We start from the raw sequence: 56,687 nt of genomic DNA on the forward strand, positions 1-56,687 counted from the left end.
GGAGGGCCGGGAGGGCCGGGACCTCGGGTCTAGGACCCATGACCGGCTCCTGATGGGTCCGCGGTCCGTTACTCCGCACGGGCCCCGCGCCTAGCGTCGTCCCGTATGGACGACACGACGAGCACGGACGCAAGCACGGCCCCGAACGACACCATCCCGAACGACACGACCTCGAACGGCACGGGCGCGGGCGCGGGCACGGACGGCACTCGTACGGGTGCGGACGGTACTCGTACGGACGCGGGCGCGATCGGCGCCGCTGCCGACGACACCACCGGCACGCTCGACGAGGCCCTGGAGCGTCTCCACGCCTCGGGCCCCGAGCGGAACGGCTGGCTGAGCAACCACGCCCCCATGGCCGTCGAGGCGCTGGTGCGGCACGGGCAGGCCCCGGCCGTCCATCGATGGCTGGACCACTACCGCCACAAGCTGGAGGACATGCCGACGACCGCGACCCGGGTGACCTCGGAGAACTGGCGCGAGGCCCTGGGCGACCCGCGCCGGATCGCGGACTGGACCGAGTACTTCGAGCGCGAGACCGTCGAGCACCCCTGGCGGGACGTCCTCGCCGAGTGGTGGCCGCGGCTGCTTCCCGGCATCGCGGCGGGCGCCACGCACCCCGTGATCCGGGTCGGCCACTCCGTACGCACCCTGCTCGCCGGCGAGGCGACCGCGCCCCGGATCGCCGAGCTCGCCCACGGCCTCGGCTACTGGGCCGCCCGGCACCAGTCGCTGCCCGCCCTGGTACCGCTGGCGCCCGCGCCGAGCGCCGCCGCCGCGCTGGACGCGGTTCCTCCGGTGCCCGAGCAGAGCGGTGGCATCCGGGACCGGCTGGCACAGCTCACCGCGTTCCCGGTGTGGCCGCAGTGGTCCACCGGCGACCCGGACGAGGCGCGGGCCCGACTGGAGGAGCTGGTGCGGGCCTCAACCCATCGGTACGCCACGCACGGGCACGGTGAACCGATCATGCTGGTGCACGCCGCGACCGCGCCCAACGCCGTACTGCGCACCCTGCCCGCACTCCCCCGCGCGCTGTGGGCACCGAGTCTGGAGGCCGCGTGGGCGGCGAGCGCCGCGGTCACCGCCGCGTACGGACCGGCCGAGGCCACCCCGTACGAACCGGCGCACGCCTGCGCCGACGAGCTGTTCGCGCGGGCGGCGGCACACGGCGACGACCACACCATCAAGTTCACCGACACCGCGCTGGACGTCGGTGACGCGACGGCCCTCGCCGCCGCACTCCGCTCGATCGAGCTCAATCCACCGGTCCTGTGACGGGCCCGTGAGAAGCCTGCCCGCCCGTACACCGAAGGCCCCGCCCACGCCCCGAAGGCCGCCCGTACACCGAAGGCCGTCCGCACGTCGAAGGGCCGCCCCGACCCGGTCGGGGCTCAGCGGGCTCAGCCGAACTGCACCGACCGCTTCGCGAGCCCCATCCAGAACCCGTCGATGACGCTGCGGCCCCGGTCCAGCTCGCCTTCCGAGGCCCCGAGCGTCACGAAGAGCGGCGCGAAGTGCTCGGTGCGCGGGTGGGCCAGCCGGCCCGCCGGGGACTTGTTCTCGAAGTCCAGCAGGGCGTCGACGTCCTGCGCCTGGAGCGCCCGGTTCCCCCAGTCGTCGAACTCCACCGACCAGCCGGGGACACCGCCCGCGTGCCGCAGGGCGGCCAGGTTGTGGGTGAAGAACCCGCTGCCCACGATCAGAACGCCCTCGTCGCGCAGCGGCGCGAGCCTGCGTCCGATGTCCATCAGCTTCTGCGGGTCGAGCGTCGGCATGGAGATCTGGAGCACGGGAATGTCGGCGTCCGGGAACATCTCCACCAGCGGTACGTACGCCCCGTGGTCGAGCCCCCGGTCCGGGATGTCCTGGACCGGCGTACCGGCGCCGCGCAGCAGCTTGCGCACGTTCTCCGCGAGTTCCGGGGCGCCCGGGGCGGCGTACTGCACCTGGTAGTAGTGCTCGGGGAAGCCCCAGAAGTCGTAGACGAGCGGGGCGGTCTCCGTCGCTCCGAGGGCGAGCGGGGCCTCCTCCCAATGGGCGGAGACCATCAGGATCGCCCTGGGCCGGGGCAGCCCGGCGGACCATGCGGCCAGTTCACCGGGCCAGACCGGGTCGTCGGCCAGCGGTGGGGCACCGTGGGAGAGGTAGAGGGCGGGCATGCGCTCCGCGGTGACAGTCATGGCACTCCCCATCCACTGCTGATCAAGGTAAGTCTTCTGGTGGTCCATTCGAGAGGAAGCATTCTTTAAAGTTCAAGCTTCCCACTCCAGAGACCTTAGCTCTATCTAGTTCAATCTTCAAGAAAAGGTCGTACAGTGGAGTACATGACCACGGCATCCCCCGACGAGCCCCGCTGGCTCTCCGACGAAGAGCAGTGCGTCTGGCGTGCGTACCTCCACGCCACCACGCTCATGGAGGACCATCTCGACCGCCAGTTGCAACGCGATGCCGGCATGCCGCACATCTACTACGGACTGCTCGTCCAGCTCTCCCAGGCCCCCCGCCACCGCATGCGGATGACCGAGCTGGCCCGGGACGCCAAGATCACCCGCTCCCGGCTCTCGCACGCCGTCGCCCGGCTGGAGAGGAACGGCTGGGTGCGCCGCGAGGACTGCCCGTCGGACAAGCGCGGCCAGAACGCGGTCCTCACGGAGGAGGGGTACGAGATGCTGCGCCGGTCCGCGCCGGGCCATGTCAGCGCCGTGCGCCAGGCGATGTTCGACCGGCTCACACCCGAGCAGGTGCACTCACTGGGCGAGATCATGCAGGTCGTCGCCTCCGGGCTCCAGCCGGAGGGCACGGACGCGGACCTGCCGTGGCTGCGCTGAGCCCGCTGCCCGGTTGCCCCTGAGGAACCTCCCGGACACACCTCGGCCCACCGGAACAGAACACCCGGCCGGAACAGCCGTGCCCCGGTTTCCGCCCGATCGGAGACCGGAAACCGGGGCACAGTCGCGTTCACCTCACCGCTTCGCCCGCACGGACCGTCCTCGGTCAGTGGGCGACGACCGGCACCCTGAACTCGTCCTCGACGCCGTCGGCGTCACCCGAACCGGAGGCTCCGGTCGCCGGGCCCGCCGCGGGGCGCCCGGCGTTGATGAAGGTCACCGCGATCGTGGCGGCCACCAGCAGGATGCCTACGGCCCACCAGATGGCGCCGGTGAAGCCGTGCACCATCGACTGGAGCTTCAGCAGCTTCGGGTCGGTGGCACCGAGCGCGGCGTGGGAACCGGCGTACGCCGTCGCGGCCGACGCGGCGATGGTGTTCAGCAGCGCCGTACCGATCGCACCGCCCACCTGCTGCGAGGTGTTGACCATCGCGGAGGCCACACCCGCGTCCCTCGGCTCGACGCCGTGCGTGGCCAGCGACATGGCCGGCATGAACGCCGTACCCATGCCCAGCCCCAGCAGGAGCTGCGCGGGCAGGATGAGGCCGACGTAGGAGGAGCCGATCTCCAGCTGCGTCAGCAGCAGCATGCCGACGGCGGCGGTGAGGAAGCCGGGGCCCATGAGCTTGCGGGCCGGCACCCGGGTCATCAGCCGGGCGCCGATCTGGGTGGACCCCGTGATCATGCCCGCGATCATCGGGAGGAAGGCGAAGCCCGTCCTGATCGGCGAGTAGCCCTTCACGACCTGGAGGTAGTACGTCAGGAAGAGGAACAGCCCGAACATCGCGATGATGGCGAGGCCCAGCGAGAGGTAGACGCCGCCGCGGTTGCGGTCGAGCACGACGCGCAGCGGCAGCAGCGGCGACTCGACCCGGGCCTCGGTCACGGCGAACGCCAGCAGCAGTACGCCGGACGCGACGAACATGCCGACGGTCAGCCCGTCCGCCCAGCCGGCGGACTCGGCGCGGGTGAACCCGTACACCAGCGAGACCAGACCCAGCGCGGACAGGACGACGCCCGGCACGTCGAGCGGCGAACGGTTGCGGCTGCCGGCCGGCTCACGGATCACGAAGTACGCACCGGCGGCCGCGACCGCGGCGAACGGAATGTTGACGAAGAACGTCCAGCGCCAGTTCAGCACCTGGGTCAGGAAGCCGCCGAGGATCAGGCCGACGGCACCACCGCCACCGGCGATCGCACCGTAGATGCCGAACGCCTTGGCACGCTCCCTGGCGTCGGTGAACATCACGGCGAGCAGCGACAGGGCCGCCGGGGCGAGCAGCGCCCCGAAGACACCCTGGAGCGCGCGGGAGCCGAAGAGCATGGCCTGGTTCTGCGCCGCGCCGCCGAGCGCGGAGGCCAGCGCGAAGCCGATCAGACCGACGACGAAGGTCCGCTTGCGGCCCCAGAGGTCGGCGATCCTGCCGCCGAACAGCAGCAGCCCGCCGAAGGCGAGGGCGTAGGCCGTGATGACCCACTGCTTGTTGGCGTCGGAGATGTGGAGGGCCGACTGGGCGTGCGGGAGCGCGATGTTCACGATCGTGGCGTCGAGCACGACCATCAGCTGCGCAAGGGCTATGAACGCCAGCGCCTTCCAGCGGCTGGGGTCGGGGAGTCGAACATCGGCCGTTTTGGGCATGGTTATATCCACCTAAGGGCGTATAAGGACGCGAGAAGTCGTGAACCGAGAGGTCGCCGAACGGACCGATCGAGTCGAACGGAACGGGCAGGACGAGTCGAACGGGCGGACGGCGAAGGACTGGTACCGAAAGACGGATGTCGAAGAACAGGTGTCGAAGAACGAATGTCGAAGAACGGACGGACGGCCACCGGGCAACCGGGCAACCACTCGGTCGGCCAAGCAGTCGGCCGGTCAAGCCGTCGGCCGGTCAGCTACCGCTCACTGTCGGGCGGATGGAGAAAAGGGATGGTGGTCGGTGTGGCGTGGCGGACGCTCCGCCGGGCTCCCGGTCGGGACCCCGGCGCGGACGTCACGGCCGGCGCCGCAGATCCTCCAGGGTTGCGGCCGTTCCCGGCAGTTCGGACCGGGCCGGGGCCTCCAGTCCGTCCAGGAACAGCTGTAGATGGCGGTGGGCGAACCGGTCGATGTTCAGGCAGCCGGTGCCGGGCAGCGGCCGGGTGAGCTGGGAGAGGGCGACCATGACGTCACCGACGGCGATGTCGGTGCGCAGGCGCCCCGCGGACATGGCGCGCGTCACGAGCCCCTCGACGGCCTCTTCGAGGCGTCGGCGCTCGGCGAGCAGGTCGGGGTGGTTCTTGTCGAAACTGCCGGACAGCATCGGGCACAGCGCCCCGATCCGTTCGTCGGCCGCGGCGTGCGCGAAACGGCTGAGCGCGACGAAGGTGTCGGCCTCCTCGGCCGCCGCCTCCTCCGCACGATCGGTGGTCCGGGAGGTGACGGCGAGCACGACCTCGTGCGTCAGCGCGGCGCGATCGGGGAAGTTCCGGTAGAGCGTGGCGTTGCCGACGCCGGCGCGCCTGGCGATCTCGTCGAGCGGCACATCCGGCCCGAACTCGACGAACATCTCGCGCGCGGCCGTCACGATCCGTTCCCGGTTGCGCAACGCGTCGGCCCGCGGACGGGGTGTCCGGGACTGCGCCGTTCCGGCGGTGGTGCGAGTGACGGTGTCCACGGCGACTGCCCCCTTTCTTCCGGTCTTCGTCTTCTCTGCGTCTCCCTGGACGGCCCCCGCCCCAACCGGAGACCTTCTCCCCGTTTCGCGGGGACACCGATGCAAACGGGGAAGGACTCCCCGGTTATTTCCACACCTGAATGTGAGACGGATCACCCCATGGAATCGGGAAATCAGCCGAACGGCGCACCCAGCGAGCGGCCCCGCACCGCCCGTCACAGGCTGATCCGCAGAGCGCAGTCAGGGCCGGCCGGCTGCCGCGGACCCCGAGGCGCCTGTATGCAAAAACCCCGCCACCGGATACGCAGGCATCGCCGCCCGATCGTGCTCGGCTCGGCAACGGCCCTGGTCATAGCGGCAATGGCCACGGCCAGCAACACTCTGCCGATAACCGGCCGGGCCTCCGCGGGCCCGGCGGCCAGCGCCCGTTCGGCGGGCATAGCCCCCTGTCGAATATCCGCGACCGCGGGCGTGCAGATGTCGGAGGGCATACCGACCCCGGCGGGCTACGCCCGCTCCACCGGCAAGATCCGCGCCCTCAACCTGATGATCGACTTCCCGGACGCACCGGGCACCGAACCGGCGATGGACCGGTACGCAGAATTCTTCCCGCAGACCACCAAATGGTTCCGGACCAGCTCGTACGGCCGGCTGACCTACACCCCCGAAGCCCCCGTGAAGTCCTGGCTGCGGATGCCACTGCCGTTCTCGGAGTACGGGGTGGACCGCGGCTCACCGTACGAACCGGGCTACCGCCACCTCGTCCAGGACATCGTCGCCGCCGCCGATCAGAAGGTGGACTTCGCCGCGTACGACCTGGTCAACATCCTGGTCACGCCGAACGCCGGACCCTCCGCCCTGGACACCGTCCTGTCCGTGACCTTCTCCGGCAACGACGACGCCCCGCGGGCGGACGGGGTTCCGCTCTCCAACACGTCCTTCATCTACAGCCGTCAGGACGACGGCTCGGGCTCGTTCGAACAGACCGGATACCGCGTCCTGCCCCACGAGAACGGCCATGTCTTCGGCCTTCCCGACCTGTACACCCTGGAGGGCGGCGGTGCCGTCGGGCACTGGGACATCATGTCCGAGGACTGGGGGGCCGACAACGATCTGCTGGGCTGGCACAAGTGGAAGCTCGGCTGGCTGGACAACAAGCAGATCAGCTGCGCCGCGAGGTCCGGCACCAGCGAACACGTGCTCCGCCCGCTGGCCACCCGGGGCGGCACGAAGCTGGCGTTCGTACCGCTGAGCAGCAAGTCCGGGTACGCGGTGGAGGTACGGACCCGGGCGGGCAACGACCACGCGATCTGCCGGCCGGGCGTGCTGATCTACAAGGTGAGCTCGGACGTGGACACCGGGCAGGGCCCGGTGTCCGTCGCGGACAGCACCAAGGACAGCAGCGGCTGCACCCGTCTGCCCAACGTGCACACCGAACTGTCCGACGCCGCCTTCCGGCCCGGCGATAGCTTCACCGACCGGACCAACGGAATCCGCATATCCGTGATCGACAAGAACAGCGACGGGAACTACCGGGTCCGGATCACCCGCCCCTGACCGGATCAGCTCGCGGACGGAGACGCGGACGAAGAGGCGGACGAAGACGGAGATGCGGGCGAAGACGAAGACGGCGACAGCGACGGCACCGGCGAGGAAGACGGTGCCGACACGCGCGCGGCAGCAGCGACGAGATCCGCCAGACGCTCCTCACCGATGGCCTTGGAGGCCGTCGAGGCGATCCGGCCGTTCGGGTCGATGACGAGGGTGACGGGGAGCCCCTGCGTGCTCAGCAATCCCTTGGGCAACGTGAGGAGGTGCTTCCCGACGGGGTCGAGGAGGCTGGGGTACGAGATGTCGTGCCTGTCGATGAAGGCACGGGCCGCGCCGGCGGAGCTGTCCCGGTTCAGTCCCAGGACGACGACGTCCCGGCCCTTCGTCTTCCGGTGGTACCGCTCCAGCATCGGGATCTCCTTGCGGCAGGGCTCGCACCAGGAGGCCCACGAGTTGACCACGACCGTCTTCCCCGCGTAGTCGGAGAGGCTGATCGGCCTGCCGTCGACATCGGCACCGATGAGGGACGGCGCGGCGGGACGCTGCGGAAGGTCGATCATGAGGGTCCCGTCCTTGTGACGGTGATGACCCCGGGGAGTTCCCGGGTCGCCTCCGGACACGATCATGCCTATGACGGCCGCAGCACAAACGATGGCGGCCAGGAGGGGAATGAAGGGGTGTTTCATGGGGGGTCCTTGGGGTTCCTTGAGGGATCCTTCTAGGCAGCGGAGCAACCGGCCCAGCAACTGGGGGCATCGAACGGCCGCCCCGAAGGAACCGCCCGCCTCCCACCGACGTACCGCCCCGCGCCCGCACCCGGCGACCGCGGACAGCAGCACCCACGCGGACGTTCACGGCCGTTCGCCGACGGTCACGCGCGAACCGGCGGCCACATGCGAACCGGCAGCCACATCGGGGGCACCCCGGAAACTCCGGCGCGGCAAGTCATGCTGAATTACCCCCGTTTGTACTGAACAACGGCGCTTGCTGGTCATTCAGAACGGTACGCCCACCCTCAACTGCCCTCGCAGGCCCCTCCCTTGTAAACATGCACCCCACCCGCCCCAGGTTGCCTCGCCCCCGAAACATCCCCGCCCAAACCACATCAGCCCCAACCGCACCAGCGCATCAAGCCCCCTTCCCTTGCCTCTCCCTCCTCCCCCTTCTCTTTCCCCTCTCCTCGCTGAAGCGGCGCCCTCCTCGCTGAAGCAGCGTCCCGACGCTTCAGCGGCTGACCGGGGGTTTCGGCCACGGCGTGCCCTCGGCCGCCGCATCCAGGAGATCGCCCAGGCGCAGCCATGCGGCCGGTCCGGAGTAAGTGGCCGGACAGCTCGCGAACCGGTCCCACGCGCCCTGGTCGGATCCGAGCGATTCGCGCACCAGCGAGACCACCGACGGATGGGCGTTCCCGTAGCCACCGCCCCGGGCACGCAGCGCCGACCAGGCCGGCAGGGCACGTACGAGTTCCGGCCCGGTGTCCGGTCCGGCCAGGATCAAGCGGGTCCAGGACTCGCGCCAGGACGGCGCGCCGCCCAGATACCGGCGAAGGCCGGCGGTGAGGCGGAGGAGCGCCTCGTCAGGGGCGCTGTGCCGGCGCAGTACGCCTTCGAAGTCCTCGTCGGACCGGCAGGAACCCGCAGCAAAGGCAAGGAGTGCCTTTTCCACCAGGGAATCGTCACCGGCGTGCCGGCCCAGGTACTCCTCCAGGGCCTGTGCCGGGATGTCGGCCAGTGCGCGTACGGTCACCTCGTCCGGCGCGCCGAGCGCGGTGCGGCGGCGATCCGCGCCGGTGGCCGGTGGCGGGTCGGCGAGGACGCGCTGGATGGTGTCGAGAATTTCCTCAAGCCGGCGTCGTTGGTCGTAACGCGACTGGAAGGCGTGGTGACGGTCGCCCAGCCAGGTGCGCACCTGCTGGACGACGGGGCGGACCGCGGCCTTGACGTCCTCGGTGACCGCCGGAAGGTGGAGGAGCATGTCCCGCACCCAGGCCACCTTGTCCGGATCGGCGGCCGAGTAGCGGTCGGCGGACTCCCAGTAGGGGAGGGCTCGGGCGGCCGTCTCCGCGAAGTCGGTGGCGAGGCCGGCGAGGGTCCCGGCCGAGGCCGACCACTCGGCCTGCCGATAACCGTCCTTGGCCTGGGCGGGGTTGAGGATGTGGCGCCAGGTGCCGGACGCGGCATGCTGCACCCAGGTGACAGGAGCACGGCTCCACAGGTCGAGCAACGTGGTGCTCTTGCGGTCCAGGCAGTGGTGGAAGTGGGCGCGTTCCTCGTCCGTCAGAGAGGCCAGTTCGGCGGCGAAGCGGTCCAGGATCTGCTGCTCGTCCGCTCCGTCGCGGCGCATGCGAGAGCCCTGGGCCAGCAGGATCTGGAAGTCGAAGCGCTTGAGGTCGGCCGCAGCCAGTTCGGTCAGCAGTTCCGGCTCGACCGCCCAGGGCAGGTTGCCGAGCAACTGGTCGTGAATCGGCCGCTCGGCATCGGTGCCGTCGGCCCATTCCACGAAGTTCCGGTGCCGGTCGGGTTGCCGTTCGAGTATCTGGCGCCACATGGTCCGCCACGCCTCGTGGGCCCGCCTGTGCCTGTCCAGCCAGTTTGCTACGTCCCCGCCTTCCGAGTCGCCGGGATCAGGGGCCGTGGGAAGCATGTCGCGAGCCGCCTCGAACACCGCATCGTGCAGCGGGCCCTGCCTGAGCATCACCTGCGCCGGAGTCGGTTTCTCCAGGAGTTGAGAGCTCATGGGCGGCGGCGTACCGCCGAGCGCGCGCACCGCCCCGGCCACCGCCGTGGCCAGCCGTTCCTCGGCGCATGGGCTGCCGAGCCGGGCCAACTGCTGTGGGGTGCACCGCTTCAGAGCCCTGTCGCGCAGGTCGGTCGTACAGGAGGGGTGTCCCAGCGCACGTGCGGCCAGAGTCGGCCGACGGCCGAAGAAGTACGGTTCCCCCTCGGCCTCCAGACCCGCCGCCACGGCCGCATCCAGGAGCCACACAGGTGCCTCCTCGGCCAGCGGGCCCGTCAGCAGGGCTTCAGCGAGGGCGGAGCGATCGGCTCGGGACGTGGCCGATCGGACCTGCTGCACGGCCAGTCGCACGACGGGGTCGTCCGCGCCGCGGCCGGTCATCGCCGTGAGGAGGAATTCGGGCGGTAGCACGGCGGCGGAGCTCGGGCCGGTCACGAGAGGTCCCTCCATCGAGGCTTGCTGGTGTGCTTACGAACAGCATGTTCGCGCACGGCACTGACAGAGGAGGTCTTCGCGGTCGACGCTGCCGGGGCCGCCGGACTTCGGACTTCGGGCGAAGGTCTTCCCGCGCCCGGCAAGCCGCCTTTTCCAAAAAGCCGAGCACTTGTCATGTCCATCATCTTCCCAAGGGGCCTACCAATCAGTAATTACCGGGGGTGACACCGACTTCTGGAGGTTCCGTGCCCCACACCAGACCATGGCTGAGGACTTGTGCCGTCGCAGCCGTCGCGGCCCTGTCCCTCGGCGCGCTCACCGCCCCTCCGCGAGCGCCGCCCGCACCACCGGTACCACTGGCGTCACCGCCACCACCGGCACCGCCGTGGCTGCATCCACGCCGCTTCCCGCGGGCCTGGAGGAGATCCGGAAGACCGAGGCCACCGCGCTGTACGGCAGCCCGGAGGAACGGCCGATGGCCGAGCGGAAGACTTCGCTCGTGTCGATCGGCGACTCGGAGATCTCCGGCGAGGGCGCGGGCGCGTACTGGCCGGGCACCGACGGCCCGACGAACTGGTGCCACCGTTCGCAGAACGCCGCCATCTACCGCACCGGCGTCCCGGCTGGCCTCCCCGCGAACATCTCCTGCTCGGGCAGCGGCCACGTACCACGTCAAGATCGGCGGTACGAAGCAGTACGCCGATCAGCTCGTCCAGAGCGACCACCTCGCGGTCAAGGCCCGCAACACCCGGGTCAAGATGGTGGTCGTGGCCGTCGGCGCCAACGACGACATCCAGTTCGGGCCGGTGATGACGGACTGCGTGGAGCGCTGGGTGTTCTCCAAGGGCACGTGCGAGCCGGCCTACGCGCCGGGCCGGCAGGCCCGCGTGGACGGCATGGTGCCGAAGGTGGCGGCCACCGTCACCGACCTCAAGAAGGTCATGCGCGACCCCGGGTACGCGGACGACGCCTACAAGCTCGTCCTGATGAGCGACTCGTCACCGATCACCCCCGACATGCAGGACAGCCCGAACTTCCCCGGGAAGCTCCCCGGCGGCTGCCTCGGCTACGACTCCGACGCGGCATGGGGCCACAACACGGCCGTCCCCGCCTTCGAGCGCGGCATCCGCAAGGCGGCCCAGCTCTCCGGCGCCTCCTACCTGGAGGCCTCCCGCCTGTTCCACGGGCACGAGGTGTGCACGGATTCCACCTGGGCGCGCGGCTTCTTCTACAGCGGCGCGTTCCCGCCGGACGAGAACTCCGTCCGGCAGTCGTACCACCCCAACGCCGCCGATCAGGCGCGTTCGCGGCGTGCTTCACCCAGTTCTACGCCTCCGGTCTGCGGGAGGCCTCGTGCGCCGACCCCGCCTCCACCAACACCCCGAAGCTCTACGCCGGCGCGTGGGACGACATGTTCAAGCCGATCAGGAACGAGGCCACCGGCCAGTGCCTGGACACCGCCGGGGCTCCTCGCGCAACTGCACGGCCGTCGTGGGCTGGGACTGCCACGGGGGCCGCAACCAGATCTGGTGGTACGACCCGGAGCGGGGATCGATCCACGTCGGCCTGTCCCACGACTGGTGCCTCGACTCCCGTGACATCGCCGCCCCTACCGCCGCCGTCCTGTGGGACTGCCACGGCGGCACGAACCAGAAGTGGACCAGGCCCGCGGACGGCACGATACGACCGGCGACCGCGAACGGCCTGTGCCTGACGCAACCGGTCGCGAACAAGGCCGTGGCCCTCCAGCCCTGCAACGGCTCGGCCGCCCAGCGCTTCGCGTGACCGCGTAACCGCGTAACCGCGTAACCGCGTAACCCCACCCGCGCAAAGAGGCCCCGGCATCGGAAGGACCACTCCGGGGGCCTTCCCGGGCCCTCGTGCCGCCTTTCCGTACCGCCTTTCCGTACCGCCGTGACGCCTTCCGTACCGCGCCACAACGTCGCAACGCCCTGCCGCCTCCCGTACCGCCGTACCGCCGTGACGCCGCCCCGGGCCCCGCCGTCACCCGGTTGCACCAGCAGCAGCGGTGGCGCGGCGGTCGCGTCCATAGCGTTCGGAGGTCAGCAGGATTGGCCTTCGAAGGAGCCGGGACATGAGCGACGATCCGATCCACGCCGAGCTCGACAAGCGGGCCGCGGCCGCCTACCACTGCACCGCCACGGTGGAGTACCTGCAGAACGTGCCGGCCGTGCACAACCGCAAGGACACGATCACTCCCGAGAAGTGACACAGGGGCCGCAGCACGGACCGCCCCCGCACGGGTCTGGGCGGTGCTCTGCGGCCCCGGCGGCGCTCCACGACCTCGACGGTCTTCACGGCTTCGCGTCGGCGCCCGCCGGCAGGCAGGGGCGCCAGCCCTGAAGGACGAGCGGCCGGACACCCCCGATCGGACACCCTGACCGGACGTCCTGATCGGACACCTCCACCGGACACCCCGGCCGGACACGCCGGCCGGGCACCACCGCCGTCACGCGCCGCGCGGCCCCGGCTGACCGGCGGGCGCGTTCCGGGCGGCCGGTGCTTGGTTGATCTCCAACAGCATGGGGAAAGTGCCGACCGCGTCGAGAGCCATGGAAAGTTCAGCGATGATCTTCGGGTCGTCCAGGGGCCCTCGCAGGAACTCCTCCAGCCGGTGCATGCGGTAGCGGACCGTGTTCTGGTGACAGAACAGACGGCGGCCCGCTTCGGCCGCCGACCCATGGGCCTCCAGCCATCCACGGGCGGTGGCCAGGAGTGTGGTGCGGTCCTCCTCCGGCAGGGAAAGGACACCGCCGAGGATGCGCTGCACGGCGCGCTGGGTCGTCTCCAGGTTGTTCATCACCAGCTCGGTCAGCGGTGTGTCGTCGAGCTGGCGCACCGCCGCGCTGTCGGCGGTGAGCGACTGCACGGCGACCTGGGCGTAGCGAAGGGCGCGGCTCGTCTGGTCGAGCCGCTCGTAGAGCGGGCTGACGCCCACGCGGTTGGTCGCGACGGCACGTACGGCGTCGAGGATCTCCTCCGCCGACTGCCGGGGCGGGCAGGAGAGCACCCCGATCTCTGAACCGGGCTGTGCCCGCCATGCGTGGCCCACGTCGAGCGCGCGCAGTCGCCGGTCCAGCCCCGGAAGGGGCGATTCGCCGCTGGCCGGGACATCCGCCGCCACGACGAGGAACCGTCCCTGGAAAGGGAAGTCGAGCATGCGTGCGACCTCCCACACGGTGTCGCTGCTCAGGGAGGGCCCGTCGATGAGTTCGGAGACCAGGGCGGAGCGCCTGCGGTCCGTCTCCACCATCCGTTCCGCGCAGGTCTCGCGGTAGGCGTCGGTGAGGGCCGACGAGTAGACGTCCGCCAGCTCCCAGATGTGCGAAGCGGAGTCCAGGAGCGCGTCGGGTGCGCCGCCGCCCGCTTCCCGTGCCGCGTCGAGGAGTTGCTCCCAGAAGTACCGGAAGCAGATCCGGTAGGAGCGCAGGACTTCCGGCAACGGGGCGTTCTGCAGGGCTCGTTTGCGGCCGGTTTCCGTGGGGCCGACCAGGTCGACCGTCGACGAGGTGTGGTCGGTGAGGTGTTTGAGGATGTAGGAGACATTGAGCCGCATCGAGGCGTGCAGGTCTTCGGGGCCCACGACCATGGACCGGTAGAACTCAATGTTCTCGTAGGTGAGTTGCGACATGGCCGAGGCGATGGAATCGAGTCTGGGCGTCAGGGTCTCGGCGAGTTCGGCCACTAGGAGGCGCGGTTCTGTCGTGGACACAGGGCGAGCCTAGAACAACCGGAGCCAGGCCCTTCTCACAACGGCCGAAACATTGACGAGGTCGTTGTCGGCGGCTACAGAGGTCCCTGTAGGCGCCGACATGGTGTGCGGCATCCGGCAGCTGTGAGGATCGCAGTGTCGAGACCGACGTGCGCGCATGAAAGCGGAATGACGTGAGCAATCTCTTCACTGCCCTGACCGAAGCGGCCAAGCGGTACCCCCAGCGACCGGCGCTGCGGATCGATGGGACAGCCCTGACCCTGCTCGAACTGGACGAGCTCAGCGCCCGTGTCACCGGTGGTCTGCTGGCTCACGGCGTGCGTCCCGGCGACCGGGTGGAGATGACGATGCCCGGCGTCCCTGCCTTTCCCGTCCTGTACTTCGGAGCGCTGCGCGCCGGAGCGGTCGTCGTCGCGGCAGCACCCCGGACCCGGCCCACGGCGGTACGACCGCGCGATGATGCTCGCGGTGCCCGTCTGGTGTTCGCCCCGCCCGAGGCCCGGCATGTCGCAGGCGAAGAGCCGAGCGACACGGCCGTCGTCCGGGTGGGCCCCGACTTCCTCGACCAGGTGGCGTTCTGGCCCCAGCACCCTGGTGTCGTCCACCGCGAGGACGACGACGTCGCGGTCGTGGTCGACTCCGCCGGCCGGGGGCGGGGAGCCCGGCACGACACGTACACCCACGGAGCGGCCCGCGAAGAGGCGGCAGCCGCCGCCAAGGCACTTCCCACGGCCGCTGCGGACGGCACTGCCCGGCCCGCACCGGGCTCCTGCCCGGCTCGACGACGCCGGGGCCACCACGCGGTCGACCTTGCCGGAACGTATCTGTTCATGCCGCACGTCCACACTCCTGAGACCGCCCCCGGTGAGTACGACGATTCGGCGGCAGGGCCGCTCACCCCCGCGGCCGGGAGCAGTTGCTGATGCTGTGGCGACTGGTCCTGACGGCGCTCAAGGACGAGACCCTGGACGAGGCCCAGCGTGTGGCGATCGTGGCCCGCGGAGCCGCCCAGCTGGCCGCCCATCGCCTTCCCGAAGGACAACAGCCCACTTGCGACGACGTCATGAGAGTGGCCTTCGAGGAGTTCGCACTCGTGCTCAACGCCACCCAGGCGCGTACGGCCCTTCACCAACAGGGGTGGTGAGCGGACGCCCCGGACACCTTGCCCACCACCAGAACCAGAACGGACGCTGCCCTGCCCGAACCGCCCCCTCGGCCCCCCTCAGCCCCACTCGGACCGCCCCCTCGGCCCGCCCGCGCCGAGCCACGATCCGGCGCGGGTGCGCTTCCACCGGTGACCGTCGGGGGCCGGCGATGATCCGAGGAGGGCAGCGGATCCCCAGGTCAGAAGCACGCCACGCACGCGCGGCCGCGTTCGGCGCCTATGGAGGAGACCTCTCCGAGCCCGATCCGCTAGGCTGTCAGCGGCAAGCCCCGCCTTCGTAGCTCAGGGGATAGAGCACCGCTCTCCTAAAGCGGGTGTCGCAGGTTCGAATCCTGCCGGGGGCACAGCAGAACAGCAGGTCAGAAGCCCTTCCGTCCGGTGGACGGAAGGGCTTCCTGCTTACAGGGCCGCGGGCGTGTCTCCGGGGCTGCGGGTCCGGGCGGTGGATGCGGGGTCGGGGGCGGGGGGCACGTTTGTCGGCAGGGTGCCCACGGAGTCCGCGTAGTAGACCGACTCCGCCAGGTGGAAGGCGAGTTGGCGGAAGGTCCACCCCGTTCCGGGTGAGTGGTCGAGCTGGTCGGGGGGCAGGGTGTCCAGGCGGTTCGCCCAGATTCTGGCCAGCCGGGTGAGTCGGCTGCGGGCCTCGTCGAGGTCGGCCGCGGTGAAGGGAGCGAGGTCGGCCGCGGTGGTGGTCGCCGAGGCGTGCCAGTGGTCGGGCTGGGTCTCCTCGCCGACGAGTCGGGCCTCCAGCTCCGCGAGGTGGTCGATCATGTGGTCGGCGACGCGGCGGATCGCCTTGTGCGGGGTGTAGATCCGGTCACCGGCGGAGACGGGGCGGCCGTCCCATGCGGTCCAGGTCTCGGCGAGGGCCAGGACGTGGTCGACCATGGCCGTCACGAGCTGCGCGGGGTCGCGGCCGTCCGTCGCCGGGACCTCTTCGGGGGTCCCGGGGCTGGTGGGGGCGTCTGGTGCGTCGGTGTCGAGTGCGTACTTCGGGTCCGTCATGGCTCGACGCTAGGGCCGGGACACTTCGGTCTCCGCCGAACCGTTCCGGCCCGGTGGGAACGGCTCTCGGGGAAGCGGAAGAACGGTGGTCGGGCAGGGCGTCGTGGACTTCACGCTCCCTGCCGGACCACCGGAGGCCAGCCGTTAGCGTCTACCCCACAGAACATGTACGCCCGACCGGAACGGAACGCCGCAGTGACCTCTGCCGAGCTGTCCCCACGTCGCCCCTTCCCGCGACGCGCACACGACCCCTCGAAGGCGCGCTGGGGGCGGCTCGGGCGGCTCCCCGTGCCGCTCCTGGTCACCCTCGGTGTTCTGCCGCTCTACGCCGTCTGGTGGGCGGTCTTCGCGACCGGCGGCGGCGACCTCGCGGCGCAGGAGGCGTGGGCGGAGTTCGCGAAGATGTACCCCGGTTCCGCCTACAACCTCTTCTGGTACGGCGGACTGCACACCGTGAACTACAGCGTGATCTCGCCCTATGTGATGGCGGTTCTCGGTGTGGTGCCCGTGACCCTGCTGGCCGGGCTCTCGTCGTCCTGGCTGGCCGCCGCACTCGTCGAGCGCAGCGGGGTGCGCAAGCCCCTGTGGCCCTCGGCGGCGGTGGCGTTCTCGCTGTGGTGCCAGGTGGTGTCGGGGCGGTCGACGTTCATGCTGGGCACGGCCTTCGCGTTGGGGGCCGTGCTCGCGATCGTCAGCGGGCGGCGCCTCGTGGTCGCGGTCGTCTGCGCGGCGCTCTCCACCATGGGCAGCCCCGTCTCCGGGCTGTTCCTCCTGGTGATCGGCGCGGCTCAGCTGCTGTGCCGCGAGTGGAGCAAGGCCGCCTCGCTCGTCGTGCCGCCGGTCGCCGTCGTCGCGCTGACCACTCTGCTGTTCCCGTTCGAGGGCGAGCAGCCCATGGCGTTCAACCGGATCTGGCCGCCGGTGATCCTGTGTGCGGTGATCGTGCTGACGGCGCCGCGCGACTGGCGGGTGGTGCGGTTCGGAGCGGCGGTGTACGCGCTCGGCGTGGTGCTCTGTTACCTGATCGCCTCGCCGATCGGGACGAACGTCGAACGGTTCACGGAGCTGGCGGCCCCCGCGACGCTGCTCGCCATCCTGGTCAACGGCCGCGAGCGGGGCGAGGCGGACGCGCCCCCGGACCGGCTGTCGTTCACCTGGTTCACGCCGCCGCGCCAGCGGGTGGGCTGCGCCGTCGCCCTGGTCCTCTCCCTGCTCTGGCTGTCCGGCAAGACGACCGCCGACATCGTCACCAACACGAAGGTGCCGGACTACGCCGTCAAGACCGACGGCGTCGTCGCCGAACTCCACAAGCTGGGCAGCGAACGGACCCGGGTCGAGGTGGTTCCGGCCCGCGACCACCGGGAAGCGGCCGTCCTCGCCCCCTACGTGAACATGGCCCGCGGCTGGAACCGGCAGGCCGACGTCGAGCGCGGGCGGCTGTTCTACGAGGGACACGGCGGTACCAGCGTGCCGGAGGGCACCTTCTCCCCCACCTCCTACCGTGCCTGGCTCTCCCAGTGGGCCGTGGGCTTCGTCGTGGTCGTCAACGGCCGGCCGGACGGCCCCGCGGAGCTGGAGCACGCCCTGGTGTCGAGCGAGCCCGACTACCTGGAGCGCGTGTGGGAGGACGAGAACTGGAAGATCTACCGGGTGAAGGACGCGACCCCGCTGGTGAGTCGGCCCGCCTCCGTGGTGAAGTCCGACGGCGCCAGCCTCGTGGTGAACATGCCGAAGCCCGGCTCGGTGACCGTACGGGTGGCGTACTCGCCGTGGCTGTGGGCGGACAACGGCTGCCTGGCCGAGGACGGCGAGTTCACCCGGCTGACCGTGAAGAAGGCGGGCGAGGTCCGGCTCGGCTCCGCGTACGGCGGCCCGTCGAACGGCGTGACCCCGGAATGCCCGTGACCGGTGCCCGTCAGGGGGCATGGGCCCGGGGCTACGGCCCCGGGGGCCGTGACGCGGGGGCGTGGCCTCCGACACCGTGCCGCACGGTACGGGGTGCATGCCTCCGTACCGTGATACCGACCGCCGAACTCGGCCCGAGCGCCCTGCGCCGCGAGGCCGTCGGCAGGACCGGACGGCGATTCCATTGCTCCCCGGGACGGCCCGCGCAGCCCCCGGCCGAGTCCGCACACGCTGCAGGGCGCTGAGCCCGGACGGGCTCAGCGCCAGTACGCACAGTCCGGAAACAAGCGACCGAAACGCATCCTGTTACCAATCGAACACAACACGCAAGATCCGTGAAGATCAACTTCCCAAAAGCGAGGAGTTCTTCCGCATGCGTAAAGCCCGCGTGTTCACACTTGCCGCCGCGACCGGCACGCTGATCATCGCCGGTACGGCGGCTCCGGCCTACGCGGCGCCCAGCCCCGCGTCCCTCTGCGGTTCCGGCTACAGCGTCATCGATTCACATGCGCTGTCCTCAAGCCCCGCAGCAACGGCATACCTGCTGTGGAACGGCAGCACGAACTGCGTCGTCACCATACGAGGAACCGCAGGCGGCGCCACCTTGATGCATGCAAAGGTCAAGGTGGAGGGCGGCAGCTGGAAGGTGGACGAGGGCAGCTACACCTCGTACGCCGGACCCGTCCGGGCCGCGGGAAGCGGCAAGTGCGTGATGTGGGGCGGCGGCATCAACAAAGCCTCGTACACCAGCGGTTGGGAACACTGCGGCTGATCCCACGAACGGACGGTGGTTCTCGGGGCCGAGCCCCGAGAACCACCGTCCGTTCATTGTTGGTGCAGCGGGTCAGCCGATCCTGGTCAGCTTCTGGCTGAAGCCCGGGGACTTCAGTTCCTCCTGGAGGGCCACCGGGGCGCTGACCTTGCCCGGTCCGGTGCCCACGGTCACCACGCCCACCTCGGTGCCCGCCGACGCGCTGTGCGGGATCTTCTTGCCGTTGTCCGAGATGGAGAGCTCGACCTTGAGACCCGGCCAGCCCTTCGCCTTGAGGTTGCGGGTCGCGACCACGGCGGTACGGCCGCCGAGTCCGTCGTCCACGTATCCGACGACGTCCCCCTTCTTCACCACCTGGGCCGACGTGACCGCCTTCTGTGCGCCCTTGATCACCTTGAGGCTGTTCTCCAGCGACATGGCGAGGCTGTCGTACGGCTGGCCGGTGCCCGCCTGCTGCCCCATGACGGCACCGTAGATCCAGAGCTTCTTGCCGTCGACGACGGTGTTCGCGGACCAGAGCAGGTTGCCGCCGGCCGGGGTGGACGAGCCGGTCTTGATGCCGCTCACGCCCGGCTCCAGCAGGATGGTGTTGTTGTTGTAGATCACCTGGTCGATGCCCGGGATCTTGATCTGCGGGGTGTCGACGATCCCCCGGAACACATCGTTCTGCATGACCGCCCGGGCCAGCTTGATCTGGTCCTCCGCGGTGGAGACGGTGGCCTTGTCCAGACCACTGGGGTCGGTGTACGTGGTGTTCGCCATGCCGAGTTCCTTGGCCGCGGCGTTCATCTTCGCCACGAACTCCTTCTCGGACGGAGAGTCCCAGCGCGCCAACAGGCGCGCAGCGTTGTTGCCCGAGGGAATCATCAGCAGCTGGAGCAGCTGCTTCTGCGTGAACTGCTGGCCCTTCTTGATCGGCGCCGTCGACTCGTCGTCGCGCTTGGACTCGTCCTCCGCCTGCTGGTCGACGGTGATCTTCTCCCCCTCTTCCTTGCCGGTCAGGGGGTGGCCCTTGAGGACGACGTACGCCGTCATGACCTTGGCGACACTGGCGATGGGCGCGGGCTTCTGCGCCCCCGAGCTGCCCATCGAGCCGACGCCGTCCACGCTCACCGCGGACTGTCCCTGCGACGGCCAGTCGAGCTCCAGGCGCTGGCCCTCGAAGGTGTGGGTGGACTTCACCGACAGGCCCAGTTCGGGGTCCGGGAGCGGGCGCATCATCTGCACGATCGCAAAGACGATCAGCAGGAGCAGCACCAGCGGGGTCCAGATCTTGACCCTGCGGACGGCGGTGCGGACCGGCGTCTCCGGCGGCGGGGGCGTGTTCGTCAGCTCGGCCAACAGGTCGAGCGGCGGCTTCGGCGGCATCGGCTGCTGCGTGGTCCGCTCGGCGGTGCTCAGCGAGGCGGGGGGCGGCGGCCCGGCGGGCGTCGCGGCGGGGACGGGCGCCTCGGGCCTGCGCGGCGCCGGCGCGGGTCGCACGTCGTCCCCGCGCAGGGGGACGAACTTACTGGTCCGCTCGGCGGAGGACTCGGGCTTCGTAGCGGGCTCCGACGCCTGCTTCGAGTCGGGCGAGATGATCTTCAGCGCGGTCGTCGGCTGGTCGACCCGGGCCGCGGCGGGCGCCCTGAAGATGGCCGTCGGCTGGTCGACCCCGCCCTTGTCGTCGCCGTCGTCCTTGGCGTCCTTGGCGTCCTCGTCGGCCTCGTCGGCCTTCTTGGCGCCCTTGGCGTCCTTGTCCGATCCGGCGTCGGCGTCCGCGTCGGACTTGGCGTCGGCAGCACCCGCGGCCTTCTCGCCCTTCGCGTCCTTCTCGTTCTTCGCGTCGGCGTCGGCGGACTCGGACGGGTCGGCCTTCGTCGCGTCCGCATCCGCGTCCCCATCGGCGTCCGCGTCCGCCTCCGGCGCGTCCGAATCGGCCTCGGACCCGGACTCGGCAGGCTCCGGGGCATCGCCCTTCGCCGCCTCCTTCTCGCCGCCGTCCTTCGGCCCGGACTCCTCGCGCGGGGTCTCCGGCTCCTCGGCGGCCTCCGCGACGGTCTCCGCCGCCTTCTCCGCCGTACCGTCCCCCGCGGGCTCCTTCACCGTGTCGGCGCCGGAAGCAGCCGCGTCGGAACCGGGCTCATCGGCGTCGGAAGCAGCCTCGTCGGCGTCTCCGTCCTCGTCCGCAGCCTCGGTCACGTCCGCGCCCACGCCTCCAGAGGCCCCAGAGGCCCCCTCCCGGCCTCCGGCGCCCTTTCCGGCATCCTCCGCCCCTTCAGCGCCCGCGGCGCTCCCAGAACCCTCCGAGCCCTCCGAGCCCTCGGGCTCCTCGGTGTCCGACGGGGACTCCTCGGCGTCGGTCGCCCCGGACCGTTCCGAGTTCCCGTCGTTCCCGGACGGCCGCGTGCGGAAGACGGCCGTGGCCGTGTCCGCCTTGGCGCTCCCGGCGCCATTGGTGCCCTCGGCGCTCCCGGCGCCCTCGCCGTCGGCCCCGTCGGCCCCGGCGAGCGCTCCCGCACGGAACACGGTCGTCGCCGTGTCCGTTCCTCCCGCTCCTCCCGCGGTCACGTCCTCTGCGGACGCTTCACGGAAGACGGCAAGCCGCGGATCGCTTTCGCTCCGAGCCGTCCCCGACGGCTTCTGCTGCTTCGACTTGTCGGGGGACTCGCCCGCCACCGATGCCTCCTCCATGCGGCACGGGGGACACCCCCGCGCTGTCCGAACCATCTACCAGTGTCCTGTGTGAACCACCGGCCCGGCTGCAAGACGGGAACGACATACCTACTGGTTCCCGCACAAAGCACCCAGGCACTCTCGACAGACCAATGTGAGAGGGGTCACCCTGTCATTCATCCACGCGGGGAGGCATGGATGGGCAGGAGCCGCAGAACAATTCCGGAGGAGCTTCTGCTGCTCGCTCTGGACCCGACCACGGGTACCACAGCGCAGCCGCAGTCGCTCGACCTCGGCCTCGCCGGGGCTCAGCTAGTGGAGCTGGCTCTGGCAGGACGGATAGCCCCTGACGGGGATCGTATCGCCGTGGTGATGCCGCGGCCGACAGGAGATCCGACTCTGGACTCCGCACTGGAACTGCTGCGGCGACGCGGCAGCCCGGTTCGGGCGGTCCACTGGATCGGCGGGCCCCGGCTGGGGCTGCGTCAGATCTACCTCGCTCATCTGGAGCGGTGCGGCATGGTGCATGCCGTGGCGGGCCAGATGTGCGGAGTGCTGCCGACAACTCGCTACCAGGCGACGGACACGGCAATCAGCCGGGACATCAGAGCCAGGCTGGACAGTGCGATCCGCACCGGCGTACCACCGGACCCGCGGACCGCGGCGCTCGCCGCGCTGGCCCACGCGGTCGGACTCGGCAAGCACCTGTACCCCGGGAACGAGGGGCGTTCATCGCGCTCCCGGCTCCGGGATCTGATCAGGCACGACCCGATGGGCGGTCTCGTGGCGCACGCCGTGATGGACGTCCAGAACGGGGCGGTCGCACAGCCGCGCCGCAGTCAGGCGGTCGGCGTCCCGTTGCAACCGCAAGTACAGTCGCAGTCCCGCCGCGGCAGCATGGCGCACACCGCGGCCCGTTAAGGACCGCACCGGCGCGCCCGCACCGCAGCACACCGCACCACCGCGCCGCGACGTCACCGCACCACACGGCACGACACCATGACGTCACGGCACCACCGCATCAATCGAATACCGCCGCACCGTCGTCCCCGAAGACCCGGTTCGGGAGCCGCACCAAGCGCGGGGCAGCCGAGACATCGGCTGCCCCGCGCGCATGTGTGTGGCCATTTCCCAGCGCGCCCGGGGGAATTGGTGGCAATCTGCTCAGCAGTAGATACGCACAGCTACATAGCCGGAGGTGCCGTTTCCGTGCCGTCCAACGTCAATCCCACCGTCAGGCGACGCCGGTTGGGCCAGGAATTGCGCCGACTGCGCGAACTCAAGGGCATGACGGCCGAGGAGGTGGCAGAGCGACTGCTGGTCTCGCAGTCGAAGATCAGCCGCCTGGAGAACGGCCGTCGTTCCATCAGCCAGCGTGACGTCCGTGATCTCTGCGGGGTGTACGAGGTCGAGGACCACCGCATCGTCGACTCGCTCATGCAGATGGCCAAGGACTCCCGCCAGCAGGGCTGGTGGCACGCCTTCGGCGACATCCCGTACAGCGTCTACATCGGCCTGGAGACCGACGCGGAATCGCTGCGGGTCTACGAACCCCAGGTGATCCCGGGCCTGTTGCAGACCCGGGGCTATGCCGAGGCGCTGATCAACGGCGCACTGCCGGAGGCCCCGCCGAACGACATCGACAAGCGCGTCAGCGTCCGGGCCCGCCGCCAGGACCGGATCACCGACCCGGAACACCCGCTGCGACTGTGGGCGGTGATCGACGAGTCCGCGCTGCGCCGGCCGGTCGGCGGGAAGCAGGTGATGATCGAGCAGTTGGAGCAACTGGTCGAGCTGTCCCGGCTGCCGCACGTAACCGTTCAGGTGCTGCCGTTCGAGATGGGCGCGCACCCCGGCATCAACGGGCAGTACGCCATTCTGGAATTCCCGGACGCCGCGGACTCCAGTGTCGTCTATATCGAGGGCGTCACCAGCGATCTCTATCTGGAGAAAGCGAACGACGTGCAGCGGTACAGCGTCATGTACGAGCACCTGCGCGCGCAGGCACTGAATGTGGAACAGACCCGGCACTTCATCGCCAGGATCGCGAAGGATTACACCGAACTCCCTGGCGCATGAATTCCGGACAGTCCGAACGCCCCGCGAAGTCCGTAATGCGGGAAATGAAGTGATGTTACGGGAGGGGCGGCGGGAGAGAATACACCGCCGCCCACCCGTAGCGGAAGATATGCAGAACACATACCACCCGGTCGAGTGAACGCCCCCTTCGCGCAAGGAGCTCGACGAGTAGCGTCGATCACACCAAACGGAACGCCGACGGAACGCCGTTGGTGTCATTCACGCGACTCTTTGAACCGGAGTGAACATGGCCATTCGTCAGGGTGCTACGGACAAGTGGACGAAGTCCTCGTATTCCGGGGGCAACGGCGCCTGCGTCGAAGTCAAGTCCCCCGTCGTGCAGGCAATTGACGTACGCGACTCGAAGGCTCCCGAAGGCCCTTCGATCACGTTCGTCCCCGCCGCGTGGAACGCATTCGTGCGTGACGTCGGCAAGGGTGCCATCAACGTCTGACCGATGAATTCCCGCGTTTGCACCGCAGCGCCGTTCCGGTGTTGTTGTCAGCCCTCTCGACTGGTCCGCCGTCCTGGCCGAGGGGGCTCGGCGCGCGCCCCGCAGGAAGTCCCGCAAGGAGCCACGCAGGAAGCCCCGTAGGAAGCCCTGTAGGGAAACACGCAGGGCATATCACTCAACGCAACCGCTCGACGCCACCGGTCGACGCAGTCGCTCGATGCAGCCGCTCAACGCAGCCGGTCGACGTACAGATCGGTTCCCGGCACCGTCGGGATGAACGGCGCCACCAGTTCCACCCGGCCCAGACCGGATTCCGCGACCGCCGCGTCGAGTCCGACGAAGTGTCCGGCCCAGCACTCCCCCGGGTCCTCCTGGAGGAACCACAGCAGGGTCAGCCGGGTGTCGACGCCCTCCACCTGCTTCACGTAGGCCATCCGGTCGCCGGGCAACGGCGTGGGCCGGAAGACGGTCACCATCGCCGCCGGGGAACCGTCCAGCCGCTCCGGCAGGTGTCGCGAGCGCAGCCATTCGAGCAACTCGCCCCGCCGCTCCGGGCCTTCGGCGTCGATCACTTCGAGGACCAGTCCGCGGTAGGGGTGGTCCAGAGCGTGGAAGTCCCGGGGCCCCTCGGCACCGTCCCGGTAGACCGTCGCCTCGTGGCGCTGGAACGCCGTGAACACATGGGTGCGGTCCCGGTGGACGCGGCCGTCCCGGTCGAGCCGTTTGTTGATGCCGACGGTCCACCTCATGTGGTCGTCGTAGCGCCCCTCCGTCACCCAGTACGTGGACAGGTAGCAGCCGGCCCCGACCGGTTCCGCGACCGCGGACCGCTCCGGGTAGCGCAGTTCCCGCAGCTCCCGGGTGGCCACCCAGCGGCGCCCGGCGAACATCCAGGGCATCGCCATCGCGCCCGCGTAGTAGTGGTCGTCCTCGTACCAGCGGTTGTACGCGTACTCGTGTCCCGGGTGCGGTTCGACCATGGTGATCAGCGCGTGGCCGGGACGGACCCCGTACGGTCCCAGTGCGGCCAGTTCGGCGTAGGTGGCGCTCCGCGTCTCGTCGCTCATGCCGTTCCCCTTCCGTACGTGGCGGCGACGCCCTACTCTGACGCACCGTCAGAAGAACTGCCAGTGCCCGGAGGCCGCCGATGTCGCTCGCGGGAAAGACCGTCGTCGTGTCCGGCGTGGGTCCAGGGCTCGGGCATCGGGTCGCGGCGGCGGTCGTACGGGAGGGCGGGGACGCGGTGCTCGGGGCGCGCACCGCCGCGCATCTCGCCCGGTCGGCGGCGAGGATCGACCCCGGGGGCCGGCACACCGCCCATCTGGCCACCGACATCACGGACGAGGCGCGGTGCGAGGCGCTCGCCGCGCTGGCGCTGGAACGGTTCGGGCGGCTCGACGCGGTAGTTCACGTCGCCGCCCTGGACAGCTGTTTCGGCGGGGTCGAGGACGCCGATCTCGACGCCTGGCGGTCGGTGATCGACGTCAATCTGCTCGGCACGCTGCGGATGACCCGCGCCTGCCTGCCCGGCCTCAAGGAGCGGGGCGGCTCGGTGGTGATCATCGGTACGCAGTCCTCGGTGGCCGCGCCGTCCCGGGTGCGGCAGACGGCGTACGCGGCGTCGAAGGGGGCGCTCACCTCGGCGATGTACTCCATGGCGCGGGAGTTCGGCCCGCACCGCATCCGGGTCAACACGGTGCTGCCGGGCTGGATGTGGGGCCCGCCGGTGCAGGCGTACGTACGGGCCACGGCGCGCACCGAGGGCCTGAGCGAGGCCGAGGTGCTGAGCGGGCTCACCGAACGCATGGCGCTGCCCGAACCGGCCACGGACGGCGACGTGGCGGAGGCCGCCGTGTTCCTGGCCTCGGACCGGGCGCGGGCGATCACCGGACAGTCCCTGCTGGTCAATGCCGGTGAAGTGATGCGATAGCCCCACCGCCGAGCGCGCGAGCAGAGAAGCACCGCCGAACAGAGGGGTGCGAGCAGAAAAGCACCGCCGGGCGCGCGGGCGGAGAAGCGCGGACGAACCAAGGGGTGCGGACGTGGCGGCATCCACGCCCGCACCCCGGTCTCTCTCCCCCGCCGCCGCCTTCCTCCCGTACGGGCTCAGCCGCGCGGGTAGCGGGCCAGCCAGCCGGGGGCGGCGGCGGAGGGGTTGTGCAGGGCGGGGCCCTGGGTCATCTCCATGGCGAAGTCGTCGGCGAGCTCCAACAGGGTGGCCCGCCCCTCCAGTTCGACGAGCCAGGCGGGCGGCAGCGCGGTCTCGCCGTGCAGCGTGCCGAGGAGCGCCCCGCACAGGGCCCCGGTGGCGGCGGACGGCCCGCCGTGGTTGACGGCCAGCCGCAGCCCGTGCCGTACGTCCTCGCTGACCAGCGCGCAGTACACGGCGACGGCGAGCACTTCCTCGGCCGAGTCCGTGGTGCCCAGCGACTCGATCAGGGCCGGGCCGGGAATGCCCTGGCGCACGGTGCCGAGGGCCTGCTTCAGCGCCTCGGAGACCGGCTCGTGGCCGGGCTTCTCGGCGAGCAGGGCCAGCGCGTGCTGGACGGAGCCGTCCAGGGTCTCGCCCCGGGCCAGCCCGTGCACCATGACGGCGAAGGCCCCCGCGGAGAGCAGGGCGACGGGATGGCCGTGGGTCTGGGCGGCGCACTCGATGGCGAGCTGGAGGACGAGTTCGGGTTCCCAGCCGACGAGCAGCCCGAACGGCGCGGACCGGGTGAGGGCCGCCGAGTCCCGGGCTGCGGGGTTCTTGGGCTGGTCGAGCGTGCCCATGGTGGCGTCACCGAAGCCGGTGAGGCATTCCCGGGTGGGGTTCCGGCGGGCGTACAGCCACTCCTGCCGGGCGAGCCAGCCGTCCTCCGTGCGGCGTTCGTCGGGCCCCCAGTCGTGCTGCGTGGCCACCCACCGCAGATGGGCGCGGTGCACGTCGGTGGGCGGGTGCCAGGCCCCGATGTCGCGGCGGACCTGGGCCCGGACGAGCCCGTCGACGGTGAACAGGGTGAGCTGGGTGACGGCGGTGACGGTGCCGCGTCCGCCGTGCGCGGGCACGAGGTCGGTGACGGCCTCGGCGCCGTGGGCCTCCCGGATCTCTTCGAGCGTGAGGTCGGCGACCCCGGCCCCGAGCGCGTCGCCGATGGCCCCGCACAGCAGCGCGCCGCGCACCCGGCTGCGGAAGTCCTGCTGCTCGGCACGGCCCCAGACAGCCGTGGTTCCTGTGGTCACCGCGCCCCTCTCCCCGTCGGCCCGACCGCGACTTCGCAGCACTGTAATCGAATGGGAACGGTGGGTCGGGGGGCCGGAAACGAGTACGCGTGGGTATGTGGACGGACGTCCCGCAGGTCGTTTTTGACCGGTGGGCACGGGCCGGGGGTTCCCGGCCCGCCGTCAGTCCGGAAGCAGCGGCAGCAGCTCCGGGAGGTGTCCATCGGACGCCTCCGCCGCCCGCTGCCGTTCCTGCGGGACCTCCCCGTACAGCGTCGTGCGCGGCTTCGCCGGGCGGCCGGCCAGTTCGGCGATGGCGACGAGGTCCCGGACCGACCGGTACGAGCCGTAACTCGACCCGGCCATGCGGGAGATGGTCTCCTCCATCAGCGTGCCGCCCAGGTCGTTGGCGCCCGAGCGCAGCATCTCGGCCGCGCCCTGGGTGCCGAGCTTGACCCAGCTGGTCTGGATGTTGGTGATGTGCGGGTGGAGCAGCAGCCGGGCCATGGCGGTGACGGCCCGGTTGTCGCGGTCGGTCGGGCCGGGCCGGGCGATGCCCGCGAGGTAGATGGGGGCGTTGGTGTGGATGAAGGGGAGCGTGACGAACTCCGTGAAGCCGCCGGTCTCCTGCTGGAGCCGGGCCAGGGTCCGCAGGTGGCCGAGCCAGTGCCGGGGCTGGTCGACGTGCCCGTACATCATCGTGGACGAGGAGCGCAGGCCCACCTCGTGGGCGGTCCTGATGACCTCCAGCCAGGTCGCCGTCGGCAGCTTGCCCTTGGTGAGGACCCAACGGACCTCGTCGTCCAGGATCTCGGCCGCCGTGCCGGGGATCGAGTCGAGTCCGGCCTCCTTCGCGGCGGTCAGCCAGTCGCGGACGGACAGGCCGGTGCGGGTGGCGCCGTTGACGACCTCCATGGGCGAGAAGGCGTGCACATGCATGCCGGGCACGCGTTCCTTCACCGCCCGCGCGATGTCGAAGTACGCGGTGCCGGGCAGGTCCGGGTGGATGCCGCCCTGCATGCACACCTCGACCGCGCCGACGTCCCAAGCCTGTGCGGCCCGGTCGGCGACCTGGTCCAGGGAGAGGCTGTACGCGTCGGCGTCGGTGCGCCGCTGGGCGAAGGCGCAGAAGCGGCAGCCGGTGTAGCAGACGTTGGTGAAGTTGATGTTCCTGGTGACGATGTACGTGATGTCGTCGCCGACCACGTCGCGGCGCAGGGTGTCCGCGATCCTGCACAGCTCGTCGAGCGCCTCGCCCTCCGCGTGGAACAGGACGAGCGCCTGTTCGTCGGTGAGCTTCGTCGGGTCGTCGGCGGCCTGGCCGAGCGCGGCCCGCACGTCCGCGTCGATCCTGGACGGGGCCATGCCGGGGGCGGCGGCCTCGCGCAGCGCCTCCCAGTCCCCGTACACCTCGTCGAAGTCCTCGCGGCGGTCGCCGGTGCGGCCCTCGGTGTCGATGGTGCGGTGCAGGTCGGTGCGGCCGGTGGCACCGAACTCCTCGTCGGGCTCCTGCCAGGGCAGCCCGACGGGGATCGCGCCCTCCTTGGCGAGGCCCGTCTCCGGGTCGGCCAGGGCGCGGACGTGCGGGAGGAGGCGGGGGTCGAGCCACGGCTCACCGCGCCGGACGAACTCCGGGTAGATGGTGAGCCGTTCGCGGAGCGTGAAGCCCGACTCGGCGGTCCTCGCGGCGAGTTCGTCGATGTGCGGCCAGGGGCGCTCGGGGTTCACGTGGTCCGGGGTGAGCGGCGACACGCCGCCCCAGTCGTCGATGCCCGCGCCGATGAGCAGCGCGTACTCGGCGTCGACGAGGTTCGGCGGGGCCTGGATGCGGGCGGACGGGCCGAGGACGTGCCGGGCCACGGCGATGGCGGCGGCCAGCTCCTCCAGCTCGGCGTCCGGCATGCCGCGCATCGCGGTGTCGGGCTTGGCGCGGAAGTTCTGGACGATGACTTCCTGGATGCCGTGGTAGGCGCGGGCGGTCCTGCGCAGTTCGAAGAGGGAGTCGGCGCGCTCCTCGTACGACTCGCCGATGCCGATCAGGATGCCGGTGGTGAACGGGACGTTGGAGCGCCCCGCGTCCTCCAGCACCCGCAGCCGCACGGCCGGTTCCTTGTCCGGGGAGCCGTGGTGCGGGCCGCCGGGCTCGGACCACAGCCGGGTCGCGGTCGTCTCCAGCATCATGCCCATGGACGGGGCGACGGGCTTGAGCCGCTGAAGGTCGGTCCAGCCCAGCACGCCGGGGTTGAGGTGCGGCAGGAGACCGGTCTCCTCCAGGACCCGGATCGCCATGGCGCGCACGTACGCGAGGGTGTCGTCGTACCCCTCGGCCTCCAGCCACTCCCGCGCCTCGGGCCAGCGGTCCTCGGGCCGGTCGCCGAGCGTGAACAGCGCCTCCTTGCACCCCATGGCCGCACCCTCGCGGGCGATGTCCAGCACCTCGTCGGGCGACAGGAACATCCCGTGGCCGGCGCGCCGGAGCTTGCCGGGGACGGTGACGAAGGTGCAGTAGTGGCACTTGTCACGGCAGAGCCGGGTCAGTGGGATGAAGACCTTGCGGGAGTACGTGATGACCCCCGGCCGGCCCGCGGCTTCGAGCCCGGCGTCGCGCACCCGGGCGGCCGAGGCGGCGAGATCCCGCAGATCCTCGCCCCGCGCCTGGAGCAGGACGGCGGCCTCGGCCACATCGAGAGCGACACCGTCGCGGGCCCGCCTGAGGGCACGCCGCATGGCATTGGTGGTCGGACGTCCGCGCTGAGGATCGGTCATGGTCCCGAGCATACGAGCGACACCCACGCCCCGGACCAGGGCATCTGCCGCCCACCGGCGCCGGGGGCCCGGGGCCGCTTCCCCGGAGCCTTGGGAACGGGCACGAGGAAACGGGCACGAGGAAACGGGCCGGGGAAACGGGCCGGAGGAGTGGGCTCAGGACGCGGGCTCAGGACGCGGGGGCCGCCAGGGCGAATTCCTCCGGCAGTCGCGGCGGGGAGCCCTGGGTCCACACCACCCGCAGCGCCGAGGCGGAGATCCGCCAGCCGTCGGCCGTCCGGACCAGTTCGGTGTCGGCGTGCCCGGCGGAGACGAAGAGACCGCCCGAGCCGTCCGCCAGGACGTGGGTGCTCAGCTGGGCGCCGCGGGCGGTGGCCCGGTCCCCGTCGACCTCGACGACCGCGTTGGTGCCCAGGTGCACGGTCCGGTCGAACAGCGCCATTGCCCGCCGGATGTGGGACAGCAGGGCGTCGCGGCCCTGGACGGTGCCGATGGGCATCTCCGCGGTGACGTTCTCGGTGTGGAACGCCCGCGCCCACTCCTCGTCGAAGACTCCCTCGTCCAGGGAACGCAGGTAGCGGTCCAGCAGGTCGGTGATCTCGGCACGGTCGGTCAGGGCTCGCAGCTGTCGCCGCATCTCTTCGATGTCCATGACGGAAGACTCCTGCCTCAAGCACGCTTGAGGTCAAGGCGCTCCCCGGCCCCCTTACCTCCGGCGTAATCGACGCCCCACCGCCTCCCTGACAGGCTCGTCCGCATGACGACATCCACGACCCGCACCACGACCGCGGACACCACCCGGGCCACCGTCCAGGAGTTCCTCGCCCTTCGCCTCTCCGGGGACACCGAGGCGCTCACCGCGCTCTTCACCGACAAGGTCGACTGGCTGCTCGCGGAGAACCCCTCGGTACCGTGGATCAAGCCCCGTTCCACCGCCGCCGAATGCGCCTCCCAGTTCGCGGAGCTGGCCGAGCACACCGTGCCCGAGGACGCGCGGGCGTCCGTCGACACCTTCCTCGTCGACGGCACCGACGCCGTGCTGATGGGACACCTCTCGGGCACCGTCCGCGCGACGGGCAAGTCCTTCGAGGGCCCCTTCGCGCTGCACATCACCGTCGAGGACGGCCGCATCAGCCGACTCCACCTGTACGAGAACAGCCTGTCGATCGCGCAGGCGTGCACCCCCTGACGGCGAACCCACCCGCGTGTCCCTCTCCCTCAGCCGGTGCGGAGAACCCGGAAGCGACCGGGTTCCGCCGGGTCCCGGTCGACGACCTGGACCGGTGCCCAGACCCACTGCCGCACGCCGATGCCCTGCGCGCGGGAGAACCGGATCGGTCCGCGCGTGCCCTCGACCTCCACCCGCGGCCACGCCCCGGCGACGGCCGCCCGGTCCGTACCGTGCGAACGCATCACCTCCGCAAGGACGGTGACGGCGTCCCAGCCCTCGAAGGCGACGAAGGAGGGCGGGGCGCCCAACTGCTCGCGAAGCTCCTTGCCGACACGCTCGCCGAGCGGACCGAGGCGCTCGGGCAGGTAGCGCAGGAACGGGACACCGGTACCGCCCTCGCCCAGCGCCGCCGCCCATCCGGCGAACTCCGGCTGCCCGGCCGGAGCACCGATCAGGATCTCCGCGAGCCTCCGGTCGCCCCGGACCGCCCTGACGATCGGCACCGCGGGCTCCGGATGCCCGACCAGCAGGAGGAGCGCCGTCGCACCGTGGTCGACGAGCGCGTCGCACAGGGCCTCGGGGGCGAGCGCGTTCGCGTCGAGTTCGACGACGGTGCCGCCGCGGGAAGCGAGGTGGTCCCGCAGGATGCGGGTCCCGGACGCCCAGTAGACGCTCGGCTGGGTCACCACGGCGACCCGGCTCCGGCCCTCGCCGAGGAGGAAGTCCGCGTAGATCCGCCAGCCGTGGGACTGCGCCGGGCACAGGCGCGCGACCCACTCCGTCGGCTCCTCGGTGAGCGCGTCGAGCACCGCGGACGAACAGAGGAACGGTACGCCGAGGGCGTCGGCCCGTGCGGCGGCGGCGCGGGCGACGACGCTGTGGTACTCGCCCACCACGGCGGCCACGCCCAGCCCGGCCAGTTCGTCCACCGCCGCCTCGGCCCGCTCCGGATCGGCCGCGGTGTCCCGGACCACCAGCTCCAGCGGCCTGCCGTCGATCCCGCCCGCTCCGTTGACCTCGTGGACGGCCAACTCCATTCCGGCGAGCAGGTGTTGACCCGCCTCGGCCCAGCCGGGCCGCGTCAGCGGGGCGAGAGCCCCCAGGCGGACGGACGGGCCGCCCGCGTTCTCCGCTCCGGACAGCGACGGCGAGGGCGAGAGCGAAGGCTGCGGTGACGTGTTCATCGGGTGGCGTCTCCCCTGGACGATGAGTTCGCGGCCCCGCCCGGACCGCGCACCGGCCGGGCGGGCCGGGCGATCGTCCGGTCATTGGAACCACCGCCACCGCCCCGCGCAACCAATTATTCGCCCACCGGAACGCCGGGACGCCGACCCCTCCGCCACAACACCCACCGCCACAACGCCTGCCACCACAACGCACGAAAACCGGTGGAGCAGCGCCGCCGTACGCGATTACCGTGCTGCGGCACCCAGTTGTCCAGGTAAGGACGTGCCGTTGTACACCCTGTGAGACCTCCCGAGCGCTGAATCGTCGCGCGTCGCGCCTGTGCGCCGCGCTCCTTTTTGCTGCGGACTTCTCACTGAAACCGGTGTACTTCTGTGCTCGAAAACTGGGTGGTCATGCCCACCTGCCTGCCAGTCGTTCTTCGCCGTTGCCACACGTGCGCGTCCGGCCGTTTCCGGGCGAACGGCAAATTCCGCGTCAACGCGAACCACAAGCTCATCGACGCCTGGCTCCTCGTGCTCTGTACCGCTTGCGGGGAAACCGCGAAGCTCACGGTCCTGGAGCGGGTCAACGTGCGCTCCGTACGGCCCGAGCTGCTGGACCGGATGCACAACAACGACCCTGCTCTGGCAGCCGATTTGCTGCAGGATCCGGTCGTACGGCGCCGCAATCGCATCGCCCTCGACTGGGACAACGCCTGGCGTCTCGACACCGGCGGACCGGCCCGCCCGGCCCACCCGGAGCACCAGGACCGCGAGGTGCTCGACGTCTCGGTCCGCTCCGCGGCGCGGATACCCGTCCGGCCGACCCGTCTGATCGCCGAGGGCTGCGGTCTTTCGCGGGCCGAGGTCGAGAGGCTGATCACGGAGGGGAAGATCGTCTCGGTGGCCCGGCTGAACAGCAGGATCTCCGGCGACTTCACCTTCACGCTCAAACGCTGAACCCTCCCCTGGTTCAGGGACCTCTCCTGCTTCAGGGGCCCTGAACCAGGGGTACCGGTCGTCACCGGCACTGTCTGTCGGCGTGCCGGCAGTGCCGGTGACGGCCTGCAGCCGAAGGAGCGCCGGGAGGGGCCGTTCGCCGTAGGGTGAGGGGCGGCCGATGGCGGTCCCCGACCGGTGGCCGGACGGGCGGGCTCAGGGCCTGCCGAGAATGCGCCGCGCGAGCCGGGGCAGGGCCGTGGCGAGAGTGGCCGGCTGGGGCAGCCGGTTGACCACGGACAGCGTCGTCCGCCCGGGGACAGGAGAACGGACGATCCGGTCGCCGGGGGCCGCGTACCAGTGGGCTGCGAGTTCGGGCACCAGGGCCGGGCAGCGGCGGTGACGTGCCACTCGCAGTGTCGTCTCAAGGGTTGCGCCCGGACGCGGCACCGCTCCGAGCGAGGAGAGTCGTTGGCGCACCACCTCGCCGGCCAGGTCGATCGTGCTGTACACGACGATGCGGCCGGCGAACGGGCGGGTGCCCGCTACCAGGTCCGGGGCGCCGTCGGGCAGTACGACCACGAGGGGGCAGTCCCCGACGATGGACCGCTGCAGCCCACGCGGTACGACGGTCTGCTCGGCGATGGTGACGAACGCGGCGTCCAGCAGCCCTTCGTGCACCTGCCGCAGCAGGGTCGGTCCGTGATCGACCTCGGGGTGCACGGTCACGCCGTCCAGTTCGACGTCGAGCGCGGTGAACACCATCGGGCTCAGCGCCTGGATCGTGCCCACGGCCAGGGTGGGAGCATCGACCGCGGCCAGGGCCCGTTCGGGCAGTGCGTCCAGGTGCGCCAGCAACTGTGCGCTCTGGCGGGCCAGTTCCCGGCCCGCGGCCGTGGGGCGGGCGCCCGTGGTGTCCCGGTCGAACAAGCCGGTGCCGAGACGGCGCTCCAGCGCGATCAGGCGACGGCTCGCCGAGGGCTGGGAAACCAGCAGTTCCCGGGCGGCGGCACCGACCGAGCCGTGCCGGGCGACCGCCTCCACCAGCTGCAGGTCGTCCACCGAGAAGCGTGAGGTCATGCCCTCAGCGTATGAGCGGGACGGCTGCACCGCTCCCTACCGGCGCAGCCGCCGTCGATCAACGATCGGTGCATGCACAGATCACTGCTCGTCCTGACGGCCGTCACCTTTCTCACCTGGATCGGAACCCGCCTGGCAGCCATCGCCCTCCCCCTGGTGGCGCTCGCCGAGACCGGGGAGGCCTGGACCACCGGGCTCGTCGGCGGCGTGGCCGGGCTGCCGCTGCTGACCGTGGGCTGGTGGGGCAGGCGCCTGCGCGACCGGCTGACCTCCGGGCGGGCCCTCACGGTCGTGATGCTGCTTCAGGCGGTCGGCCTGGCGGTGGTCCCGGGGGCCGCGTTGGCCGGGCAGGTCGGGGCGGTCGCGCTGTGTGTCTCCGGGCTGGTCACCGGTGTTGCGGGAGCCTTGCTGCATCCGGCACAGCGGGCCCTGGTGGCAGACCTCGCCGATGTGGGGAGACCTGCCGATGCTCCGTCGTCGGCTCCGCGGTGGCTGGCGTGGCAGGACCTGGCCCACCGGGTCTCCATGGTCTTCGTGCCTCCGCTCGGGGCGTGGCTCGTGGTCGCCTGGGGTGCCGTGCCACTGCTGTGGTGCGAGACGGTCGCGGTCGTGCTCGGAGCAGCCGCCGTACTAGCAGTGCCCGCGGCGGCCACGGGCCCCGGGCCCGGCGACGGCGCTCGGCCCGCGTTCGACAGCCCGGCCGACAACGAAGCCGACGAAACCGACCGAGCCGCTGGAGCCGCCTCGATGACGGCAGTCCTGCGCGCCTTCCCCCAGCTCGCCGCAGGCATCCTGATGGCCGGGGTCGGCGGAGTGTGCTGGTTCGGATTCAGCCTGGGGCTGGCGGTCCTCGGCGTCGAGCTCGAAATGCCGGGGGCGCTGATCGCCGCAGGGATGAGCGGCTACGGCTCGGCTTCCGTGCTGACCTCGTTCCTGGTGCCCGTGGTGATCGACCGGCTGCCTCGGATGAGGACGATGGCGGTCTCCTGGGCCGTGCTCGGCCTGGCGTTCGCGCTGATTCCGGTGGCCGCTCCGAACCTGGCGCTGATCGCGGCAGTGGCGGCCCTGGGAGGTGCTGCGATGCCCTGGGGAATCGCAGCACTGAACGCGCTGATCAGTGAGCAGACCTCCGGCGCCCAGCGGCGGGCGGCCTTCACCGCCGAGGCCGTCCTGCACTCCGGCGGGACCTCCCTCGGGCTGCTGGCCGGTGGAGCCGTCATCGGCTGGGCCGGAGCCGGGCCGGTTCTCGTCGTGACGGGCCTGGTACAGATTCTTGTGGCTGCCGCAGGACTGCTGCACGGCATGCGGGCCCCCTCCCGGGCCGGCCGCACCCCACGAGAACGAACAGCCGCCGGCTGAACCCATTTCAGAAGGAGTTCTCGAAGGCTTGAGGCTACGAAACCGTGGCCAGCTCGGCCCACACCGTCTTGCCGACGCCCCGGTCCCTCACCCCCCACGAGGTCGCCAGCGCCCCCACCAGGTACAGGCCGTACCCCGATTCCGCACCGAGGCAAAAAGGCCGCACCTCGGGCACCCTCTCGCCCCGCGCGTCCGACACCTCGACACGGAGCGTGCCCGCGAGAACGAGAAGCCGCAGCTCGAAGTCCCGCCCCGGCACGAGCCCGTGCACCACCGCGTTGGTCGCCAGCTCCGACACCACCACCGCGACGGCGTCGGAGAGCCCGCTCCCGTACGGCATCCCCCATGCGTCGAGCTGCTGCACGGCAAGTCGGCGGGCGAGCCGCGCCCCGCGACGGGTGGCGCTGAAACGTTGGACGAACTCGGAGCCCACAAGGGTGATTTCGGCGTTCATGTGACTCAGCGTGTCTGGTCCCTCGTACGCTGACCAGGATTGACGTCACGACGCCGAGTAGCTGTACGGGCACACCCGGTGGGCTGTACGGGGCGTCGGCCGTGACCGGGCGGACCAAGGAGCGGTGCGGGGCGAATGGCGAACACGGAACGCGAGGAGCGGCCGGAGCGGCCGGAAGAATCGGACGGAACGGCGCACCTCTTCAAAGCGCTGGGCAAACAGATCAAGGTGCTGCGCGAACGCGCGGGCATGAGCCAGAGGGGCCTGGGCCTCGCAGCCCACTGTGGAGAAGACCTGATCTCCGCGATGGAGCGAGGCGTACGAACGCCGCAGCCGGATTTCCTGATCCGCGTGGACCCGCTCCTCGACGCGGGCGGTGTGCTGTGTGCCGCCGTCGACGAGGTACGGGAGGCTCTGTCGAAGTCGCGGACCCGACATCCGGGTTGGTTCCGCGACTTCGCGCGAGTGGAAGCCGATTCCGTAGCACTCCACGAGTACAGCAACCAGGCAATCCCTGGTCTGCTCCAGACAGAGGATTACGCACGGGCGGTGTTCACGAAACGGCGCCCCTTGCTCGACGAGCAGACCGTGGAGAAGCGCGTAGCAGACCGACTGGCCCGCCAACAGATCTTCGAACGCTGGCCCGCGCCGACCCTCAGCTTTGTGCTGGAAGAAGTGGTCCTCCAGCGGCCTCTCGGCGGTCGCACCGTTCACACCGGCCAACTGCATCGGCTGCGCCACATCGGCCAGATGCGGACGGTCGAGCTCCAGGTCATGCCGACTGGGCTGGATGAACATTCCTCGATGGACGGCCCCTTCACCCTGCTCACGCCGAAAGGGCGCAACGAGGCTGCATACACAGAGATTCAAGGGCATGCCCGCCTCATCACCGACCCAGAAGAGGTCCGCTTGTTCAGCGAACGTTATGGGATCATGCGGGCGCAGGCTCTCACCCCCAGGGAGTCCTTGGCGCTGATCGAAAAGATGCTGGGAGAGCTATGAACACCGAGCAACTGCACTGGTTCAAGAGCAGCTACAGCGGCGGGGAAGGTGGAACTTGCATCGAGGTCGCCTACGACTGGCGCAAGAGCAGCTACAGCAGCGGCGAGGGCGGCAACTGCGTCGAGGTGGCAACCTGCCCCGCCACCGTCCACGTCCGCGACTCCAAGGACGTCCAGGGTCCCCACCTCGACGTCGCCCCCGCCGCCTGGGCGGCCTTCGTCACGTACGCGCAGCAGGTCTGAGCACACCCCGATACGCCCGACACGCCTGGTCACGCACCGGGTCGCGACAGCCGCGACCCGGTGCACCGCGTCCCGGTCGGCCGGGACGCGGTGGGCCCCGACGTAAAAAGCTTCAAAGGCTTTGGGAAGAAGAAATTCCCCAAACCCAACCCTCTCCCTGGTCACGCACAGGAGCCCACGGCAACCCGCAGGAGCCCGTCACTCGCGCGGGTGAGGTTTGCCAACTGAGCTGGATTTTCTGGTGGTTCGCAGGCATATGCTCGCCGCGACAACCCCAGACATGCGTCGGCCCCCGGCCGGGAGTACGAATCCCATCGCCGAGGGCCTGACCACCGAGGAAGTTCGGAGCTTCCCGATGGATACACAGCAGGTTAGCGCGCCCGTGCGCGCTCCGCGTCCCGTTCTCGCGGACGCCTCGCCGAAGTTCGGCGTCATGCACGTCAAGGCCAGGCTCACCGGTCACTTCACCGTGCTGGGCAACCAGCTCACCCAGCACCGCGAGCTCTCCCTGCCCGCCATCGGGCTCTCGGCCCACATCCAGTCGCTTCCCCCGGGAGCGCGGATCGGCATCAAGTTCCTCGCCCAGCGCTTCCCCGACAGCGAGGCCCGTATCGCCGCCGCGCTGCGCGAGCTGGAGGTCCACGGCTTCCTGCGCCGCGTCCGCGAACGCCTCGCCGACGGCCGGGTCGTCACCCGCACCTACTCGTACAACCAGCCGCACGGCAGCACTCCCCCGCGCCCGACCCGGGTTGCACCCCCGACCCCCGCGCCGACTCCCGTACCGGCCGTGGCGGAGGCTCCGACCACTCCTCCACCCGCTCCGGCGTCCCCGCCGCCGCTCCCCCGGCCCCGCATCCGGTTTCCCCAACTCCTCCACGCAGCAACAGAGTTACTGGCAGACCTGCACCACCACACGCCCCACATCGCCCTCACCACGCAGGACATCACCCTCCTCGCCCCTGCCGTGGCGGCCTGGTTCGAACGCGGTGCCACCCCGGCGGACCTCCGCCGCGCCCTCACCGACGACCTCCCCCGCCCTCTCCGGCACCCCGCGAAACTCCTCCGGTACCGCCTCACGGCGCTCCTGCCGCCCCCGCCACCCGCCGCCGCTCCCCGTACCGTGCCGCTCCAGAACTGCGACCGGTGCGACCGCGCCTTCCGCTCCCCCGCCCCGGGCAACTGCCGCGACTGCACAAAGGACCTGCCGACTGGCGCGTCTGGCGTACCCGGCTCGTCCGGCGCATCTGGCGCATAGGTCGTCGTGGCGTGCGAGCGCCACGCGCCCGGGGGGTTCAGCCGTCGTTCGGGTCGAGCGTGCGGGCGAGTCGTGCGAGCAGGTCTCCGAGGTGCGCCCGCTCGTCCTCGTCGAGCCCGGCAAGGAGTCGGCGCTGGTTGTCCAGATGGACGGCGATGAGCTCGTCGGTCAGCGCGACGCCCTCCGCGGTGAGGGTGACGAGGCGCCCGCGCGAATCGGTCTCGGCGACGGTCCTGGCGACCAGACCGCGGGCTTCGAGCCGGTCGACCCGCTTGGTGATCGCGCCGGTGGTGACCAGGACGGTGCGGCTGAGTTCGCCCGCGGACAGCGTGTAGGGCTCGCCGGAACGGCGAAGCGCCGCAAGCACGTCGAAGTCGCCGTTCCCCAGGTTCGCGGCGCCGAAGGGCGGGCGCAGTCGCCGGTCCAGGTCGTCGGAGAGCCGCAAGAGCCTGCCGATGACGAGCATCGGCGTCGCATCCAGATCGGGGCGCTCGCGCTTCCACTGTTCGACGATGGCGGCAATGGCGTCTACCTGCATGCCTTCACTGTATCTTCCACGGATGATAAAACATCTTCCATGGAAGATGTTTTCGTTCGCCGAGCCGGAATGGAGGCGTGATGCGCGACGAGGACGCGACGCACTCCGGGGGCGTGACGCACTCGAACTCCGCCGAGCACGGCACTCGTACGCGTCGTCGGCTGATCGCCGCAAGCCTGGTCGGCTCGGTCGGCGACGGCATATACGTGCCGCTGACGATGCTGTTCGTGCACGCGCTCACCGGGCTGTCCCTGACCTCGATCGGCGCGGGCCTGACGATCGCCGGGCTCGGTGCGCTGGCGTTCATGCCGGCCGCGGGCATTCTCATCGACCGGTTCGGCGGTCGGCGGGTGCTCATCGGCGTACTCGCGTTGCGCGCGGCCGGTTTCGCCGCCTACCCGTTCGCCGACTCCTACCCCGCCTTCCTGGCGATCGCCCTGGTGGTCGCGGTGGGGATGTGGGCCTCCTCGCCCAGCCAGCAGGCGCTGATCGGCGACATCGCCCAGGGCGCCGAGCGGGACCGGCTCCTGGCATGGGACCGCAGCCTGCGCAATGCCGGGATGGGATGCGGCAGCCTGGCGGCGGCCGGCATGCTGGCGTTGAGCGGCACCGGGGGCTTCATCGCCGCCGCCGAGGTTCTGGCCGCGGTCTTCGCCGTCGCCGCGGTACTGGTGACCCGCATCCCGAACGTCCGCCACGGCGTCGAGCGGCCACGGACCCGCGAAGGGTACCGGCAGGTGCTCGCCGACCGGCCCTACCTGCTCGTCACGGCGGCCAATTTCCTGATCGCCTTCGGCTACACCACCCAGGCCATGGCCCTGCCGGTCTTCCTCACCCGCGACGTGGCCCTGCCCGACGCCCTGGCCGGGGCGGTCTTCGGCCTCAACACCGCTCTGGTCGCCGTGCTCGGTGTCCCCGCCGCCCGCCTGACCCTGCGCGGCAGACGCACCCGCGTGGCCGCACTCGGCGCGGCCGTCTTCGCGCTCTCCTTCGCCGCCTTCGCCGTCCTGCCCCGGCTCGCCAGCGGCCCGGACGCCCTCGTCGCCGTCCTCGCGGTCGCGGTGCTCTACACCGCGGGCGAACTCGTCCACTCCGCCCCCGCCCAGGGCCTGTCCGTCCAGGCCGCCCCCGACCACCTGCGGGGCCGCTACCTGTCGGTCCACCAGCTCTCCTGGTCGGTCTGCCGCACCGTCGCGCCCATGCTGCTGGGATTCCTGCTCGACGCGGGGTCGGGGCACCTGTGGGCGGTGCTCGCACTGATCGTTCTGACCGGTGCGGCGATCCTCCTGTGCGCCGAACGGTCGCTGCCGGCCCACGCGGTCACCACCGGCCGTGCCGCCCCACCCGCCACCGCCACCGCTCCCCAGGAGGCTGCCACCTGACAGATGCGGATGTGCGCCGGGCACCCTACCGGTGGATTCACCGGTCAGGCCACTGCGGCTTCCCGGTGAGTAACCACGCCCTTACAATGTGCCGTCCATAAGGCTCAGTGTCGGCTCTCGGGGCGAGGTTGCGGTTTTGGCGACACAGGTGGCACCTGGCATGGTCATCGCGGACCGGTACGAGCTGGTCGAGCGCCTGGGTCGCGGAGGCATGGGCGAGGTGTGGCAGGCCCGGGACCTGAGCCTGAACGTCGATGTGGCCGTCAAGTCCGTCCGGATGGCGCACTCCCAGGACACGATCGAGTCGCACCGTTCCGTCCTCGCGTACGCCCGCAAAGAGGCGCAGCACGCCGCCGCACTGCGCGACCATCCGAACATCGTGGCCGTCCACGACGTCGTCGAGCACGAGGGGCTGCCGTGGATGGTGATGCGGCTCGTGCGCGGGCGGTCGGTTGCGGAGCTGCTGGAGGACGAACCCGACGGGCTGCCCGTCGAGCTGATCGACACCGTCGCCCGGGGCGTCCTCGCCGCGCTCGCCGCGGCACACGGGGTCGGCATCACCCACCGGGACATCAAGCCGCCGAACGTCATGGTCACGGACAGCGGCGATGTTCTCGTCACCGATTTCGGAATCGCCCGGCACAACGCCGACACCAAGATCACCAAGACCGGGTCGGTCGTCGGCACGGTCGCGTACGTCGCCCCCGAGCGATTAGGGGGCGTGGAGGGTCCGGCCGGCGACCTGTGGTCACTCGGCGTGACGCTCTATCAAATGGCCACCGGTGTCTCCCCGTTCGACCGGGGCTCGGTGCTGGCCACGATCCACGCCATCGGTCATGACCGGCCCGATGAGCCCGTCGGTGCCGGTCACCTGGCAGCGGTCGTCATGGCACTGCTGGACAAGGACCCGAGGACCCGGCCCGGCATCGACGCCGTACTGCACATGCTGGACGAAGCGCGGTCACCCGCCAGGACGAAGGTGCTGCCGAGGCCGACAGCCGACCGGAGACGCATCTGGTTACGCCCCGCGTTGTCCGTGGCGAGCGTGGGCGCGGCCGGGCTGCTGGCCTTCGTGGTGGCCTCCCAGTTCCGCGAGCAGGACCCACCTTCCGACAAGTCGTCGAAATCGGCCTCGGCAATGAGTTCGACGCGTAGCAATACCCCGTCACCCACGCACACGCCCACGGCCACGGCCGATCCCACCCCCACCGCAAAGCGCAGCCCGGGGCCGGACGCCGAGTCGTGCACGGCAGCAGTGCAGACGGCCGCCAACGCCCTGCGGCTCTCCGGCATCGCACTGGGCGATCCCAACCGCAGTCGGGCCGCCAAGGCACGCGACGGCGGCGCGGCGCTGCGCGACGGCGCCGAACAGATCTCGGACCTGGCCGACCACGCCACCGAGACGCCGGTCAAGGCAAAGCTCAACTCGATTGCGGGAGACCTGAACGCCCAGGCCGCCGGGCTCGACGCACAGCTCCCCCGAGTAGAGGAAGGCCGCCTCGTCAGCAGCAAGGCCACCGACCTCGCCATGAAGCACTTGCAGGAGGACGTGGACGATCTGAAGTTCCTTTGCTGGAAGTGAGCCCCCGGGGAGAACTTCCGGCAATTCTCGATTCTTCGATCTCACAGCCCGACAGGGACAGGGACAGGGACAGGTAAGGGGAGAGATGGTTCAGCGGAAGCAGCTCGGCTTGATCGTCACCGGTGTGGCCGTCGCGGCGGCGATCGGCGTGGGGGCTGCCGTGGGGCTCGGCGGCGGCGGGGAACAGGAAACGAAGACGGAGGCGAAACAGGGAGAAAACGTACCGGACTTCTGTACGGGCGACGCGAAGAACTGGAACGCGGAAACGGGCATGTGCGGTATCAACCACGTGGCCGGATGCCAGGACCAGGACCAGATGATGGAGATCAACAACAAGCTGGCCAAGGAGAACCCCATCGGGTCCTCCGGGTACCACAGCGACACTCCGGTGATTCCGCTGCTCCAGCAGCTGACGACGCTGACCGAAAGGGGGCTGAAGCAGCCCCACGTCCCTGCGGCGATCAAGACCGCCCTCCAGTTGCAGGCCGAGGACCTCAAGCAGGAAATCGATCTCTACAAGCAGGAGGGCGACTGGGTGAAAGTGGACCTGCAGCGCGGCCTGAAGCACAGCCCGGCCATGGCCTGCCTCGACTTCGTGGCGAAACTGGCGGAGCGCGGTGCCGCCGGCTGACGTGGGTCGGGGCGTCATCAGCCACGGCGGGTCGCCGCTCCGGTGCCGGGGAGTGCGGGGGTCTTCCTGATCTCGGCGTGGACCACCTCGAAGCCGCCCTTGATCACGGTCGTGAACGGTGCGGGAGCCATGCACGAACCGGCCTGCGGCCGGACGAGCCGTCCCTCCTCGTCGACGTTCCCGGGGTCGACGTTCACCACGCCCCAGGAGAAGCCGAGCCGGTCCGGTTCGCCCCGGTCGCCCTGCTGGACGCTGATGCCCAGCCGGGCACCGATGTCCTCGACGTTCGACTTCGTCACGACCGCGGTCAGGGTCGCCGTCCGTCCGCTGGTGACCAGGCAGTCCACCTCGGCCTCCGCCCAGCCCGACACTCCGTCCGGAGTGGTGTGGGAGAACTTCAGGGTGCCCTCGGCGTCCGTGGCCAGCCCCTTGGGTGCCGCACCGGGCAACGGCCGGGTGAACGGCTTCTGTTCGGCGTGGACGGCGAAGCGGATGTCGTCGTCGAGCGACTCGACGTAGGCGATCCGCGCCTTCCCGTGGACGCTTGCGACCTTCGCGGGCTTCACGACCTTCACGGGCTTCACGACCTTCGCGGGCTTCTCCCCGGCGGGCGCGGACACGGCCTGGGCTGCGGGGGCGGCTCCGGCGGCGACCGGTCCGGCGAGGACGGTGACGACGGCGAGGGAGGCGACGACCGCCGTGGCGCCGATCGCGGTGTTGCGCATGGTGAACTCCCGGATTCCGAAGGGGATTTGGACTGTGCTGCCGTTGTCGGCCGCACGACTCAAGCCTCGCCCCCGGCACCCCTGTGGTCCCATCCGCCGATCGGCACAAAGATCACGCCCGCCGCCCGGCCCTCTATGCCGTTCGGCAGAGGACCCCGCCCTCCGGGCCGGCGCACGGAAACAGCGGAAGGGCCGGACACCCGCCTCTCGGTGGGGTGCCCGGCCCTTCCCGTGCCGCCTGTCGCGCCGTCAGGTCAGCGGGCGACTGCCTTGGTGGCCGCGCTGAGGGCGGTGCCGCTGGTGTGGCCGGTGCGGCGAGCGGTCACCTTCACGGTGATCTTCTTGCCCCGCTGGGCGGACTTGAGCGTCAGCGAGGACTTCGTGGCGCCGGAGATCGCCTTGCCGTTGGCGTACCACTGGTAGCCGTACGACGTCGGGGTGGGCGTCCAGGTGCCGGGGGCGGCCTTCAGGGTGCGGCCCACCTTCGCGGTGCCCGAGATCGTGGGCTTCTTGATGGCCTTGGGGGCGCTGCCGGTGGCGACCTTCACCCCCACCGTGTTCGCCACGCCGTCCGCGTAACCGTTGAGGCGGGCCGTGACGGTGAGGCTGAGCTTCCTGCCGAGCAGCGAGGCCGGGACGGTGTAGGTGGCGGCGGTCGCACCGGTGATCGGCTTGCCGTCCACGTTCCACCGGTAGCCGTACGACGTGGGGGGCAGGGTCCAGCTCCCGCTCGTGGCGGTCAGCTTGGCGCCCACCTTCACGGTGCCCTTGACGGCCGGGCAGGTCGTGCACCCGAGCGGGTCGCCCTTGCCGACGGTGAGCATCGCCGAGGAGACCGCGACGTCCGCCGTGCCGGTGCGGTGGGCGGTGACGGTGACCCCGACCTTCTTCCCGTACAGCGTGACCGGGACGGCGTACCGGGAACCGGTCGCGCCGTTGATCGGCTTCCCGTCCCCGTACCACTGGTAGCTGTACGACGTCGGGGTGGGCGTCCAGGTGCCGGGGGACGCGGTGAGGGTCTGCTCGACGCGGGCGGTCGTGCCGATGGTGGGCGGTGCCGTGTTGCGGAGCGGGGGCGGGGCGACGGTGAAGGTGCCCCGGCTGTACTCGGTTCCGCCGTGGGTGACGACGCTCGCGCTCCAGGCGCCCTCGGCCGCGTCGGTCAGGTCCAGTTCGGCGGTGAGGGTGCGACGGTCGGGCGAGACGGAGACGGTGGTTGCGGTGATCTCCCGGCCGGCGTTGCGCAGCACGACGCGGTCGCCCTCGTGCAGGGCGGTGCCGGTGACCGCGACCGTGGTCCTCGTGCCGGTGACGCCGGTGGTCGGGGCGAGCCCGGTGACGGTGACCCGCTCCATGCCGCAGAGCCCGGAGCAGACCGCCTCGGCCCGATAGGAGGTCTTCGACGCCTTCTCCGGCAGGGAGAGGACCAGGATGCTCGGGGTGAGCTCCCGGGAGTAGTTCTCGATCACCCGGCACGAGTAGCCGCCGGGGACGCCGAAGGTGCAGCCGTTGTCGAGGCTCGGGTCGTACAGCGCGGGCACCGCCGTGTCGGGGGCGCCGGTCGTGTCGGCGATCTCCATCTTGAAGCGGTCGCTGTACGCGGTGGGCAGCGCGGCGCAGACGGTGCTGTGCTGCTCGTCGAGGGTGCCGGTGACCGGGCCGTAGCCGTACGCGATGCTCTGCGGCTTGTCGCACTCGTCGACCGGTCCGGTCGGGCCCGCGATGCGTACGGCGTCGAAGCGGTACGTGTCGGCGGCCTTCAGCGTCGCCGGGACGGTGACCAGGACCTGGTAGTGGGTGGAGCCGGTGACGGCGCACGCCTGGTTCTTCTGGCAGAGGGGGGTGCCGTCGCCGCCGTGCACCACGATGTTGGCGGTGCCCAGTGCGTCACGGACGTCGATGTGCAGGGTGTCCTTGGCATCGGCGGTGGTGACCTGGCGGCAGCGCAGCTCGCCGGGGGCGCCGAGGGTGCCTTCGGTGGAGGCGCCGCCGGGCTTCGTCGCCGGGTTCGCGGTGCAGCTCTTTGCGGTCGCGGTGACGTCGCGGCGGGTCAGCACGTACTCGGCGGGGGTGTCGCGGCCGGTGACCAGCACGGTGTGGGCGACGCCGGGGGTCAGGGCGCAGCTCGTCCAGCTGGAGACGGCGGGGCGGATCGAGCAGATCTGCTCGCCCCGGACGTCCAGGACGGTGAACTGGGCGAGGGCCGTGGTGCCGGGGGCGGCCTGGAGCTGGAGGACCTCCTGCGCGCTGTGGTCGTCGGCCGGGATGCTCAGGCAGTCCGAGAAGACGCCGTCGCCGGTGGTGGCGCGGGCGGAGCGGGTGTCCGGGGTGAAGTCGCCCGCGGGAACGGCCGGGCAGTTGCCCGCCTCGTCGGTGCGGTGCAGGGCGAGGGCGTACGGGCCGGTCGGCTTCGACTCGCTGTCGTTGGAGACCAGGGCCCGGAACGGGGCCCTGCCGGTGAGCCCGCAGGTGCCGTTCGCGAGCCGGGAGGCGTCGCAGCGCTGGACGCCGTCGGCGTCGACGACGGTGACGTCCGGGTTCGGGGCACCGCCGTACAGGGCCTCCAGCGCGGCCATCCGGGAGCCCTCGGGCAGCGGCAGGGACAGGCAGTCGATCTCGCCGGGGACGGTGAACTCGGAGCGGTGCAAGCCCAGTTCGACCGGCTCGCAGCCGGTGGTGGCGGAACCGTCGATGATCAGGGTGGCGGCGTCGCTGTAGACGGTGTAGTCACCGGCGGCCGGGAGGGTGCAGACGTCCCAGGTCTCGCAGACGGTCCTGCCGTCCCTGTCGTACACGGGGAGCGCGGACCGCGCGCCGTCGTGGACGGCGTACGCGTCGAAGCGTCCGGCGGCCGGGGCGGTGAAGGTCCGGCAGCCGCGGGACGGGTCGGCCGCCGTGGGGCCGGAGTTGTACCCGTTCAGCGCCGGGTGGGAGCAGCCGACCGGGTCGGAGGTGCGGCGGACGGTGAGGGTGTACTCGGCGGGGAAGCCGTGCTCGGCCTCGCTGACCTGCGAGAGGACGCGGTAGGGGCCGTCGCCGGGCAGGACGCAGCCCCTGCTGTTGTCCGGGTTGAAGTGCGGGCAGATCCGGGCGCCGGTCTCGTCGGTGATCCACGACAGGCTCTGGCCGTACGCGGTCGTCCTGATGGTGTTGGTGATGCGCTCGCCCGGCTTGCCCGTGAACGGCTGGCACTGGATGGCGGTCGGCCCGGCGGCCGAACCGACGACGGGTGCGGTGTCCCAGGAGGTGCCCACCTCCGGTGCGCAGCCCTCGGTGGTGGCGAGCGGGACGACGGCGACGGTCGGGCGGCTCGGGTCGGCCCAGTTGTTCGTCAGCCGGATCGTGAACTCGCCCGCACGGGGCAGCCGGCACCAGCCGGCGCCCCACTCGGGGTCGTAGCAGTCGATCGCCGTGTCGCCGTCGAGGACCTCGGCGTACGTGCTCGCCCCGGCGGCGCCGACGAGCAGGAGCTTGTGCAGCCCGGCGGCTTTGGCCGTGATCGTGAGGCAGGCCGTGCCGTCGCCCGGAATCGTCAACGTGCCTTCCGCCGGGGCGGCCTCGCCGAAGGCGGAGAGCGGAAGGGCGGCGCAGTCCTCGGCGGCGGGGGCGGCGGCCGGGGCACCGGCCGCCCGAGCAGCGCCCGCGGGCAGCAGCAGCGAGAGCAGGACCGACAACGAGAGCAGCAGCGCGGCGTACGCCGCCGAACCCACGGATCTCGCGGATCTCGCGGCCGTGCGTGGATGGTTGGGCATTTCCGTCCCCCCGGACCAGTGAACGAGAACGCTTCTGCCGGGGCTTCACGGACGGTGCACGCACGCTGGAGAACCCGGGGCACAAGCAAGATGTGAGCGACTCGTAAAGAAGAGTGCACATGATGATCGCACACGTGCCCCGGCCGGTCACCGGAGTAACCGGGGTGCTTTTGACGGGCCTTCCGGAAGGTCTTCCGAGGGGCTTCCGGAGGGCCTTCCGGAGGGCCGGTGGTGCCCGTCACGGCCACAACCGCCGTACGGCCACGACGCCCTATGCCCTCCGTGTCAGAGGAACTCCGCGTACGCGTCCAGCGCCCGAAGGACCTCCGGCTCCTTCGCCGGGGGCAGTTGCAGGACGACCTCCTCGATGCCCAAGTCCGCGTAATGCGCCAGCTTGCCCGCGCTCGGGAGCACCGCGTACGGGACGATCCGGAGGTCCTTCGGGTCGCGGCCGGCCGCGTCCCAGGCCGTGCGGAGCTTCGGCACGGACTCGGTCAGGCCCCGGCCGCCGATCGGGAGCCAGCCGTCGGCGTACTCGGCGATGTGCGCGAACAGTTTCGGACCGGCCGCGCCACCGAGCAGGGTGCGGGGGCCGTTCACCGGGCCGCGGGGCTCCTGGACCGGTTTCGGGTACGCGTGGCTGGCCCGGACCGAGCCGAACTCGCCCTTGTACGCCGTGGGTTCGTCCGACCACAGGGCACGCATCAGGGCGAGCCGGTCGCGGACGAGGTCGCGGCGGGTGGACCAGTCCACCCCGTGGTCCGCGGCCTCCTCGACGTTCCAGCCGTAGCCGACGCCCAGGGTGAACCGGCCGCCGGAGAGGTGGTCGAGGGTGGCGACCCGCTTGGCCAGGTCGATCGGGTCGTGCTGGGCGACGAGCGTGATGCCGGTGCCCAGGGCGATGCGTTCGGTGACGGCGGCGGCCTGGGCGAGGGCGACGAAGGGGTCGAGGGTGCGGCCGTACTCGGGCGGGAGGTCGCCACCGGCCGGGTAGGGGGTGTCCCTGCTCACCGGGATGTGGGTGTGCTCGGGCAGGTAGAGGCCGCCGAAACCGCGCTGTTCGAGCTCGCGGGCGAGCCGCAGTGGCGTGATCGTCCCGTCGGTGAGGAAGATCGTTGTGGCGATCCGCATGTGAGGGCACCTCCGTCGTGATCCGGTGGGCCCAACGTATGCCGTGCGGTGCGGAAATCCGAGTACGCGGGAGCCGGTGGAGACCGGTGGGGAACGGTGGGGACCGCCGGGAACGGGGCGGCCGGGGGCTCACCCTGTCCGGCCGGACCGTCGGCCGGCCGGACCCTCGTCAGCCGACCGGGAGGGGCGGGCGGGTGCGGGGTGCTTCGACGCCCAGCCGCCGGGCGCAGGCCCGTCGTTGTACGACCGCCAGGCCCGCGACCGCCGTCCCCAGCACCAGCCATCCCACCGGCCCGGCGGCCATCACCGCACCGGTGAGCAGCGGCGGGCCCGCCGACTTCTGGATGGACTGGGACATCCCGGCCACTCCCAGGTACGCGGCGCGGGCGTCCTCGGGCGCGAGCAGGACCGCCAGCTCCCATGAACTCACCGACCGCATCAGCTCCGCCAGGGTGACCAGCAGCGCCGCGGCGAGCAGGAGGACCGTGGCCGTCCCGGGGCCGCCCAGGGCGGCCCCGGCCAGGAAGCCGCAGCACACGAACACCAGGACCCCGTACAGCAGCACCGCCCGCGTCGCCCGGCGCGGGCCCTCGGCGCGTTTCGACACGCTCAGCTGGAGCACCACGACCAGCACGGTGTTGATGACGAGGAAGACCGGGACGAGGGCGTGCGGCGCGGAGGTGCGCTCCACCAGCCACAGCGGCAGGCCGACGGCGAGGATCGAGTCGTCGAGGTTCATCGGGATGTCCCGGAGGACGAACCCGAGGTAGCCGCGGTCCCGCCACGGGCTCTTCCCCCGGGCGGGGTCGCGCCCGGCACCGGCCGGGGCGGCGTCCGGCGCCGGGGCCCCGGCCCGCGCCGCCTCGACCGCCCTCTCCCGAGCTTCGTCCGTGCGCCACACCAGCACCGCGGCGACGGCGAACGACAGCGCGTTGCCCAGGACCAGGGCCCGGTGGGCGTCCGTCGTCCCCACCGCCAGACCGATCGCCGCGATCCCGGCGCCGACGCCGACGCCCGCGTTGGCCGCACTGCGCGACAGCGCCTGGTAGGCCACGCGCCGCTCGCCCGCGGCCCGGACCGCGAACAGCATCTCCAGGGTCTTCGCGGCCCGGTCCGCCATGTAGGTCACGGCGATGACGGGGAGCAGCGCGCCGAAATCCGCACACACCAGCACCAGGCCGAGGGTCACCAGCCTGAGCAGATGACAGCCGATCAGCAGCCCGCGCACCGTGAACCGCCCGGCCAGGCGCCCGGCCAGGGGCGAGCCCGCGATGCCCGCCACCCCGGCCGTGCCCAGCAGCACGCCGATCTGCTGGGCGCTCAGCTGGGTCACGAAGGTGAGGTAGAGGACCGAGGACGCGGCCCACAGACCCGAGCCGGTGCGGTCCACGGCCAGCGCGAGCAGCATGATCCGCGCGTTGCGACCGCCCGGCGGATTGCGCAGCTGGGCCGGCAGGCCCAGCTGCCCGCCGCCCTTCTCGTCGCCGTCCTCACCGCGCCGCATCGCGCGCCCCCTCGAAATGCTCGGCATGCCCGGCAGCGGAAGCCTTGGGACCAAGGAATCTTGATATCAAGACACCGGGAAACAAAGGGAAGCCTGCATGCCACACACTCTCGATGTCAAGATATTTGATGCCGAGATATCGGCCGCACCGATCACCCCGCCCCCGTCCCGGTGCGCGTCATGGCCGGGGGCGTCACAGTGGAAGGAGGCGTCGGGCGCAATCGCCGACGAGGAGGTGTCCGGATGGACATGACCCGTGACAACGACGGCCGGCTTCGGGGCCACCTCGGCGGGCCGCACTCCGGCACGGAGGCCGGGTCGCACGGCGACGCGAAGACCGGGCCGCACTCCGGCACGGAGGCCCGATCGCACGGCGGGGCGAGACGGACGGGCCCGGCCCCCTGCTTCGTCGTGCAGATCCATCAGGCCCGGCGCATGCACTTCGACTTCCGGCTGGAGGTCGACGGCGTACTGAAGTCATGGGCGGTGCCGCGCGGTCCCTCGGAGAATCCGCGCGAGCGGCGACTGGCCGTCCCGACGGAGGACCACCCGCTGGAGTACCGCACCTTCGAGGGCGTCATCGCGAAGGGCGAGCACGGCGGCGGCACGGTGATCGTCTGGGACCAGGGCACCTACCGGCCGCTCAGCCACGACCGCTGGGGCGCCCCGGTGCCGTTCGCACAGTCCCTGGAGGACGGGCACGCGACGTTCTGGCTCGACGGGACCAGGCTGCACGGCGAGTTCGCCCTCACCCGCTTCAAGGGGGGCGGCGGGCAGAGCGCCCCCGGCGAAGAGGTGTGGCTGCTGATCAAGGCCAGGGACGGGCAGGCCACCCACGACGGGCCGGACGCCCCCGACCCGTACCGGGCGCGCTCGGCCCGCACGGGGCGCACGCTGGCGCAGGTCGCGGCCGAGGAAGGCGGCGGAAGCGGGAACGGCCCCGGGGTTCCCTGACCGACCGGACCGAGGGCGACTCCCCCGGCCGGATTCGCCGGAATCCCCCGACCCGCCCTCCGCCCCGGCGACCCGTCGCCTCCCGGCTCAGTCCTCGACGACCAGCGCCGGGGTCTCCTTGGTCAGGATCTCGCCGCGGAAGAACGCCGGGCTGCGGCGCTGCATCACCAGCATCAGCACCACGCCGAGCAGCAGCAGCCCCACGCCGATCACGAACACCGAGCCGACCCCGAGGACCGAAGAGCCGGAGCCGTAGGCCGGGTCCCACATGTCGTAGAGGGTCTTGCCGAAGACCGCGGTGAGCAGGATGCCGCCGACGACCGGGAAGAGGCCCTTGAAGGCCAGGTCGCGGAAGGAACGGGTCAGGTCGGCGCGGAAGTACCAGGCGCAGGCGAAGGCCGTCAGCGCGTAGTAGAAGCAGATCATGAGGCCGAGCGCGTAGATCGTGTCGACCAGTACGTGCTCGCTGACCAGGGTCATCACCGTGTAGAAGACGCCGGTCGCGACGCCCGCCATGACGGTGGCCCGGCCCGGGGTCCGGAAGCGCGGGTGGACGCGGGCGTACGAGGCGGGCAGGGCCTCGTACGCGGACATCGCGAGCACCGTGCGGGCCACCGGGATGAAGGTGGTCTGCAGGCTGGCGGCGGCCGAGGCGAGCACGGCGACGAAGAGCAGGATGCCGAGGCCGGGGCCCATGACCGGGCCGGCGAGCGCGGCGAAGACGTTGTCGGAGGTCTCGGGGTTGGCCAGGCCGAGCCCCGAGCCGCCGGAGCCGACGGCCATCTGCGCGGCGATCCCCGTCGCCAGGTAGGAGCCGACGAGCACGACCATCGCGATGAGGGCGGCCCGGCCGGGGGTCTTCTCACTGCCGACGGTCTCCTCGTTGGCGGTCAGACAGGCGTCCCAGCCCCAGAACATGAAGATCGACAGCGACAGGCCGGCGGTGAACGTCGCGAACGACTGCACCGCGAACGGGTTCAGCCAGGACCAGGAGAAGTCCAGGGACGAGGCGAACTCGCCGCTGCGCGCCTTCTGCACCGCCATCGCCACGAACACCGCGAGGACGACGAGCTGGAGGCCGACCAGCGCGTACTGGACGCCCTTGGTGGCGGTCATCCCCCGGTAGCTGATCGCCGTGGCGATCGCGATCAGGGCCAGGCAGGTCAGGATGTGGACGGGTTTGCTGCCGTCCAGGGCCGCGATCGAGTCGCTGCTGGTGATCTCGCCCGCCAGGAGCCAGAAGTACGAAGTGGCCACGCCCGCCAGGTTCGACAGGACGATGATCGTCGCGATGACCAGGCCCCAGCCGCACATCCAGCCGATACGCGGGCCGAACGCCTTCACCGTCCAGGTGAAGGAGGTGCCGCAGTCCGGCACGGCCTTGTTGAGCTCGCGGTACGCGAAGGCGACGAGCAGCATCGGCAGGAAACCGGCCAGGAAGACGGCGGGCATCTGCACCCCGACCTCCCCCGCCGTGGAGCCGAGGGTGGAGGTGAGGCAGTAGACGGGGGCGACGGTGGAGACGCCGATGACGGCGCTGCCCATCAGGCCGACGGAGTTCCCGCCAAGTCCCTTGCCGCGCACACCGCCGTCGGCCGGGGCGGTGTCCGGTGCCGTGTCTCCGGCCCGTGGCCGCACGTCCAGCTGAGTCATGAAAAGGACGATAAACGCTGCGATTTCCACATTCGGAAGGCGAGACTCCGCCGTCTCACCCTTGAATTACAGGCAACAATACGGAAGAACCTTGGTTAATTGAAGGTCGTTTACGATTACAGCCTTCCGATGCGAGGTCCAGACCCGATCGCAGCACCGTACGGGAATCGCAGCAGTGCCCGTTTTGTGGCGGTTCAAATTTTTCCGTGGGTGTCCGCCGAGCGGACACCCACGGCCTGTGACGGTCGGACACCCCGGGCCGTGGCGGTCGGACGCCCACGGGCCGTTCCGGTTCAGCCGGGCCAGACGATCGACTGGAGTTCGCTGTACGCGTGCAGGGCGTACGAGCCGACGTCACGGCCCACTCCGCTCTTCTTGAACCCGCCGAACGGCGCCTCCATGTTCCGTCCGACGGTGTTCACCCCGACCCCGCCCGCGCACAGCCGCCGGGCGATCCGGAAGGCGCGCGCCACGTCCGAGGACCAGACGTAGTCGATCAGTCCGTAGTCGCTGTCGTTGGCGAGCGCGATGCCCTCCTCCTCGTCGTCGAAGGGGACGACCACCACGACCGGGCCGAAGATCTCCTCGCGGGCCACGCGCATGTCGTTGGTGCAGTCGGCGAGGAGGGTGGGGGCGACGTAGAAGCCCCGGTCGAGCCCGGCGGGGCGTTCGCCGCCCGTGACGACCCGCGCGCCCTCCTTCCGGCCGAGTTCGACGTACGACTCGACGCGGTCGCGGTGGGCGGCGGAGATGACCGGCCCGACGACCGTGCCCCGGGCCGCGGGGTCGCCCACCTTCAGGTGGCCCGCGTACGCGGCGAGCTTCCCGATCAGCGCGTCGTGGACGCCGCGCTGGACGAGGACCCGGGTCGGGGCGGTGCAGATCTGACCGCTGTAGAAGGAGAACGTGGTGCCGATGCCCGCCGCCGCCGAGTCGAGGTCGGCGTCGTCGAGGACGACCGCGGCGCCCTTGCCGCCCAGCTCCATCAGCTGCCGCTTCATCCCGCGCCCGCACACCTCGGCGATGCGCTGCCCGACGGCGGTGGACCCGGTGAAGCTGACCATGTCGACGTCCTCGCAGTCGACGGCGGCCTCGCCCGCCTCGGGGCCCGAGCCGGTGACGACATTGACGACACCGGCCGGGACGCCCGCCTCCTGGAGCGCCTCGGCCATCCGGTAGACGGAGAGCGGGTCCTGCGGCGCGGGCTTCACGACGACGGTGTTGCCCATGGCGAGCGCGGGCGCGATCTTGCCCGCCGGGTTGGCCCACGGGTTGTTGTACGAGGTGATGCAGGTGACGACGCCGACCGGGCGGCGCACGGCGAGGGCCCCGAAAATGCCCGCCCGGCCCATCGGTCCCGCCTCGTTGATCTGCGGGGCGATCGGCTCCTCGACGGGTTCCAGGGCGCCCCTGGCGTACCGGCGGAAGCGGGCGGCGCCCACGGCCACCTGCATTCCCCTGGCCGTCGCCGTGGTGGCGCCGCTCTCCGCGCGGGCGAGGTCGGCGCCGGCCACGAGGTCGCGCTGCATCAGGTCGGCGGCCCGGTCGAGGATCGCGGCCCGTTCCTCGGGGCGAGTGCGGGACCAGGTGGTGAACGCCTCGCGGGCCGCGGCCGCCGCCGCGTGCACCTGGGCCCGGCTCGCCTCGGGGGCGAGGCCGACGACCTCCTCGGTCGCGGGGTCGATCACCTCGTAGTGGCCGTGGTCGGGCTCGGTCCACCGCCCGCCGATGAACAGGCTCCGTTTCCCCCCGCTCATGCCGTGCTCACCGTCCGGGTGTCGCGGCCGGAGCGGAGCACCGTGCCGGGAACCGCGCCGGTCACCTTGTCGTCGCGCAGGGTCTCCACGCCGTTGACCCGGACCGAGACGATGCCGATGGCCCGGGAGTCCAGGCGCGGGCTGTCGCCGGGCAGGTCGTGCACCAGGGTGGCGGGCCCGGCGTCCACGCGCTCGGGGTCGAAGAGGACCAGGTCGGCGTGGAAGCCCTCCTCCACCCTGCCCCGTTCGCGGAGCCCGAAGAGGCGGGCGGGGTCGTCGGTGAGCATCTTCACCGCCTTTTCGAGGGGGACGAGCCTGCGCCCGCGCAGACAGTCGCCGAGGAAGCGGGTGGTGTACGGGGCGCCGCACATCCGGTCCAGGTGCGCGCCCGCGTCGGAGCCGCCGAGCATGACGTCCTCGTGCTCCCAGGTCTCGCGGCGCAGCGCCCAGGAGCCGGGGTCGTTGTCGGTGGGCATCGGCCACAGCACCGTGCGCAGTTCGTCGGCGGCGCAGATCTCGACGAGGCAGTGGAAGGGGTCCTGGCCGCGTTCGGCGGCGATGTCGCGCACGACGCGGCCGGTCAGCCCCTCGTTGGCCGCGCTGTACGTGTCGCCGATGACATAGCGGCCGAAGTCGGCGAGGCGGCGGAAGACCCCGGCCTCCTTGCTGTCGGCGCGGCGGAGCATCTCGGCGCGGGTCTCGGCGTCGCGGAGCCGTTCCATGCGTTCGGGGACGGGCAGGGCGAGGATGTCGCCCCAGCCGGGGATGAGGTTGAGGGCGCAGAAGGTGCCGAGGGACATGTTCATGGGGGTGAGGATCGGCATGGTCAGCGCGACGATCCGGCCCCCGGCCCGGCGGGCCCGTTCGCTGGGGATCAGCTGGCGGGGCACGCGTTCGGGGACGGCGGCGTCGATGGTGAGGACGTTCCAGTTCAGCGGGCGGCCGGCGGTGGCGGTCATGTCGACGAGGAGGTCGATCTCCTCGTCGGAGAACTGGTCGAGGCAGCCGGCGACGATCGCTTCGAGCTGGGTGCCCTCGTGTTCGCCGACGGCCCGGGAGAGGGCGAGGAGTTCCTCGGGCAGCGCGTGCCGGGAGGCGACGGGCCGGCCGTCGCCGTCGGAGTGGGTGCCGGACTGGGTGGTGGACAGGCCCCAGGCCCCGGCGTCCATCGCGTCGTGGAGCAGCGCGAGCATCGCGTCGAGCTGTTCGGGGGTGGGCTGCCCGCCGGTCGCGTCGGAGCCCATGACGTACCGGCGCAGCGCGCAGTGGCCGACCATGAACCCGGCGTTGACGGCGATGCGGCCTTCGAGGGCGTCGAGGTACTCGCGGAAGCCGGACCAGGTCCAGTCGACCCCCTCCTCCAGGGCCTTGAGGGCCATCCCCTCCACCCGCGCCATCATGCGGCGGGTGTAGTCGGCGTCCTCGGGGCGGTCCGGGTGGAGCGGGGCGAGGGTGAATCCGCAGTTCCCCCCGGCGACGGTGGTGACGCCGTGGTTCATGGAGGGGGTGGCGTACGGGTCCCAGAAGAGCTGGGCGTCGTAGTGGGTGTGCGGGTCGACGAAGCCGGGCGCGAGGACGAGCCCGGTGGCGTCCTCGGCGGTGACGGCCTGCTCGGTGAGCGTGCCCGGTTCGGCGATGACGGCGATGCGGCCGTCGCGGATGCCGACGTCGGCGGTGTACGAGGGTCCGCCGGTGCCGTCCACGACGGTGGCTCCGCGGATGAGGTGGTCGAGCATGACGGGGTTCCCTTCTGTGGTGTGTGCGGCCGGGGTGCGCACGGCCGCGGTACGCACCCCGGCTGCACCGAGCGGCGGTCCGGGAAGACGCCGCGGTCTTCGGCGGGAGAAGTCAGGCCCCTCCGGCGATTGAGGAGCGAAGGGCGAAGCCCGGCCCCTCCGGCGATTGAGGAGCGGGGTCCGGGGCGGAGCCCAGGTTGCGGGAAGGGGCGGGCAGGGGAACGGGCCCGCCGCAGGCGCACCGCCCCCGCACCCCCTACGCCGCGTCGCGGAAGCGAGACGTCCGGTGCACCGGATCCGTGTCGATCTTCGGAATCACGTGCTCACCGATCAGCCGGATCGAGTTCAGCGTGTCCTCGCGGCCGATCCCGATCGGCAGCCCGAAGCTCAGCTGGTCCGCCCCCGCCTGCTCCCACCGCCTGCACTGGCGCAGGACCTCGTCGGGGTCGCCGCAGATCATCAGCTCCTCGGCGATCAGCAGCTCGATGATCTCCTCGGTGTACTCCGGCAGCAGTTCGGGCCACTGCGGTATGCCCTCGGGCCGGGGGAAGGTGTCGTGGTAGCGGAACAGCAGCGACTGGAGGTAGTTCAGCCCGCCGCCCACCGCGATCTCGACGGCCTTGGCGTGGGTCTCGGCGCAGATGGCCGTGGAGGTGACCATGACGTTGTCGTTGA

General features: G+C 71.1%; 46 protein-coding genes, 1 tRNA gene and 1 pseudogene (1 of these 48 only partly in view). 24 read left to right on the forward strand and 24 right to left on the reverse strand.

All coding sequences use genetic code 11. The features are described 5' to 3' along the window. The first annotated feature begins 105 nt into the window (after positions 1–105). The gene (locus ACWCXX_RS13655; protein ID WP_451126655.1) at positions 106–1,275 is read left to right on the forward strand and encodes a questin oxidase family protein; all 1,170 of its coding nucleotides are present in this window, start codon (positions 106–108) and stop codon (positions 1,273–1,275) included. Positions 1,276–1,400: 125 nt separating this feature from the next. Here ACWCXX_RS13655 and ACWCXX_RS13660 read toward each other — a convergent pair whose 3' ends face one another. After that, on the reverse strand, positions 1,401–2,180 hold the full coding sequence (locus ACWCXX_RS13660) for a dioxygenase family protein (protein ID WP_451126657.1): 780 nt from the start codon (positions 2,178–2,180) through the stop codon (positions 1,401–1,403). 135 nt (positions 2,181–2,315) lie between these two features. Here ACWCXX_RS13660 and ACWCXX_RS13665 point away from each other — a divergent pair, with 135 nt between their 5' ends. Next, the gene (locus tag ACWCXX_RS13665) at positions 2,316–2,828 is read left to right on the forward strand and encodes a MarR family winged helix-turn-helix transcriptional regulator (RefSeq protein ID WP_451126658.1); all 513 of its coding nucleotides are present in this window, start codon (positions 2,316–2,318) and stop codon (positions 2,826–2,828) included. Positions 2,829–2,994: 166 nt separating this feature from the next. Here the strand turns inward: ACWCXX_RS13665 and ACWCXX_RS13670 are convergent, their stop codons facing one another. Continuing rightward, positions 2,995–4,527: an MFS transporter gene (locus tag ACWCXX_RS13670; protein WP_451126660.1), complete on the reverse strand. Its 1,533-nt coding sequence runs from the start codon at positions 4,525–4,527 to the stop codon at positions 2,995–2,997. Between the two features lie 352 nt (positions 4,528–4,879). Continuing rightward, complete coding sequence (locus ACWCXX_RS13675; RefSeq protein WP_451126661.1) at positions 4,880–5,542, reverse strand: TetR/AcrR family transcriptional regulator; 663 nt, start codon at positions 5,540–5,542, stop codon at positions 4,880–4,882. Between the two features lie 279 nt (positions 5,543–5,821). Between ACWCXX_RS13675 and ACWCXX_RS13680 the strand changes: the two genes are divergently transcribed. After that, positions 5,822–7,099, forward strand: coding sequence for a M6 family metalloprotease domain-containing protein (locus ACWCXX_RS13680; RefSeq protein ID WP_451126663.1), 1,278 nt, complete (start codon positions 5,822–5,824; stop codon positions 7,097–7,099). 5 nt (positions 7,100–7,104) lie between these two features. Here the strand turns inward: ACWCXX_RS13680 and ACWCXX_RS13685 are convergent, their stop codons facing one another. Together ACWCXX_RS13685 and ACWCXX_RS13690 are read right to left on the reverse strand one after the other, a co-directional pair. Further along, positions 7,105–7,653 (reverse strand): TlpA family protein disulfide reductase, encoded by a 549-nt coding sequence (locus tag ACWCXX_RS13685; RefSeq protein WP_451126665.1) that lies wholly within the window; start codon positions 7,651–7,653, stop codon positions 7,105–7,107. A 664-nt stretch (positions 7,654–8,317) separates the two neighbouring features. Next, complete coding sequence (locus ACWCXX_RS13690) at positions 8,318–10,264, reverse strand: hypothetical protein (protein ID WP_451126667.1); 1,947 nt, start codon at positions 10,262–10,264, stop codon at positions 8,318–8,320. 262 nt (positions 10,265–10,526) lie between these two features. Between ACWCXX_RS13690 and ACWCXX_RS13695 the strand changes: the two are divergent. Continuing rightward, positions 10,527–12,049, forward strand: a pseudogene (locus tag ACWCXX_RS13695) (ricin-type beta-trefoil lectin domain protein). A gap of 310 nt (positions 12,050–12,359) precedes the next feature. Continuing rightward, entirely contained in the window at positions 12,360–12,494 is a 135-nt protein-coding gene (locus tag ACWCXX_RS13700) for a hypothetical protein (protein ID WP_451126669.1), read from the forward strand. Positions 12,495–12,734: 240 nt separating this feature from the next. Here ACWCXX_RS13700 and ACWCXX_RS13705 read toward each other — a convergent pair whose 3' ends face one another. Beyond that, positions 12,735–13,997, reverse strand: coding sequence for a PucR family transcriptional regulator (locus ACWCXX_RS13705; protein ID WP_451126671.1), 1,263 nt, complete (start codon positions 13,995–13,997; stop codon positions 12,735–12,737). Positions 13,998–14,170: 173 nt separating this feature from the next. On the opposite strand from ACWCXX_RS13705, the gene ACWCXX_RS13710 reads away from it, so the two are divergent. From ACWCXX_RS13710 to ACWCXX_RS13720, 3 genes are all read left to right on the forward strand, one after another. Then, positions 14,171–14,920 (forward strand): AMP-binding protein, encoded by a 750-nt coding sequence (locus ACWCXX_RS13710; protein ID WP_451126673.1) that lies wholly within the window; start codon positions 14,171–14,173, stop codon positions 14,918–14,920. Next, positions 14,920–15,141, forward strand: a complete 222-nt coding sequence (locus tag ACWCXX_RS13715) for a hypothetical protein (protein ID WP_451126675.1) — start codon at positions 14,920–14,922, stop codon at positions 15,139–15,141. Before ACWCXX_RS13710 ends, ACWCXX_RS13715 begins: the two co-directional genes overlap by 1 nt. 292 nt (positions 15,142–15,433) lie before the next feature. Further along, a tRNA-Arg gene (locus ACWCXX_RS13720) sits at positions 15,434–15,506 on the forward strand. Between the two features lie 55 nt (positions 15,507–15,561). Here ACWCXX_RS13720 and ACWCXX_RS13725 read toward each other — a convergent pair. After that, positions 15,562–16,167, reverse strand: a complete 606-nt coding sequence (locus tag ACWCXX_RS13725; protein ID WP_451126677.1) for a hypothetical protein — start codon at positions 16,165–16,167, stop codon at positions 15,562–15,564. A 288-nt stretch (positions 16,168–16,455) separates the two neighbouring features. On the opposite strand from ACWCXX_RS13725, the gene ACWCXX_RS13730 reads away from it, so the two are divergent. Continuing rightward, positions 16,456–18,072: a hypothetical protein gene (locus ACWCXX_RS13730; protein ID WP_451126825.1), complete on the forward strand. Its 1,617-nt coding sequence runs from the start codon at positions 16,456–16,458 to the stop codon at positions 18,070–18,072. A gap of 373 nt (positions 18,073–18,445) precedes the next feature. After that, positions 18,446–18,844, forward strand: a complete 399-nt coding sequence (locus tag ACWCXX_RS13735) for an acetyltransferase (RefSeq protein ID WP_451126679.1) — start codon at positions 18,446–18,448, stop codon at positions 18,842–18,844. A 72-nt stretch (positions 18,845–18,916) separates the two neighbouring features. Here ACWCXX_RS13735 and ACWCXX_RS13740 read toward each other — a convergent pair whose 3' ends face one another. Next, on the reverse strand, positions 18,917–21,517 hold the full coding sequence (locus tag ACWCXX_RS13740) for a D-alanyl-D-alanine carboxypeptidase family protein (RefSeq protein WP_451126681.1): 2,601 nt from the start codon (positions 21,515–21,517) through the stop codon (positions 18,917–18,919). 180 nt (positions 21,518–21,697) lie between these two features. Here ACWCXX_RS13740 and ACWCXX_RS13745 point away from each other — a divergent pair, with 180 nt between their 5' ends. The 3 genes from ACWCXX_RS13745 (at position 21,698) to ACWCXX_RS13755 (ending at position 24,032) form a co-directional block, all read left to right on the forward strand. Then, positions 21,698–22,420 carry a GOLPH3/VPS74 family protein gene (locus tag ACWCXX_RS13745; RefSeq protein WP_451126683.1) on the forward strand — a complete coding sequence of 241 codons (723 nt, stop codon included), beginning with the start codon at positions 21,698–21,700 and terminating at the stop codon, positions 22,418–22,420. Positions 22,421–22,708: 288 nt separating this feature from the next. Further along, positions 22,709–23,578 carry a helix-turn-helix domain-containing protein gene (locus tag ACWCXX_RS13750; RefSeq protein ID WP_451126685.1) on the forward strand — a complete coding sequence of 290 codons (870 nt, stop codon included), beginning with the start codon at positions 22,709–22,711 and terminating at the stop codon, positions 23,576–23,578. Between the two features lie 247 nt (positions 23,579–23,825). Beyond that, a complete protein-coding gene (locus ACWCXX_RS13755) occupies positions 23,826–24,032 on the forward strand; it encodes a DUF397 domain-containing protein (RefSeq protein ID WP_451126687.1) in 207 nt (68 codons plus the stop codon). 227 nt (positions 24,033–24,259) lie between these two features. Here the strand turns inward: ACWCXX_RS13755 and ACWCXX_RS13760 are convergent, their stop codons facing one another. Further along, positions 24,260–25,099 (reverse strand): hypothetical protein, encoded by an 840-nt coding sequence (locus ACWCXX_RS13760; protein ID WP_451126689.1) that lies wholly within the window; start codon positions 25,097–25,099, stop codon positions 24,260–24,262. Between the two features lie 80 nt (positions 25,100–25,179). Here ACWCXX_RS13760 and ACWCXX_RS13765 point away from each other — a divergent pair, with 80 nt between their 5' ends. Next, positions 25,180–25,962, forward strand: a complete 783-nt coding sequence (locus tag ACWCXX_RS13765; protein WP_451126691.1) for an SDR family oxidoreductase — start codon at positions 25,180–25,182, stop codon at positions 25,960–25,962. A 176-nt stretch (positions 25,963–26,138) separates the two neighbouring features. Here ACWCXX_RS13765 and ACWCXX_RS13770 read toward each other — a convergent pair whose 3' ends face one another. From ACWCXX_RS13770 to ACWCXX_RS13780, 3 genes are all read right to left on the reverse strand, one after another. Continuing rightward, on the reverse strand, positions 26,139–27,254 hold the full coding sequence (locus ACWCXX_RS13770) for an ADP-ribosylglycohydrolase family protein (protein WP_451126693.1): 1,116 nt from the start codon (positions 27,252–27,254) through the stop codon (positions 26,139–26,141). A gap of 162 nt (positions 27,255–27,416) precedes the next feature. Beyond that, positions 27,417–29,999: a bifunctional FO biosynthesis protein CofGH gene (locus ACWCXX_RS13775; protein WP_451126695.1), complete on the reverse strand. Its 2,583-nt coding sequence runs from the start codon at positions 29,997–29,999 to the stop codon at positions 27,417–27,419. A gap of 169 nt (positions 30,000–30,168) precedes the next feature. Beyond that, the gene (locus tag ACWCXX_RS13780) at positions 30,169–30,651 is read right to left on the reverse strand and encodes a nuclear transport factor 2 family protein (RefSeq protein ID WP_451126697.1); all 483 of its coding nucleotides are present in this window, start codon (positions 30,649–30,651) and stop codon (positions 30,169–30,171) included. A gap of 105 nt (positions 30,652–30,756) precedes the next feature. Here ACWCXX_RS13780 and ACWCXX_RS13785 point away from each other — a divergent pair, with 105 nt between their 5' ends. Beyond that, positions 30,757–31,188, forward strand: a complete 432-nt coding sequence (locus ACWCXX_RS13785; protein ID WP_451126699.1) for a nuclear transport factor 2 family protein — start codon at positions 30,757–30,759, stop codon at positions 31,186–31,188. A gap of 29 nt (positions 31,189–31,217) precedes the next feature. Here ACWCXX_RS13785 and ACWCXX_RS13790 read toward each other — a convergent pair whose 3' ends face one another. Then, complete coding sequence (locus ACWCXX_RS13790; protein WP_451126701.1) at positions 31,218–32,354, reverse strand: ABC transporter substrate-binding protein; 1,137 nt, start codon at positions 32,352–32,354, stop codon at positions 31,218–31,220. Between the two features lie 375 nt (positions 32,355–32,729). On the opposite strand from ACWCXX_RS13790, the gene ACWCXX_RS13795 reads away from it, so the two are divergent. Then, on the forward strand, positions 32,730–33,296 hold the full coding sequence (locus tag ACWCXX_RS13795; RefSeq protein WP_451126703.1) for a DUF1062 domain-containing protein: 567 nt from the start codon (positions 32,730–32,732) through the stop codon (positions 33,294–33,296). 195 nt (positions 33,297–33,491) lie between these two features. Here the strand turns inward: ACWCXX_RS13795 and ACWCXX_RS13800 are convergent, their stop codons facing one another. Beyond that, positions 33,492–34,355 (reverse strand): LysR family transcriptional regulator, encoded by an 864-nt coding sequence (locus ACWCXX_RS13800; protein WP_451126705.1) that lies wholly within the window; start codon positions 34,353–34,355, stop codon positions 33,492–33,494. A gap of 72 nt (positions 34,356–34,427) precedes the next feature. On the opposite strand from ACWCXX_RS13800, the gene ACWCXX_RS13805 reads away from it, so the two are divergent. Next, positions 34,428–35,714 (forward strand): MFS transporter, encoded by a 1,287-nt coding sequence (locus tag ACWCXX_RS13805; protein ID WP_451126707.1) that lies wholly within the window; start codon positions 34,428–34,430, stop codon positions 35,712–35,714. 34 nt (positions 35,715–35,748) lie between these two features. On the opposite strand, the gene ACWCXX_RS13810 is transcribed toward ACWCXX_RS13805, so the two are convergent. After that, complete coding sequence (locus tag ACWCXX_RS13810) at positions 35,749–36,168, reverse strand: ATP-binding protein (protein ID WP_451126709.1); 420 nt, start codon at positions 36,166–36,168, stop codon at positions 35,749–35,751. Between the two features lie 135 nt (positions 36,169–36,303). Between ACWCXX_RS13810 and ACWCXX_RS13815 the strand changes: the two genes are divergently transcribed. The 3 genes from ACWCXX_RS13815 to ACWCXX_RS13825 all read left to right on the forward strand — a co-directional run bounded on the left by ACWCXX_RS13815 (position 36,304) and on the right by ACWCXX_RS13825 (position 38,667). After that, a complete protein-coding gene (locus tag ACWCXX_RS13815; RefSeq protein ID WP_451126711.1) occupies positions 36,304–37,170 on the forward strand; it encodes a helix-turn-helix domain-containing protein in 867 nt (288 codons plus the stop codon). After that, positions 37,167–37,412, forward strand: a complete 246-nt coding sequence (locus tag ACWCXX_RS13820) for a DUF397 domain-containing protein (protein WP_451126712.1) — start codon at positions 37,167–37,169, stop codon at positions 37,410–37,412. Before ACWCXX_RS13815 ends, ACWCXX_RS13820 begins: the two co-directional genes overlap by 4 nt. A gap of 355 nt (positions 37,413–37,767) precedes the next feature. After that, complete coding sequence (locus ACWCXX_RS13825; RefSeq protein ID WP_451126714.1) at positions 37,768–38,667, forward strand: helix-turn-helix domain-containing protein; 900 nt, start codon at positions 37,768–37,770, stop codon at positions 38,665–38,667. 37 nt (positions 38,668–38,704) lie between these two features. Here ACWCXX_RS13825 and ACWCXX_RS13830 read toward each other — a convergent pair whose 3' ends face one another. Beyond that, positions 38,705–39,205 (reverse strand): MarR family winged helix-turn-helix transcriptional regulator, encoded by a 501-nt coding sequence (locus ACWCXX_RS13830; protein ID WP_451126716.1) that lies wholly within the window; start codon positions 39,203–39,205, stop codon positions 38,705–38,707. Between the two features lie 80 nt (positions 39,206–39,285). Here ACWCXX_RS13830 and ACWCXX_RS13835 point away from each other — a divergent pair, with 80 nt between their 5' ends. From ACWCXX_RS13835 to ACWCXX_RS13845, 3 genes are all read left to right on the forward strand, one after another. Next, entirely contained in the window at positions 39,286–40,587 is a 1,302-nt protein-coding gene (locus tag ACWCXX_RS13835; protein ID WP_451126718.1) for an MFS transporter, read from the forward strand. 160 nt (positions 40,588–40,747) lie between these two features. Then, positions 40,748–42,169 carry a serine/threonine-protein kinase gene (locus ACWCXX_RS13840; RefSeq protein WP_451126720.1) on the forward strand — a complete coding sequence of 474 codons (1,422 nt, stop codon included), beginning with the start codon at positions 40,748–40,750 and terminating at the stop codon, positions 42,167–42,169. An 85-nt stretch (positions 42,170–42,254) separates the two neighbouring features. Continuing rightward, positions 42,255–42,800: a hypothetical protein gene (locus ACWCXX_RS13845; protein ID WP_451126722.1), complete on the forward strand. Its 546-nt coding sequence runs from the start codon at positions 42,255–42,257 to the stop codon at positions 42,798–42,800. A 17-nt stretch (positions 42,801–42,817) separates the two neighbouring features. Here ACWCXX_RS13845 and ACWCXX_RS13850 read toward each other — a convergent pair whose 3' ends face one another. From ACWCXX_RS13850 to ACWCXX_RS13865, 4 genes are all read right to left on the reverse strand, one after another. Continuing rightward, a complete protein-coding gene (locus ACWCXX_RS13850) occupies positions 42,818–43,525 on the reverse strand; it encodes a hypothetical protein (protein WP_451126724.1) in 708 nt (235 codons plus the stop codon). A gap of 254 nt (positions 43,526–43,779) precedes the next feature. Continuing rightward, positions 43,780–47,277: a hypothetical protein gene (locus ACWCXX_RS13855; RefSeq protein ID WP_451126726.1), complete on the reverse strand. Its 3,498-nt coding sequence runs from the start codon at positions 47,275–47,277 to the stop codon at positions 43,780–43,782. A gap of 285 nt (positions 47,278–47,562) precedes the next feature. Next, entirely contained in the window at positions 47,563–48,408 is an 846-nt protein-coding gene (locus ACWCXX_RS13860; RefSeq protein ID WP_451126728.1) for an LLM class F420-dependent oxidoreductase, read from the reverse strand. A 169-nt stretch (positions 48,409–48,577) separates the two neighbouring features. Beyond that, a complete protein-coding gene (locus tag ACWCXX_RS13865; RefSeq protein ID WP_451126730.1) occupies positions 48,578–49,939 on the reverse strand; it encodes an MFS transporter in 1,362 nt (453 codons plus the stop codon). A gap of 216 nt (positions 49,940–50,155) precedes the next feature. Between ACWCXX_RS13865 and ACWCXX_RS13870 the strand changes: the two genes are divergently transcribed. Further along, positions 50,156–50,866, forward strand: coding sequence for a DNA polymerase ligase N-terminal domain-containing protein (locus ACWCXX_RS13870; protein ID WP_451126732.1), 711 nt, complete (start codon positions 50,156–50,158; stop codon positions 50,864–50,866). Between the two features lie 87 nt (positions 50,867–50,953). Here ACWCXX_RS13870 and ACWCXX_RS13875 read toward each other — a convergent pair whose 3' ends face one another. The 4 genes from ACWCXX_RS13875 to ACWCXX_RS13890 form a co-directional block, all read right to left on the reverse strand. Continuing rightward, a complete protein-coding gene (locus tag ACWCXX_RS13875; RefSeq protein WP_451126734.1) occupies positions 50,954–52,519 on the reverse strand; it encodes an APC family permease in 1,566 nt (521 codons plus the stop codon). A gap of 293 nt (positions 52,520–52,812) precedes the next feature. Further along, on the reverse strand, positions 52,813–54,276 hold the full coding sequence (locus tag ACWCXX_RS13880) for an aldehyde dehydrogenase family protein (RefSeq protein WP_451126736.1): 1,464 nt from the start codon (positions 54,274–54,276) through the stop codon (positions 52,813–52,815). Continuing rightward, positions 54,273–56,012: an N-acyl-D-amino-acid deacylase family protein gene (locus ACWCXX_RS13885; RefSeq protein WP_451126738.1), complete on the reverse strand. Its 1,740-nt coding sequence runs from the start codon at positions 56,010–56,012 to the stop codon at positions 54,273–54,275. The genes ACWCXX_RS13880 and ACWCXX_RS13885 overlap by 4 nt, the downstream gene beginning before the upstream one ends. A gap of 256 nt (positions 56,013–56,268) precedes the next feature. Further along, on the reverse strand, positions 56,269–56,687 hold the end of the coding sequence (locus ACWCXX_RS13890) for an LLM class flavin-dependent oxidoreductase (RefSeq protein ID WP_451126740.1). 703 nt of this gene lie beyond the right edge of the window; 419 of the gene's 1,122 nt are visible here — the last part of the coding sequence; its start codon lies beyond the right edge, outside the window — the gene reads right to left on this strand; the stop codon is at positions 56,269–56,271.

The organism is Streptomyces sp. NPDC001732, from assembly GCF_053596315.1.

Excerpts from the sequence above, each read along its gene's own strand:
- ACWCXX_RS13655 (WP_451126655.1), top strand. The coding sequence starts at position 106 with ATGGACGACACGACGAGCACGGACGCAAGCACGGCCCCGAACGACACC.
- ACWCXX_RS13660 (WP_451126657.1), bottom strand. The coding sequence starts at position 2,180 with ATGACTGTCACCGCGGAGCGCATGCCCGCCCTCTACCTCTCCCACGGT.
- ACWCXX_RS13670 (WP_451126660.1), bottom strand. The coding sequence starts at position 4,527 with ATGCCCAAAACGGCCGATGTTCGACTCCCCGACCCCAGCCGCTGGAAG.
- ACWCXX_RS13680 (WP_451126663.1), top strand. The coding sequence starts at position 5,822 with ATGCAAAAACCCCGCCACCGGATACGCAGGCATCGCCGCCCGATCGTG.
- ACWCXX_RS13685 (WP_451126665.1), bottom strand. The coding sequence starts at position 7,653 with ATGATCGACCTTCCGCAGCGTCCCGCCGCGCCGTCCCTCATCGGTGCC.
- ACWCXX_RS13700 (WP_451126669.1), top strand. The coding sequence starts at position 12,360 with ATGAGCGACGATCCGATCCACGCCGAGCTCGACAAGCGGGCCGCGGCC.
- ACWCXX_RS13715 (WP_451126675.1), top strand. The coding sequence starts at position 14,920 with ATGCTGTGGCGACTGGTCCTGACGGCGCTCAAGGACGAGACCCTGGAC.
- ACWCXX_RS13725 (WP_451126677.1), bottom strand. The coding sequence starts at position 16,167 with ATGACGGACCCGAAGTACGCACTCGACACCGACGCACCAGACGCCCCC.
- ACWCXX_RS13735 (WP_451126679.1), top strand. The coding sequence starts at position 18,446 with ATGCGTAAAGCCCGCGTGTTCACACTTGCCGCCGCGACCGGCACGCTG.
- ACWCXX_RS13740 (WP_451126681.1), bottom strand. The coding sequence starts at position 21,517 with ATGGAGGAGGCATCGGTGGCGGGCGAGTCCCCCGACAAGTCGAAGCAG.
- ACWCXX_RS13745 (WP_451126683.1), top strand. The coding sequence starts at position 21,698 with ATGGGCAGGAGCCGCAGAACAATTCCGGAGGAGCTTCTGCTGCTCGCT.
- ACWCXX_RS13755 (WP_451126687.1), top strand. The coding sequence starts at position 23,826 with ATGGCCATTCGTCAGGGTGCTACGGACAAGTGGACGAAGTCCTCGTAT.
- ACWCXX_RS13760 (WP_451126689.1), bottom strand. The coding sequence starts at position 25,099 with ATGAGCGACGAGACGCGGAGCGCCACCTACGCCGAACTGGCCGCACTG.
- ACWCXX_RS13765 (WP_451126691.1), top strand. The coding sequence starts at position 25,180 with ATGTCGCTCGCGGGAAAGACCGTCGTCGTGTCCGGCGTGGGTCCAGGG.
- ACWCXX_RS13775 (WP_451126695.1), bottom strand. The coding sequence starts at position 29,999 with ATGACCGATCCTCAGCGCGGACGTCCGACCACCAATGCCATGCGGCGT.
- ACWCXX_RS13780 (WP_451126697.1), bottom strand. The coding sequence starts at position 30,651 with ATGGACATCGAAGAGATGCGGCGACAGCTGCGAGCCCTGACCGACCGT.
- ACWCXX_RS13785 (WP_451126699.1), top strand. The coding sequence starts at position 30,757 with ATGACGACATCCACGACCCGCACCACGACCGCGGACACCACCCGGGCC.
- ACWCXX_RS13790 (WP_451126701.1), bottom strand. The coding sequence starts at position 32,354 with ATGAACACGTCACCGCAGCCTTCGCTCTCGCCCTCGCCGTCGCTGTCC.
- ACWCXX_RS13800 (WP_451126705.1), bottom strand. The coding sequence starts at position 34,355 with ATGACCTCACGCTTCTCGGTGGACGACCTGCAGCTGGTGGAGGCGGTC.
- ACWCXX_RS13805 (WP_451126707.1), top strand. The coding sequence starts at position 34,428 with ATGCACAGATCACTGCTCGTCCTGACGGCCGTCACCTTTCTCACCTGG.
- ACWCXX_RS13810 (WP_451126709.1), bottom strand. The coding sequence starts at position 36,168 with ATGAACGCCGAAATCACCCTTGTGGGCTCCGAGTTCGTCCAACGTTTC.
- ACWCXX_RS13815 (WP_451126711.1), top strand. The coding sequence starts at position 36,304 with ATGGCGAACACGGAACGCGAGGAGCGGCCGGAGCGGCCGGAAGAATCG.
- ACWCXX_RS13820 (WP_451126712.1), top strand. The coding sequence starts at position 37,167 with ATGAACACCGAGCAACTGCACTGGTTCAAGAGCAGCTACAGCGGCGGG.
- ACWCXX_RS13825 (WP_451126714.1), top strand. The coding sequence starts at position 37,768 with ATGGATACACAGCAGGTTAGCGCGCCCGTGCGCGCTCCGCGTCCCGTT.
- ACWCXX_RS13830 (WP_451126716.1), bottom strand. The coding sequence starts at position 39,205 with ATGCAGGTAGACGCCATTGCCGCCATCGTCGAACAGTGGAAGCGCGAG.
- ACWCXX_RS13835 (WP_451126718.1), top strand. The coding sequence starts at position 39,286 with ATGCGCGACGAGGACGCGACGCACTCCGGGGGCGTGACGCACTCGAAC.
- ACWCXX_RS13840 (WP_451126720.1), top strand. The coding sequence starts at position 40,748 with ATGGTCATCGCGGACCGGTACGAGCTGGTCGAGCGCCTGGGTCGCGGA.
- ACWCXX_RS13845 (WP_451126722.1), top strand. The coding sequence starts at position 42,255 with ATGGTTCAGCGGAAGCAGCTCGGCTTGATCGTCACCGGTGTGGCCGTC.
- ACWCXX_RS13850 (WP_451126724.1), bottom strand. The coding sequence starts at position 43,525 with ATGCGCAACACCGCGATCGGCGCCACGGCGGTCGTCGCCTCCCTCGCC.
- ACWCXX_RS13855 (WP_451126726.1), bottom strand. The coding sequence starts at position 47,277 with ATGCCCAACCATCCACGCACGGCCGCGAGATCCGCGAGATCCGTGGGT.
- ACWCXX_RS13860 (WP_451126728.1), bottom strand. The coding sequence starts at position 48,408 with ATGCGGATCGCCACAACGATCTTCCTCACCGACGGGACGATCACGCCA.
- ACWCXX_RS13865 (WP_451126730.1), bottom strand. The coding sequence starts at position 49,939 with ATGCCGAGCATTTCGAGGGGGCGCGCGATGCGGCGCGGTGAGGACGGC.
- ACWCXX_RS13870 (WP_451126732.1), top strand. The coding sequence starts at position 50,156 with ATGGACATGACCCGTGACAACGACGGCCGGCTTCGGGGCCACCTCGGC.
- ACWCXX_RS13875 (WP_451126734.1), bottom strand. The coding sequence starts at position 52,519 with ATGACTCAGCTGGACGTGCGGCCACGGGCCGGAGACACGGCACCGGAC.
- ACWCXX_RS13880 (WP_451126736.1), bottom strand. The coding sequence starts at position 54,276 with ATGAGCGGGGGGAAACGGAGCCTGTTCATCGGCGGGCGGTGGACCGAG.
- ACWCXX_RS13885 (WP_451126738.1), bottom strand. The coding sequence starts at position 56,012 with ATGCTCGACCACCTCATCCGCGGAGCCACCGTCGTGGACGGCACCGGC.